52 protein-coding genes (2 of these 52 only partly in view) are annotated in these 57671 nt (G+C 33.1%); 35 read left to right on the plus strand and 17 right to left on the minus strand.

Annotation, left to right across the window (positions count from 1 at the left end; all coding sequences use genetic code 11):
- The 7 genes from E0Z07_RS13295 to E0Z07_RS13320 all read left to right on the plus strand — a co-directional run.
- Window positions 1-607: the end of a glutamine synthetase III family protein gene (locus E0Z07_RS13295; protein ID WP_006258914.1), read on the plus strand. The gene continues 1580 nt to the left of window position 1, outside the view; the window shows 607 of its 2187 coding nt (coding positions 1581-2187); its start codon lies off the left edge, out of view; its stop codon occupies window positions 605-607.
- Window positions 608-887: 280 nt separating this feature from the next.
- Window positions 888-6329, plus strand: a complete 5442-nt coding sequence (locus tag E0Z07_RS13300; RefSeq protein ID WP_233445975.1) for a DUF3320 domain-containing protein — start codon at window positions 888-890, stop codon at window positions 6327-6329.
- Window positions 6274-6609 (plus strand): hypothetical protein, encoded by a 336-nt coding sequence (locus tag E0Z07_RS18280; protein WP_233445976.1) that lies wholly within the window; start codon window positions 6274-6276, stop codon window positions 6607-6609. The genes E0Z07_RS13300 and E0Z07_RS18280 overlap by 56 nt, the downstream gene beginning before the upstream one ends.
- Before the next feature lie 88 nt (window positions 6610-6697).
- Window positions 6698-7156: a thioredoxin-dependent thiol peroxidase gene (gene bcp / locus E0Z07_RS13305; RefSeq protein WP_006261164.1), complete on the plus strand. Its 459-nt coding sequence runs from the start codon at window positions 6698-6700 to the stop codon at window positions 7154-7156.
- Window positions 7157-7351: 195 nt separating this feature from the next.
- Window positions 7352-8332: a DUF2157 domain-containing protein gene (locus E0Z07_RS13310; protein WP_016649460.1), complete on the plus strand. Its 981-nt coding sequence runs from the start codon at window positions 7352-7354 to the stop codon at window positions 8330-8332.
- A complete protein-coding gene (locus E0Z07_RS13315; protein WP_131540825.1) occupies window positions 8322-9392 on the plus strand; it encodes a DUF4401 domain-containing protein in 1071 nt (356 codons plus the stop codon). Before E0Z07_RS13310 ends, E0Z07_RS13315 begins: the two co-directional genes overlap by 11 nt.
- Window positions 9382-9990: a GDYXXLXY domain-containing protein gene (locus E0Z07_RS13320; RefSeq protein WP_131540826.1), complete on the plus strand. Its 609-nt coding sequence runs from the start codon at window positions 9382-9384 to the stop codon at window positions 9988-9990. Before E0Z07_RS13315 ends, E0Z07_RS13320 begins: the two co-directional genes overlap by 11 nt.
- A gap of 89 nt (window positions 9991-10079) precedes the next feature.
- On the opposite strand, the gene E0Z07_RS13325 is transcribed toward E0Z07_RS13320, so the two are convergent.
- Window positions 10080-10841, minus strand: coding sequence for a class I SAM-dependent methyltransferase (locus E0Z07_RS13325; protein ID WP_131540827.1), 762 nt, complete (start codon window positions 10839-10841; stop codon window positions 10080-10082).
- A gap of 719 nt (window positions 10842-11560) precedes the next feature.
- On the opposite strand from E0Z07_RS13325, the gene E0Z07_RS13330 reads away from it, so the two are divergent.
- The 6 genes from E0Z07_RS13330 (at window position 11561) to E0Z07_RS13355 (ending at window position 17413) form a co-directional block, all read left to right on the plus strand.
- The gene (locus E0Z07_RS13330) at window positions 11561-13159 is read left to right on the plus strand and encodes an ABC-F family ATP-binding cassette domain-containing protein (protein WP_006258907.1); all 1599 of its coding nucleotides are present in this window, start codon (window positions 11561-11563) and stop codon (window positions 13157-13159) included.
- Window positions 13160-13266: 107 nt separating this feature from the next.
- Window positions 13267-14508, plus strand: a complete 1242-nt coding sequence (gene rocD / locus E0Z07_RS13335; protein WP_006258906.1) for an ornithine--oxo-acid transaminase — start codon at window positions 13267-13269, stop codon at window positions 14506-14508.
- A gap of 164 nt (window positions 14509-14672) precedes the next feature.
- On the plus strand, window positions 14673-15401 hold the full coding sequence (locus E0Z07_RS13340; RefSeq protein WP_233445977.1) for a toxin-antitoxin system YwqK family antitoxin: 729 nt from the start codon (window positions 14673-14675) through the stop codon (window positions 15399-15401).
- Window positions 15402-15509: 108 nt separating this feature from the next.
- A complete protein-coding gene (locus E0Z07_RS13345; protein ID WP_131540829.1) occupies window positions 15510-15947 on the plus strand; it encodes a DUF2750 domain-containing protein in 438 nt (145 codons plus the stop codon).
- 123 nt (window positions 15948-16070) lie between these two features.
- Window positions 16071-16748 (plus strand): transposase, encoded by a 678-nt coding sequence (locus E0Z07_RS13350; protein ID WP_131540830.1) that lies wholly within the window; start codon window positions 16071-16073, stop codon window positions 16746-16748.
- A 413-nt stretch (window positions 16749-17161) separates the two neighbouring features.
- Window positions 17162-17413: a hypothetical protein gene (locus E0Z07_RS13355; RefSeq protein WP_006258902.1), complete on the plus strand. Its 252-nt coding sequence runs from the start codon at window positions 17162-17164 to the stop codon at window positions 17411-17413.
- A gap of 101 nt (window positions 17414-17514) precedes the next feature.
- On the opposite strand, the gene E0Z07_RS13360 is transcribed toward E0Z07_RS13355, so the two are convergent.
- Together E0Z07_RS13360 and E0Z07_RS13365 are read right to left on the minus strand one after the other, a co-directional pair.
- Window positions 17515-17802: a hypothetical protein gene (locus E0Z07_RS13360; RefSeq protein WP_006258901.1), complete on the minus strand. Its 288-nt coding sequence runs from the start codon at window positions 17800-17802 to the stop codon at window positions 17515-17517.
- Window positions 17803-17827: 25 nt separating this feature from the next.
- Entirely contained in the window at window positions 17828-18844 is a 1017-nt protein-coding gene (locus tag E0Z07_RS13365; protein WP_006258900.1) for a M28 family metallopeptidase, read from the minus strand.
- Window positions 18845-19135: 291 nt separating this feature from the next.
- On the opposite strand from E0Z07_RS13365, the gene E0Z07_RS13370 reads away from it, so the two are divergent.
- The 10 genes from E0Z07_RS13370 to E0Z07_RS13415 all read left to right on the plus strand — a co-directional run bounded on the left by E0Z07_RS13370 (window position 19136) and on the right by E0Z07_RS13415 (window position 29336).
- Complete coding sequence (locus tag E0Z07_RS13370) at window positions 19136-19945, plus strand: SDR family oxidoreductase (protein WP_006258899.1); 810 nt, start codon at window positions 19136-19138, stop codon at window positions 19943-19945.
- 147 nt (window positions 19946-20092) lie between these two features.
- Window positions 20093-20749, plus strand: coding sequence for a fructose-6-phosphate aldolase (fsa, locus tag E0Z07_RS13375; RefSeq protein WP_006261176.1), 657 nt, complete (start codon window positions 20093-20095; stop codon window positions 20747-20749).
- A 218-nt stretch (window positions 20750-20967) separates the two neighbouring features.
- On the plus strand, window positions 20968-22431 hold the full coding sequence (locus E0Z07_RS13380; RefSeq protein ID WP_131540831.1) for a hypothetical protein: 1464 nt from the start codon (window positions 20968-20970) through the stop codon (window positions 22429-22431).
- 7 nt (window positions 22432-22438) lie between these two features.
- Entirely contained in the window at window positions 22439-22906 is a 468-nt protein-coding gene (locus E0Z07_RS13385; protein WP_233445978.1) for a hypothetical protein, read from the plus strand.
- Between the two features lie 31 nt (window positions 22907-22937).
- Window positions 22938-23489, plus strand: coding sequence for a hypothetical protein (locus E0Z07_RS13390; RefSeq protein ID WP_036496669.1), 552 nt, complete (start codon window positions 22938-22940; stop codon window positions 23487-23489).
- Between the two features lie 16 nt (window positions 23490-23505).
- Window positions 23506-24096, plus strand: coding sequence for a hypothetical protein (locus tag E0Z07_RS13395; RefSeq protein ID WP_006261180.1), 591 nt, complete (start codon window positions 23506-23508; stop codon window positions 24094-24096).
- Window positions 24080-26374 (plus strand): ATP-binding protein, encoded by a 2295-nt coding sequence (locus E0Z07_RS13400; protein ID WP_131540832.1) that lies wholly within the window; start codon window positions 24080-24082, stop codon window positions 26372-26374. Before E0Z07_RS13395 ends, E0Z07_RS13400 begins: the two co-directional genes overlap by 17 nt.
- Window positions 26375-26376: 2 nt before the next feature.
- A complete protein-coding gene (locus E0Z07_RS13405) occupies window positions 26377-27006 on the plus strand; it encodes a response regulator transcription factor (RefSeq protein ID WP_006258892.1) in 630 nt (209 codons plus the stop codon).
- Between the two features lie 457 nt (window positions 27007-27463).
- Entirely contained in the window at window positions 27464-28513 is a 1050-nt protein-coding gene (locus E0Z07_RS13410; RefSeq protein WP_006258891.1) for a serine hydrolase domain-containing protein, read from the plus strand.
- Complete coding sequence (locus tag E0Z07_RS13415) at window positions 28503-29336, plus strand: hypothetical protein (protein WP_039329510.1); 834 nt, start codon at window positions 28503-28505, stop codon at window positions 29334-29336. The genes E0Z07_RS13410 and E0Z07_RS13415 overlap by 11 nt, the downstream gene beginning before the upstream one ends.
- An 86-nt stretch (window positions 29337-29422) precedes the next feature.
- Here E0Z07_RS13415 and E0Z07_RS13420 read toward each other — a convergent pair whose 3' ends face one another.
- Entirely contained in the window at window positions 29423-31615 is a 2193-nt protein-coding gene (locus tag E0Z07_RS13420) for a S9 family peptidase (protein WP_131540833.1), read from the minus strand.
- Between the two features lie 157 nt (window positions 31616-31772).
- Here E0Z07_RS13420 and E0Z07_RS13425 point away from each other — a divergent pair, with 157 nt between their 5' ends.
- From E0Z07_RS13425 to E0Z07_RS13435, 3 genes are all read left to right on the plus strand, one after another.
- The gene (locus tag E0Z07_RS13425; RefSeq protein WP_006261185.1) at window positions 31773-32468 is read left to right on the plus strand and encodes an SDR family oxidoreductase; all 696 of its coding nucleotides are present in this window, start codon (window positions 31773-31775) and stop codon (window positions 32466-32468) included.
- Window positions 32469-32597: 129 nt separating this feature from the next.
- Window positions 32598-33002 carry a DoxX family protein gene (locus E0Z07_RS13430; protein WP_006258887.1) on the plus strand — a complete coding sequence of 135 codons (405 nt, stop codon included), beginning with the start codon at window positions 32598-32600 and terminating at the stop codon, window positions 33000-33002.
- 113 nt (window positions 33003-33115) lie between these two features.
- Window positions 33116-33499, plus strand: a complete 384-nt coding sequence (locus E0Z07_RS13435; protein ID WP_073144246.1) for an HAD family hydrolase — start codon at window positions 33116-33118, stop codon at window positions 33497-33499.
- An 11-nt stretch (window positions 33500-33510) separates the two neighbouring features.
- Here the strand turns inward: E0Z07_RS13435 and E0Z07_RS13440 are convergent, their stop codons facing one another.
- Window positions 33511-34131, minus strand: a complete 621-nt coding sequence (locus E0Z07_RS13440) for a class I SAM-dependent methyltransferase (protein ID WP_131540834.1) — start codon at window positions 34129-34131, stop codon at window positions 33511-33513.
- Window positions 34132-34367: 236 nt separating this feature from the next.
- Between E0Z07_RS13440 and E0Z07_RS13445 the strand changes: the two genes are divergently transcribed.
- Window positions 34368-34982: a GNAT family N-acetyltransferase gene (locus E0Z07_RS13445; RefSeq protein WP_131540835.1), complete on the plus strand. Its 615-nt coding sequence runs from the start codon at window positions 34368-34370 to the stop codon at window positions 34980-34982.
- Window positions 34983-35163: 181 nt separating this feature from the next.
- Window positions 35164-35766, plus strand: a complete 603-nt coding sequence (locus tag E0Z07_RS13450; protein WP_233445980.1) for a Crp/Fnr family transcriptional regulator — start codon at window positions 35164-35166, stop codon at window positions 35764-35766.
- A 26-nt stretch (window positions 35767-35792) separates the two neighbouring features.
- Here E0Z07_RS13450 and E0Z07_RS13455 read toward each other — a convergent pair whose 3' ends face one another.
- The 4 genes from E0Z07_RS13455 to E0Z07_RS13470 form a co-directional block, all read right to left on the minus strand.
- A complete protein-coding gene (locus tag E0Z07_RS13455) occupies window positions 35793-36278 on the minus strand; it encodes a DUF4259 domain-containing protein (protein WP_131540836.1) in 486 nt (161 codons plus the stop codon).
- A gap of 6 nt (window positions 36279-36284) precedes the next feature.
- Window positions 36285-36650 (minus strand): DUF2200 domain-containing protein, encoded by a 366-nt coding sequence (locus E0Z07_RS13460; RefSeq protein WP_131540837.1) that lies wholly within the window; start codon window positions 36648-36650, stop codon window positions 36285-36287.
- On the minus strand, window positions 36644-37012 hold the full coding sequence (locus E0Z07_RS13465) for a DNA/RNA non-specific endonuclease (protein WP_006258880.1): 369 nt from the start codon (window positions 37010-37012) through the stop codon (window positions 36644-36646). The genes E0Z07_RS13460 and E0Z07_RS13465 overlap by 7 nt, the downstream gene beginning before the upstream one ends.
- A gap of 693 nt (window positions 37013-37705) precedes the next feature.
- Window positions 37706-38872: an MFS transporter gene (locus E0Z07_RS13470; protein WP_131540838.1), complete on the minus strand. Its 1167-nt coding sequence runs from the start codon at window positions 38870-38872 to the stop codon at window positions 37706-37708.
- 97 nt (window positions 38873-38969) lie between these two features.
- On the opposite strand from E0Z07_RS13470, the gene E0Z07_RS13475 reads away from it, so the two are divergent.
- Both E0Z07_RS13475 and E0Z07_RS18285 read left to right on the plus strand, forming a co-directional pair.
- Window positions 38970-39656, plus strand: a complete 687-nt coding sequence (locus tag E0Z07_RS13475; protein ID WP_233445981.1) for an AraC family ligand binding domain-containing protein — start codon at window positions 38970-38972, stop codon at window positions 39654-39656.
- A gap of 2 nt (window positions 39657-39658) precedes the next feature.
- Entirely contained in the window at window positions 39659-39808 is a 150-nt protein-coding gene (locus tag E0Z07_RS18285; protein WP_233445982.1) for a helix-turn-helix domain-containing protein, read from the plus strand.
- A gap of 58 nt (window positions 39809-39866) precedes the next feature.
- Here the strand turns inward: E0Z07_RS18285 and E0Z07_RS13480 are convergent, their stop codons facing one another.
- From E0Z07_RS13480 to E0Z07_RS13490, 3 genes are read right to left on the minus strand one after another with little or no spacing between them, the layout of a single operon-like run.
- Window positions 39867-42953 (minus strand): efflux RND transporter permease subunit, encoded by a 3087-nt coding sequence (locus tag E0Z07_RS13480; RefSeq protein ID WP_131540839.1) that lies wholly within the window; start codon window positions 42951-42953, stop codon window positions 39867-39869.
- Window positions 42954-42974: 21 nt separating this feature from the next.
- Window positions 42975-44075, minus strand: a complete 1101-nt coding sequence (locus E0Z07_RS13485) for an efflux RND transporter periplasmic adaptor subunit (RefSeq protein ID WP_131540840.1) — start codon at window positions 44073-44075, stop codon at window positions 42975-42977.
- A gap of 18 nt (window positions 44076-44093) precedes the next feature.
- On the minus strand, window positions 44094-45374 hold the full coding sequence (locus tag E0Z07_RS13490; protein WP_016649423.1) for a TolC family protein: 1281 nt from the start codon (window positions 45372-45374) through the stop codon (window positions 44094-44096).
- Between the two features lie 787 nt (window positions 45375-46161).
- On the opposite strand from E0Z07_RS13490, the gene E0Z07_RS13495 reads away from it, so the two are divergent.
- From E0Z07_RS13495 to E0Z07_RS13505, 3 genes are all read left to right on the plus strand, one after another.
- A complete protein-coding gene (locus tag E0Z07_RS13495; RefSeq protein ID WP_039329537.1) occupies window positions 46162-46800 on the plus strand; it encodes a LexA family transcriptional regulator in 639 nt (212 codons plus the stop codon).
- A 126-nt stretch (window positions 46801-46926) separates the two neighbouring features.
- Window positions 46927-47589 (plus strand): uracil-DNA glycosylase, encoded by a 663-nt coding sequence (gene ung / locus E0Z07_RS13500; RefSeq protein WP_006263568.1) that lies wholly within the window; start codon window positions 46927-46929, stop codon window positions 47587-47589.
- A gap of 189 nt (window positions 47590-47778) precedes the next feature.
- On the plus strand, window positions 47779-48366 hold the full coding sequence (locus E0Z07_RS13505; protein ID WP_006261198.1) for a hypothetical protein: 588 nt from the start codon (window positions 47779-47781) through the stop codon (window positions 48364-48366).
- 242 nt (window positions 48367-48608) lie between these two features.
- On the opposite strand, the gene E0Z07_RS13510 is transcribed toward E0Z07_RS13505, so the two are convergent.
- The 4 genes from E0Z07_RS13510 to E0Z07_RS13525 all read right to left on the minus strand — a co-directional run bounded on the left by E0Z07_RS13510 (window position 48609) and on the right by E0Z07_RS13525 (window position 54886).
- Window positions 48609-49781 carry a proline dehydrogenase family protein gene (locus tag E0Z07_RS13510; protein WP_006263570.1) on the minus strand — a complete coding sequence of 391 codons (1173 nt, stop codon included), beginning with the start codon at window positions 49779-49781 and terminating at the stop codon, window positions 48609-48611.
- A gap of 373 nt (window positions 49782-50154) precedes the next feature.
- A complete protein-coding gene (locus tag E0Z07_RS13515; RefSeq protein ID WP_039329540.1) occupies window positions 50155-51183 on the minus strand; it encodes a response regulator transcription factor in 1029 nt (342 codons plus the stop codon).
- A 591-nt stretch (window positions 51184-51774) separates the two neighbouring features.
- The gene (locus E0Z07_RS13520) at window positions 51775-53559 is read right to left on the minus strand and encodes a hypothetical protein (RefSeq protein ID WP_131540841.1); all 1785 of its coding nucleotides are present in this window, start codon (window positions 53557-53559) and stop codon (window positions 51775-51777) included.
- A 754-nt stretch (window positions 53560-54313) separates the two neighbouring features.
- Window positions 54314-54886, minus strand: a complete 573-nt coding sequence (locus E0Z07_RS13525; RefSeq protein ID WP_073144232.1) for a hypothetical protein — start codon at window positions 54884-54886, stop codon at window positions 54314-54316.
- Between the two features lie 457 nt (window positions 54887-55343).
- Between E0Z07_RS13525 and E0Z07_RS13530 the strand changes: the two genes are divergently transcribed.
- Together E0Z07_RS13530 and E0Z07_RS13535 are read left to right on the plus strand one after the other, a co-directional pair.
- A complete protein-coding gene (locus E0Z07_RS13530) occupies window positions 55344-56339 on the plus strand; it encodes an IS110 family RNA-guided transposase (protein ID WP_131540842.1) in 996 nt (331 codons plus the stop codon).
- A gap of 116 nt (window positions 56340-56455) precedes the next feature.
- Window positions 56456-57226: a hypothetical protein gene (locus E0Z07_RS13535; protein ID WP_233445983.1), complete on the plus strand. Its 771-nt coding sequence runs from the start codon at window positions 56456-56458 to the stop codon at window positions 57224-57226.
- Between the two features lie 51 nt (window positions 57227-57277).
- Here the strand turns inward: E0Z07_RS13535 and E0Z07_RS13540 are convergent, their stop codons facing one another.
- Window positions 57278-57671, minus strand: partial view of an FUSC family protein gene (locus E0Z07_RS13540; protein ID WP_039329556.1) — the 3' end only. The gene runs 1877 nt beyond the window's last position; 394 of the gene's 2271 nt are visible here — the last part of the coding sequence; its start codon lies off the right edge, out of view — the gene reads right to left on this strand; it ends in the stop codon at window positions 57278-57280.

The raw sequence follows: 57671 nt of genomic DNA on the forward strand, positions 1-57671 counted from the left end.
TAGTGAAAGAATTCTTTTTGAAGGTGATGGATACGGTGATGAGTGGGAAAAAGAAGCTGTCAAAAGAGGATTGAGTAATAATAAAACTACTCCTTCTGCTTTAAGAATTAAGAAAGACCCTAAAGTGATTTCGATATTTGAAGAGATGGGAGTAATGACTAGTATAGAGATGCATGCTAGATATGAGATCGAGCTAGAAGAATATGTAAAACGTATTCAGATAGAAGGACGTGTATTAGGAGATATTGCAAGAAATCACGTGATCCCAACGGCTATCAAGTATCAAAACTTAGTAATTGATAATGTGAAAGGTCTTAAAGAAATATTCGGTGCTGAAGATTTCGGAACGATTGCAGCAGAACAATTACAAATGATTAAAAAGATATCTCATCATATAGAGCAAATTAATGCTAAGGTTACTGAGATGACGAATGAGCGTAAAAAAGCTAATCTAATAGAGGATGTTGAACAACAAGCTCATGCATACTGTGATGTTGTGAAACCTTATTTTGATATTATCCGTTACCACAGTGATAAATTAGAATTAATGGTAGATAATGAGCTTTGGACATTAACGAAGTACAGAGAATTGTTATTTACGAACTAAAAATAGTGATAAATTGAAAAAAAGACGACTTATGCTTCTTAGCTAAGTCGTCTTTTTGTTGGTATATATAAAGAGTTTTTAGGGTATTATGTATAGTATTACCGCTATTTGAGGATGGTGTTTATTGTATTTTTCGTGATTAAAGTATATTTTATTTATTTTGTTAATTAGTATGTAAAAATATATTACTTTAGAAAATTCTTAAGAATTACGAAATTGACAGTTGTTGTGAAAAAGTAGAGTAGGAATGCTCTATTTTGGAAGACATAATTGTGACACTATGGAACAAAATACATCAATAAAATTATCAGTACAGAAGTATAGTTACTTCAATTATACTTTTTGTATTCAGAAATATCACTTTATACAACGTATCCTAATAGATAATCTAGAAGAAAGTTATGAAGGGGTTAAAGTTCACATCTCATCGCAACTAGGTTTTTTTGAGGATAATGTTGTGCCTATTGAACGCTTAGAGTCTAATACGGCTTATACCATAACGAAGTTTGATTTTAAATATAATCTACATTTTATACGTAATGTAGTAGAGAAAGATATTGATACGGTTCAGATAGCTTTAAAGTTAGATGACGAAGTATTAGCAGAGACTTTCTTCCAAATAGAGGTATTACCTATAGACTACTTTGGGGGAGTGGAGCTTTTTCCACAATTATTAGCGTCGTATATCTTACCTAATCATGATGCTATTTACCCTATTAAGTCTAATGCTGTTAGAATATTAGAGAAGAATAAATTAGTTCCTTCCTTCGAAGGATATCAGTCAGGTAGTCGTGAACGCGTATTACAGATGGTATCCGCTATTTACCGATCTATACAAAGTATGGATTTAGTATATAGTGCATTGCCACCAAGTTATGAGCGTACAGGCCAGCGTATTCGATTATTAGATCAAGTGATAGAGACCAAGTTTGGTAACTGTATGGATATAACATTGCTCTTTGCAGCATGTTTAGAAGCGATAGACTTAAATCCTATTCTTATTTTGACACGAGGGCACATATTTGTTGGTGTTTGGTTAGTAGATGATAGATTTGATTCTATGGTTAATTATGATCAGACAGCGATTACTAAACGTGCAGCAACGAGTATCAGTGAACTTATCGTTATAGAATCTACCATGGTCTGTAAGGGGGCTACTTTTACACTTAAAGAAGCAATGGCATCTGCAGAAACTCAGCTGTTACAAGCTTCTGATTTTATCTTGTCTATTGACGTTAAGACTTCTCGCATCAATAATGTATTACCTTTACCAGTATATAGAAAGAGTAGTGGAGAGTTTATTGAGAACCACGATTTTGAAATTAGTAGAAAAAAAGATAGTATAGATAAGCGATTTGCTCAGTCTAATGCTTTTAGTGATTTAGAACTAGGAGAAGGAACTGTTTTATCTAAACAACGTATTTGGGAGAGGAAGCTATTAGATTTATCCCTTAGAAACAATCTTTTAAATACTCGATTTACTAAGAGTATTCTACAGTTAATCGATGTAAATGTAAGTGATTTAGAAGATTCTTTAGCGGAAGGTAAAGCGTATACTATACAAGGAAGTAGCCAGCAAGAGATATTAAATAAGTACAATCTATATTATCCACCATTACATTCATCAGAAGAGCTATTCGAAGTAGTAAATTCAGAGTTTAAGAATAATAGACTATATAGTTACTACAATGAGTATGACTTAGATAATATCTTAGTTAATCTATATCGAAATTCTAAATTAGCTGAAGAAGAAAATGGTAAGAGTACCCTATATCTAGGGATAGGATTGCTTAAGTGGTATGAACCCAAATCTGAGAAAACAGTAAGATATGCCCCTATATTATTAGTGCCTGTGGAGCTTAATAGGAGGTCTATTAACTCTAAGTTTGTACTAAGAGGGAGAGACGAGGAGACGATGATTAATATCACGTTGTTAGAGTATTTACGTCAAGAGTTTAAACTTGATATGACTGCCCTAGAAGATTTGCCGATGGATGATTTAGGTGTTGATGTACCTAAAGTTCTTGCTTTAGTTAGAAAGACGATAATAGATTTAAAAGGTTGGGATGTATTAGATCAGATTATCTTAGGGACTTTTTCGTTTAATAAATTGATTTTATGGCAAGATATTTCTAAGTATGCAGATGAGATTCAAAAGAGCTCTATTGTTAATAGTTTATTGAATGGTAGTCTGTCAGAATCAATAGAAGTACTCGATAGTAATGATGATGAGTTAGAGCAATTGACATCATCAGAATTGACATTACCTATCTCTACTGATAATTCTCAATTAGAAGCAGTTAGAAATGCACATGCTAATAAAAGTTTTGTTTTACACGGGCCTCCAGGTACTGGTAAGTCTCAGACGATCACTAATATCATTGCAGATGCATTAGCAAATGGTAAAAAGGTCTTATTTGTAGCTGCTAAAAAAGCTGCACTAGATGTAGTACACCATCGATTAGAAAAGATAGGACTAGGACCATTCTGTTTGGAATTGCATTCTAATAAAACACGTAAATCTGATGTATTAGCGCAGTTCGAAGCTACATTAGAAGTGCCAAAATATAAGGGTAACTATGACTTCAAGGAAGCTTCCAATAGGATAGATCAACGCAAAGCAGAGTTGAGAAAGTATATAACTCAGCTACATCAACGTTTTAGTATTGGATGGAGTTTATATGATACCATAGCCTATTTAGAGCTTAACCATGTGGCTGTTAATAGCGATTTACTTGTAGATATTGATTTAAATGAGATTACACAGTCTACTTATACAAGTTGGAAGGATTGGATAGTACAATTTGCCTCTATATGTCAGCGCATAGAGAGCCCTTTGTCACATCCTTTGCGTTCTTTAACGATAAAAGAACATAAATACGATATCCAGAGTACAGTTAAGACTGTACTGTCTGATTATAAATATACAGCTCGTGAATATGAGCAAATCAGTGCAGAGTTTAACTTTAAACTTTTGTCTGATAAAAGAATTGATGCTAATAGTTTACAGACGATGTTTGAATTATTAGCTAAGAGCAATTTATCTTATGAATTAATTGACTTATACTTTGATGCTAATCAATTCTCTCTGTTACACAAGTGGATGGAGTTACATCAGAAGTGTATACGCATAGAGGATTCAATTACTCAACAATTTAATAAGAAAATACTTGAAGTAGATCTATCACTTCAAGAACAAGAGTGGAATAAATCTAAACATCTTTGGTTCTTGCCTAAATGGCTTAAGCAGAGAAAAGTAAAGTCTTTCTTAAATGGATATTCTAAAGCAAAGATTAAATCGGAGCATGATGTTAATCTTCTGTTTAATCAATTAGATGACTTCAAGAGGTTAAAACTAAGCTGTGAGGACTCTAATTACAGGGATATTAATAGACTGTCTAAAATCTACTATACTAATGATAGATTAGACTTTGAAGCTATTTATACAGAAATAGAGAACCTAAGTGGACTTTCTAAACTGGCTCAACAGCATGGTTATTATGGAATAGATAAATGGTTATTAGATTTTTATAGAAACCAAAATGTAAGAAGAGGAATCTCCGAGATTACGACATTCTTAAAGACATTTATGGTAAAATACCACGATGTTCAGGCATTCTCTTCGACAGCACCTTTAAGTGATGAAGTTGACGGTATCTTAGCTAACCTTGATAAGTTAAGTGATTGGATTAACTATAATGTCTATAGAGAAGAGGGAACTAAGCTTGAACTAGATTGGTTTATTGACTTATTAGAACAAGGTAGAATAGAAAAGGACAATCTAGAAGTAGAGCTAGAGCGAATATTGCACATCAATTTATTTATTAAAACAGTAAGTAACTCTTTTGCACTTAGTGGTTTTGACGCTAAGATATATGAGACTCTAATCAAACAGTATCACGATATTCACAATGAGTATACCGAATTAAATAAGAGTCAATTAGTATTAAAATTAAGTAGTCGTATTCCGAGATCATTCTTTGACTCTATTCAGAGTTCAGAATTAGGAATGCTAAAACGTGCTATTCGCAGTAGAGGACGAGGGTTGAGTTTGAGAAAACTATTCGATCAGATGCCTAATTTACTTTCTCGCTTAAAGCCGTGTATGCTGATGAGTCCTATTTCGGTAGCACAGTACTTTGATGTTAGTACAGAGCATTTCGACTTGGTTATTTTTGATGAGGCTTCTCAGTTACCTACAGCCGAGGCTATTAGTGCCTTAGCTAGAGCTAAGCAGGCTATTATCGTAGGAGATCCTAAGCAGATGCCTCCGACTAGTTTCTTTGCTTCTAATAAGGTAGATGAAGATAATTTAGAATTAGAAGATTTAGAAAGTATTCTAGATGATTGTTTGGCTCTGTCATTACCGTCTAAGTATTTGTTAAGACATTATAGAAGTAAGCACGAGAGTTTGATATCGTTTAGTAATGCTAATTTCTATGACAATAAGTTATTGACTTTCCCGTCTAAGGATGACTTGGATAAGAAAGTAACTTTTGAATTTATAGAAGGGGGGATGTATGAGAAAGGAAAGTCTCGTACAAATAAAAAAGAAGCTATAGCTATCGTTGAATATATAAAACAGCACTATAGTCAAATAAAACCTAAGTCTCTAGGTGTAGTGACTTTTAGTCAAACTCAACAGACCTTGATAGAAGATATGTTGTCAGATATGCTGATCAAGAACCCTGCTGTAGAGGAGAAAATGCTAGGAGCTTCAGAATCGCTTTTTATCAAAAACTTAGAGAATGTACAAGGAGATGAGCGTGATATTATATTGTTTTCTATAGGGTATGGCCCTGATGAAGAAGGCAAGGTATCAATGAATTTCGGACCGTTAAACAGAGATGGAGGATGGAGACGTCTTAATGTAGCTGTGACTAGAGCGAGGTATGAGATGAAGATATTCTCTTCGCTTAAAGGGGATCAGATAGACCTTAGACGTACTAATGCAGAAGGAGTGAAGGGATTGAAGAATTTCTTAGACTTTGCAGAAAAAGGATATGTAAATATTGCTGAGAGTGAATCTGTTAAACAAAGTGATAAATTGATTCAATCCATTGCTACTTATCTTAAAGAGAATGGATTTGATGTTAAAACGAATATTGGTACTTCTAGTTATCGATTAGATATAGGTGTCGTTGATAAGAATAATCCGAATGAGTATGTAATGGGAATCCTAGTAGATGGATTAAATTACTACAACGCAAAAACAACCAATGATAGAGAATTATTAATTCCTGGTGTATTAAAAGGACTTGGATGGAATATATACCGTATATGGACGATTGATTGGTTTAAGAATAAGGAGTTAATTCTACAAGATTTACAAGCTAAGATAGATGAGACCTATCAGAAGGCTGAAGAAGTGGAGATGGAGACAGGATCAAATGATTTTATTAGCAAACATTTAATCGAAGTGACTGATAAGGCAGCTGTATCTAGACAAAGGCCTTATGAATCTGCTAACTTTAATGCTATAGCGGATGGTAACTCTGAGACAATATACCTTCAAAGCAATAGAAATCTAGTACAGAATCAATTGTATCAAATTATTCAGACGGAAGGACCTATTAGTCAGAACTACTTGTTTAAAAAGATGATGACTATATGGAATATTTCTCGTACTGGTACGAAGTTGCAGGCATATTTAGTCGAATTGATTAATGAGATTCCTAATTGTACTAGTGTGCTCTCTTATCAAGAGTTTTTATTGGAATGAAGATCTTTATAAAAGAGGGTTGACTCATTATAGAGAAAATACTATAGAAAAGAGAAATATAGAAGACATCTGTCCTGAGGAGATAGAGGTAGCGATAATAGAGTTACTAGAAACTAACTTTAGTGTGCCACATGAAGATTTAACTAAAGCTATCGGAAGAGTTTTTGATTTTACTAAATTAGGAAGTCAGATGGATCAAGTGATTCAACATGTGATTCAGAAGATGATGGTAGAGGACAAGATTATTAATCAATTTGGCAAAATAATATTAAAAGAATAATCACACGATAGAGAGAGTTTATAGGATATGCCTTGATAGTTCTTATAAATTCTCCTATTTTTACGTAATCAATTAAATTAGGAAGAAGATGAAGACATTAGAAGTAGGGCAAAAAGCTCCAGCGTTTAAAGCATTAGATCAATCAGGAAAAGTACATCAGTTAAGTGATTATAAAGGAAAGAAACTAGTAGTATTCTTCTACCCAAAAGCAAGTACACCAGGATGTACTTGGGAAGCTTGTAACTTGCGTGACAATTACGCAGAGTTAAAAGCAAAGGGATTTGAATTACTAGGTGTTAGTGCTGACTCAGCTGCTAAACAACAGAAATTTATTGAGAAGAATAACTTGCCATTTCCCTTATTAGCTGATGAAGAGAAAGAAGTATTAAATGCTTTCGGTGTATGGGGACCTAAGAAATTTATGGGACGCACGTATGACGGTATTCATAGAATGACGTTTGTGATTAATGAAGAAGGAGTTATTTCTGATGTGATTAGTAAAGTAAAGACTAAAGACCACGCTGCTCAGATTTTAGAGACAGTATAAGTTTTTAAAAGAAATTATAAAAAAGACAGTATCTAATCGGTTAGATACTGTCTTTTTTTCGTTTTCGACTTAGAATACCATGTGATAGTATCTCCCTTTTTTCAGCTAATCTATGAGCAATATAGGGTGTATTCTAAGGTGAAGTAATACAACTTTCAATAAATTGTATTACGTTTGAGAAAATAAAAAAGAAGCATGAAAGAAAAGATTGATAAGGGAGATTTATACCTTCTAAAAGAGCATAGCTCACTCTCTGATTCTCAGTTAGGAGAATTGTTAGAGCAGAAGAGTTATGCTAATATCACAGATTGGCAGAAGTTTATCAAGTATTTGACACTAGCCTTAGGAGCAGGGTTTTTACTGTCAGGTATAGTATTTTTCTTTGCATACAATTGGGCAGACCTGCATAAAAACATCAAGTTTTTACTTGTATTCACTCTTTTAACTATCAGTGTTATAGGAGCTGTGTACCCTAAATTGAATGCTGTTGTAAAACAGGTTAGTTTGTTAAGTGCGAGTATATTAGTAGGGGTGTTATTTGCTGTTTATGGTCAAGTGTATCAGACAGGAGCTAATGCTTACGATCTCTTCTTTATGTGGGTATTAGCAGTAACTCCATGGTCGGTGCTTAATAAGTTCTCTCCTCAGTGGTTATTTTATGCTGTGTTAGCTAACACAACTTTAATTCTTTATTTCTTACAAGTAACGAGTGATGATCTATTGTTCTATAGTGGATTATTTCTTTTACTATTGAATGTAGTATTATATTTAGTACCTATATATTTAGCCAAAAAAACGAATTATAAATTGGATAGATATTATACGGGACTACTTTCTTTAGCCTGTTTTTCAGTTGCAACTAGTGGTATTATTACTTTTATTTTTGTAAGTACAGACCGCTATATTAAAGCTGATTTAAGAGGGTTATATATGCTAGTAATAGCTTCTATCGCTTGGTTTATTGGAAGTTTCTTATGGAGTAGAAAAGCTAAGGATTTATTGTTGTATAGTTATTTTTTACTTTCTGTATTTGCTATTGTATTTGCTTTAATTATCAAGATTGCTGATATCAATGAGGCTTCGTTATTATTATATGCATTATACTGTATAGGAGGAACTTTTGGAATTGTGAAGTTGATTATAAACCAGAAAAAAGTGTGGAGCAATGAACAGTAATCAATTTAAAGATATAGTTACTTCTTTAATCCAAAAAGGAGTAGAAGTAGAGCAAGATGCCCTACAAGTGGCACAAAGCAAATTAGCGCTTAAGTCAATTATAATTAGAGTAATTTCAGTAATAGGGAGTCTTATAGGTTTAGGACTATTTATGGGGTTTATTGCTTTGATATCGAGTGATTTGTTTTCTAATAATACCTTTTTAAGTATTATGGGATTACTGTTTTTAGTAGGCTCATTTGCATTGAATAGAAGTAAAGACAGCGCTGTAACAGATAGTATTGCTGTTTCTTTATTTATTATAGGATATGCTTTTTTAGTCTTTGGACTAGCAGAAGCTACAGATTTAGCAGGTCTGATCATGTTAATTACTGGCGGAATCACATTGCTACTTTATAATAATCAGATTATAGCATTTTTGAGTAGTTTATGTGTATTAGTCTCTATTCATGTAATATTATTTCAATTAGAAATAGAAACTTTCTATCATATTTATTTAGCTATTGTACTATTGTTCACTGTTTATTTATTTTGGCAAGAACAAGGATTAAGAACAATAAATAAACTGATAAGAGATAGATATTTAGCTGTTTTTACTGCTTCTTTTTGCTATACACTTGTAATGGGGATTATTGCTTCTACTATGAAGTATGGTTATTATTATTTTAGTGAATATAGAGGAGTTCACCTTTTTTTAGTTATTACCATATTAGCCCTAGTAGTAGCAACGGTTTATTTAGTACTAAATAAAATGAAAGTAACTCAAGTCAGCATTAAAGTGATGGCTTATGGCTTAGTCCTTATCTTTAATGTACTAATAGCATTTAATTATCCAGCATTTGGTATTGCATTTTTATTGATGCTTTGGAGCTTTAAAAGGCAATATAAAGTAGGTTTTGCTTTAAGTATTGCAACTCTAATTTGGGCAATGGGCATGTTTTACTATGACTTAGGCATCTCTTTATTAGAGAAATCTCTATCTATGATGGGCATAGGCGTATTATTCTTAGGTATCTATTATTTAATTCAAAAAGGTGAGGGACAGACAAATGAAAAATAAGAAGAACATAATTATCCTAGTTGTATTTGTACTTATTGGTATCTTCTTCGTAAGAGCAGTATTACAAAAGGAAAAGACAATAAAAGAAGGACTATTCGTATTGCTAGAATTAGCTCCTGTAGATCCTAGGTCCTTAATGCAAGGAGATTATATGAATCTTAACTATGCGATATCAACTAGAACAAGTACTTTTGATCAAAGTATTCTAGATTCAATAAGCCCTGTTAGTGAGAATGAGATCCTTACAACTACAGAAGAAGAACTATCAGCTAGAGCTGTGAACGATATTGAGGAGGCTGTAGAAAAGAGTAAACTGAATAAGCGTGGATATGTCTTACTGTCTTTAGATAAGGATAATGTAGGGAGTCTGGTGAAGATGATCAATGAAATGGGAGAGAAGAAAGCTAATCAAGTTTACATCAAATACTTTAACTATGAAGGCTGGAGATTTAATATTGGGGCAGAGAGTTTCTTCTTTCAAGAGGGGGATGCAGAGAAGTATGAACAAGCTAAATACGGCGGATTACGCGTAGATGAAGAAGGCAATAGTGTTTTGGTAGGGATGTATGATCAAGACCGCAAATTAATTGGGAATTAGGAATTTAAAATTAAGAATTATTTGCCTACGGCATTTAGTATAAACAAACAGGGAGCTTATCCTGATGATAACCTCCCTGTTTGTTTTACCTATTTCGCTTCGAAAGTTAGCGTATGTGTTTCTTCTGAAATTTCTTCTAAGTAGTAGTTACTACTGATGGTAATCTCAGTAAAACCAACAGCTCTTAAGGCTAGTTCAAATTCTTTTACTCCCCAAAAGCGAAGGGAGAACAAATCTATTTCAGAGTTAACTAATCCTTTCTCATTATCCCAATGCTCATACCTCAATTGAGATATAGTAGTCTGCTTAAGATAAGATGTTTCTACTCTAGATTCTGTTAGTGTAAGCATTCCATTTTCTACATTCCACTGTCTAGCTAGCATAGGAGCTTCTGCTAATGCAGAAAAAGGAGATAAGTCTATTATTAATCGACCACCTTCTTTTAGAGCTGATTTAAAGCGTTTTAATACTTCAATAGCTTCATCAGTATTCGTAATAAGCTGAAATGACCCTGCAGGGATTATAATTGCTTCATAAGGGGTAGTAGAGGTGAAGGTATTAAACATTTCTTGTCTAAAGACACCATCGAGACCTCTTTGTTTACATTCTTGCTCACAGTAAGAAAGCATTGCTGCAGAAGCGTCAAACCCTTCTATTTTTAATCCTTTTTCTAATAGAGGGATTAGTATTCTTCCATTTCCAGATGCAGGTTCTAGGATTACTCCTTCTGTGTTTTTTAATCTTTCACTATAGTATTCTACATCTCCAAAGGATCTTCCAATAGGTTTATCGATATGATACACCCATGAAGCTAGTGATCCATATCTATTTGTTAATTCTTTATTACTCATATTTTTTGATTATAGGACTGTAAACATAGAATAAAAAAAACTTTTAATCTGATTTTGATTAAAGAAAAGACAGTTTTGTTCTGACCTGCTAGAGGATTGCTTGAGGGGTTCTTGCACCTTTCTTCGAGAAAACCACCTTCTAGGCAAGCAAAGTGCTAGAAAACTGCAAGGAATCCCCTAGAAAGTGCAAGCTACGTACAGGTACTTACATCATTCTAAAACAACATTATTATACAATTAGGTATAAGACCTTTTTAGTCAAACAGCCTTTTTTAATAAAAATATCGTTCAAATAATTGTTTAAAACTAAAAGTAGATATACATTTGCATCAGTATTAACGAATAATAGTCTAAATGTACACAACTAAGTAAAGATTGGTTATATATAACCAATAGATAAAAGGACAAACTTCAGTCCGACGAGTGGTTATCATCTTTATAAATTGACAACAGTCTTGTGTTGTCATAATACTTAGTATCGTGTAAATACATATTTTTTGACCGTGAGGAGTGGTGTACGGGCCACGTATGGATTATTCACAGCAGTAAACCAAGAATCAGCCTCAGCCAAATACTATAAAGCAGTTCTACTTCATAGCTCTTTCATTAGTTCTAAAACCATACTACAGTATGATTGTATCGCTAATTCAGACCTATTTTGTATACTTACTTTTCGTTTATTGGTCTATTACTTATTCTGGGTTAAATTTTAAAAGACTATGAGCATAGTTATATCAAATTTATCTTATTATCACGCAGATAAGACACCTTTATTTACAAATATTAGTTTATCTATTAATGCAGGAGAGAAGGTTAGTATCATCGGTCAAAATGGTACTGGCAAAACAACATTACTTAAACTAATCGCTAGAGAATTAGAGTTAGCGGAACCTGCTATTCATATTAATGGGACAGTATTCTACTTGCCACAAAATAAACAATTAGTTGAATCTCACACTATTTATGAAGCAGTAGGGGTAGTTGATAAGGTTAGGGCACTCCGTGCTATACTAGCGGGTTCTGTAGAAGAACAGGACTACGAAGTACTTAATGATCAATGGGACATAGAAGAACAGATCGCTAAGGTATTAGCGTATTGGGGATTAGAGACGATATCACCAGATACTACGATGGATTGTCTGAGTGGAGGACAGCAGACGAAGGTTCTATTTGCGAAGATGATGCTAAGTCAGGCAGACACACTGTTATTAGATGAACCTACTAATCACTTAGACTTAGAAACCAAGGAATTATTCTATAAGTATATACAAGAGTTTAAAGGTACTATCGTTATTGTCAGCCATGATAGGGTATTACTTGAGTTAATGCCTATTACTTTTGAGCTAACACCTAATGGAGTGTTTAAGTATGGAGGGAATTACAGCCTATACAAAGAACAAAAAGAACTGCGTCTACAAGGTATCCAGAGTAAAGTAGATCATCTGTCTAAAGAAATGAAAGATGCTAAAAAAGCGGATATTAAACGTACAGAGCAAATAAGTAAAGACAAGGCTCAGAACAAAAAAGCAGAGAAAAAAGCAGGTCTTCCAAAGATTGTTATTAATGCGATGCGCAATAAAACAGAGAACAGCGTAGCTAAGCTACAGGATGTTCACCAACAAAAGAAAGAGGGAATACAATCTGAATTATTAGAATTAAGAACCCAATTAGAACGAGATAAACTGTTTGCTATTCGTTTTCCCCAATCTACTTTGCATAAAGGGAAGTTGTTATGGGAAGCTAAAGAAATGAACTATCGTTATTCTCCTGCATTTGCTCCAATATTTAAGACGAATCTTGACTTTAAAATCATGAGCGGAGATAGAATCTTGCTCAAAGGAAAGAATGGTTCTGGTAAGTCTACGCTGTTTAAATTGTTACAAGGAATTTATCTACCTACTACAGGAGAATTATACCGTGCAGATGCTAAGGTGGTCTATTTGGATCAATTTTACTCTTTACTAGATCATAGTTTAACGCCTATAGATCAGTTAGAACTGGCTAATAAAGGGAAACACTCTCTGGCGGATCTTCGCAATCTATTATTTCAGTACGGAATAGGGGTAGGCTTATGGACAAATAAGATAAGTACATTTAGTGGAGGAGAGAAACTGAAGCTCGTGTTGTGTTATCTGACTATTTTAGCTTCAGAGATAGATGTGTTACTATTAGATGAACCTACGAATAACTTAGATATTATTAGTATTGAGAGTTTAACTAAAGCTTTAAGTGAGTTTAATGGAACCTTAGTAGTTGTTAGCCATGATGAGAGTTTTATTAAGGAATTGGGAATAGTAGACGTGATAAATTTAAATTAAGTCAAAAGTAAAGCTTGTTTTTGACTTAATTCTAACAAATATTAATTTTAGATTTCACTAAAAAAGATTTAAATTGCGAGAACAAAAACAATACAAAAACAATTATAATGTCGAACAAAATGACTTCAGCTCATGCTATTGAGCTAGAAAATAAATACGGAGCACATAATTACCACCCACTACCAGTAGTATTATCTAAAGGAGAAGGAGTATATGTATGGGACGTAGAAGGTAAGAAATATTATGATTTTTTATCAGCATATTCTGCTGTAAACCAAGGACACTGCCACCCAGCTATCGTTAAAGCGATCGCTGATCAAGCGGGTACACTAGCATTGACTTCTAGAGCATTCTACAATGATAAATTAGGATTATACGAAGAGAAAATCACTAAGCTTTTTGGTTTTGATAAAGTTCTTCCGATGAACTCTGGGGCAGAAGCTGTAGAGACTGCTTTAAAAATCTGTAGAAAATGGGCTTATGAAGTAAAAGGTATTGCTGAGAATCAAGCGAAAATCATCGTATGTGAGAACAACTTCCACGGAAGAACGACCACGATTATTTCTTTCTCTAACGATCCTGATGCTCGTAAAAACTACGGACCTTATACAGATGGATTTATCCGTGTAGCTTATAATGATGTAGAAGCTTTAAAAGCAGCTTTAGAAGCTAACAAAGGAACTATTGCAGGTTTCTTAGTTGAGCCTATTCAAGGTGAGGCTGGAGTTTATGTACCAGACGCAGGTTATTTAACTGCTGCTAAAGCGTTATGTGAGGAGCACAATGCTTTATTCATTGCAGATGAAGTACAAACAGGTATCGCTCGTACAGGTAAAATGTTAGCTATCGACCACGAAAATATCAAAGCTGATATCATCGTATTAGGTAAAGCATTATCAGGAGGAGCATATCCTATCTCTGCTGTGTTAGCAAATGATGAGATTATGAATGTAATCAAACCTGGACAACACGGTTCTACTTTTGGAGGTAACCCTACTGCTGCTGCTGTAGCTATGGCTGCTCTAGATGTAGTATTAGACGAGAAATTAGCGGATAACGCTGAGAAACTTGGACAATTATTCAGAGCGGAGCTTAACAAGTATATTGCTACTAGTAATATCTGTACTTTAGTACGTGGTAAAGGTTTATTAAACGCTATTATCATCAACGATACTGAAGAAAGTGATACAGCTTGGAACATCTGTCTTAAATTAAGAGACAACGGATTATTAGCAAAACCAACGCATGGTAACATCATCCGTTTCGCTCCGCCATTAGTAATGAACGAAGAGCAGTTATTAGACTGTGTAAGTATTATTACTAAAACATTAAAAGAATTCGAGAAATAGTATATCTCTTTATAAATATAAAAGCTCACGTTAATTCGTGGGCTTTTTTTAGTTTAGGAAGGTTGTAAATAGATTGAGACAATTTGTGATTTATTTATAAGAATAAGGCTATTTTTGTTGTTGAGAACAATAGATTCTCCGATGTGATTTTTAAGAAAGTAAGTATGAAAAGAGTTTTGTGTATTTTATTTATTTCAGTTTTATTCATAAACTGTGCTAAAAAAGAAGTTCATATCAATGATCTTCAAGAGCGTAATGGCGTGATGTATGAAGTGAATTCAAAAGAGGTATTTACAGGAAGTGCAAAGAGCTATTATGCCAATGGAAAAGTAGATTTAGAAGAAAACTATACGCAAGGAAAGTTAGATGGGATAACTAAACGCTATTATGAGGATGGACAAGTAAAAGCTGAGGCAAACTATAAGAATGGAGTATTGGATGGCAGTTTTAAGGAATATTATAAAAGTGGAAAGCTAGAGCTAGAGAAAACGTATAAGGATGGAAAGCTAGAGGGAAGTAAGAGAAGCTATTTTGAGGATGGACAAGCTGCAATTGAAATGACGTATAAGCATGGGAAGCTGGAGGGAGTTACTAAGAAGTATTATGAAGATGGGCAACTAGAGATAGAAATGATGTATAAGAATGGGGTAGAACACGGTATTACCAAAGGATACTATGAGCATGGTCAAGTAAAAGTAGAGGCGAGTTATAAGAATGGGGAACTAGATGGGGTGAGTAAGGAGTATTATAAAAACGGACAATTACAAGGCGAAACAAGCTATAAGGATGGTGTCTTAGACGGAGCGATGAAAGGATATTATGAGGATGGAAGATTAAAAGGAGAGGTAAATTATAAAAATGGAGTAATAGACGGAGAAATAAAGAGGTATTAATCAAGAGAGGAATCTTAAAGCTTCTTTATTTGAAGTTATTTAATATTTATTCTATACTAGAAGAAGAGTTCATGACTTTTTAGAGTAAGATATTATAAAAAATAAAACATGTTAAAAGACACTGCTACATTAGAAGTAAAGTATAAGAGATTTATAAAGAGAATCTGTGAGACTGAAATAATCTATGCTTTAAAAGAACCTCGCGGTTTTGCTTTCTTATATTCTAATGATTTTGAAGACGAAGAGGGGGAAGAGGCTTTACTGTTATGCTTTTGGTCGGGGAATGCTTATGCAAATGCATGTAGACAAGAAGGATGGGCAAATCATGAAATAGTCGAAATACCATTAGGTTTATTCTTAAAGAATTGGGCGATAGGTATGAAAAGAGACTCTAATTATGCTGGAATAGAATGCGATAGTAACCTATTTTGTATTGAGAAAGATCCTATTCGGTTAGCCCTAGATATCTTAGATGAATTGGTTAACCAAGAGAAAGTAGAACGATTTGTTGAGTATGTTAAAATATATAATGAATACTTATCTTAAAGATTAGGATAAAATAAAATGTCTGCCGATATCGGCAGACATTTTATTTTATTCAATACAGAGGTCAGACTCTTATTCTTAGTTCGATGAAGTTTCTTGACTTTGAGGTATTCGAAGTGCTTAATGAAAAAGCCCGTCTGTGAAGATGGGCTTTTTCTTGTTTTTGAGGGTAGTAAGAAAAGTGGTATATTTAAAATCAATGTATTAGGTGATTTAGGTAACAACTATGTGGCTATGAATAACTATAAGATGATGAACTATCAACAAAGGGGATCTATACGCTTAAAAGGGTATGATTATGCATCTGAGGGATTATACTTTATCACGCTATGTGTACAGGATAGGGAGAATATCTTCGGATCTATCAAAGACGGGGTGTTAACATTGAATGAGATAGGTGAGATTGCAAGGGATGAATGGCTGAATACAGCAAATGTGAGAGATAATGTGATTTTGTATGAGTTTATCATTATGCCTAATCATATGCATGCGATAATCGAGATTGCGAAGAATAAAACAAAGGCAGGTGATAATAAAGGATTTAAATCTCCGTCTCAAACGATCGGGGCTATCGTCAGAGGTTATAAAATAGCCACAATAAAAAGAATAAAGGCAGCGACGAATTGTAATTCGTTTTGTGTGGGCGAATTGCAATTCGCCCCAACGCCCCCAACCGCCCGTACCATCTGGCAGAGAAATTACTATGAGTATATTATAAGAGACGAGAGAAGTTATCAGTATATATCGAATTATATCATTACCAATCCTGAACGATGGCACGATGATAAATTTCACAGGTAGGGGCGAATTGCAATTCGCCCGTTTATAATCGGGTAAACAATATACCATATAATGTTTGGGACAAACAATTCACGATGTGGGCATTCGTTGTGTGGGTATTTGTGGTGCAGGTATTCGTTGTGTGGGCGAATTGCAATTCGCCCCTACGACGCACAATTGGTAATACGTTGTGTCTGTAAATTACCTGATATTGGGGTGGGCATTCACGCTGTAGGCGAATTGCAATTCGTTTTGTGTGGTTTTTTCTGTTTTACTTAATTATTCGTAGCCTTTATGGTTTTCCTCTTGTATGGTCAAGGGGGAGGTGGTATATTTACAGTTACTTACCAAATTTAGTATGAATAAAAAAGCTTTATCAGAAAGAAAAGGAGATATTAGATGTTGTCTCTAAGAAAGAGAATAAAAACTTCGTTATGGCTATAAATAACTTGTTACAGATCTATAGTTTGCCTTTCATTAATAAGGAGACTGATAAAATAGAGTTGTTTAATACTGTATTGAAGATTTATGCAGACTTAAAAACAACTAATGTTGATTTTGTGTATCAAGCAATGAAAGATTGGAAGATTAAGCAAGTTGGTTTTAAGTCAAAAACAGAGAAGTTTAGCAAGGAAGATACAGAGAAGATGATAGAATTATTACTTAATAAAGGAGTGATAAAATAGATAATAGCAAAGCCCACTCATCGAGTGGGCTTTTTCATTTATACTTCTAGAGATAGGAGATTTCTCATATCTGGTGAAATCTGCCTTCATTGGCAGACATTTTACCTTAACACAAAGATTAGAAAGAAGTTAATCACTAAACATTTTAAGGATAGGAAGGTAAAGGATTGTATTGAGAACTTTCTATTAATCATGGTCGCTACTACTAAGACAGGTAGGATAAATAAGGCATATAGCATCGGGGTATATGCTTCTTCATAGATCCATTGAAAGGTCTCAGAAGTATTCGTTCCGATAACGTATAAGCCACGCATGATCCATAGAATCAGATTAATGGTGCACAATAGAAATAAACTTATATCTATAGTTTTGATCCAAATCATTTTCATATCTAAAAGAGGTTTAGCGTTATATTTAGTCTAAACGAGGTTTGTGCTCTGCATTTAGAATAGTCCACGCTGTAGCAAAAGCTAATTGTGTACGTTTTTTCATTAATTCAAACTCTATTTTGTCATAGGTATCTGTCGGTTGATGATAGTCAGCATGTGTTCCATTAAAGTAGAACATAGCAGGGATATTGTGCTTTGCGAAACTGTAATGGTCAGAACGATAGTAAATTTGTTCAGGATGATTGACATCATTATAAGTATAATCAAGATCGATATTGACTGAGTTTGCGTTTGATTGTTCAGACATTTGATGTAATTCTTTACTCAATCTATCAGCGCCTACTACATAAATATAGTCTCCATCCTTCTTATATTTATCACTTGTACGTCCGATCATATCGATATTAATATTCGCTACGATATTTTCTAATGGTATAATAGGGTTTTGAACATAGTACTCAGATCCAAATAGTCCAAATTCTTCTCCTGTTACATGTAAGAATAGAATGGATCTTTTAGGTTTTATTCCTTTGCTTTCAAGGTCTTTAAATACACGAGCTAACTCCATTACAGCTACTGTACCAGAGCCATTGTCATCAGCACCATAGTAGATTTTGTCAAGTAATATTCCCATATGGTCAAAGTGAGCTGAGATGACTAGTACTTCTTCAGGTTTTTCACTTCCTTCTATAAAAGCCATAATATTCTCGCTATCCTTTAATCTCATCATGCTATTTCTCATAAAAGCACTAGGAACAGGCTGTAGGTAGCCATCTGCTTGTTTAGGATACGCTATACTTCTCTTTTTATAGAAGTTGGTAATATATTCAGTCGCTTTTTTTTGTCCAGGTTCTCCTGTTCTTCTTCCTTCAAATTCTTCTGAGGCTAATACTTTTAGGTTTACAGCCATAGAGTCAGCAGATATTTCTTGCCAATAAGTAGAAGAAACTGTTTGGTTGTTTGAAATAGAATTAGTTGTTTTACAGCTAGTCATTGACATACTAAGTGCTAATAGACTAGCAGCTAATATAATTTTATTCATGAGTGAGTCTTAAAGTGTTTGGGGTAAAGATAAGAAGAATTAGCATGTTTTGCTTGGTTGACAGTTTACAGGGAACAGGGAACAGGGAACAGGGAACAGGGAACAGGAAACGGGGAATAGGAAACGGGGAACAGGGAACAGGGAACAGGGAACAGGGAACAGGGAACAGGAAACCGGGAACAGGAAGCAGGAGGTGTGGTGGTTCTGGGGGAATAGAAAAAGAAAACAACAAAGCGACAGTAAGCATTCTTCATTGAATATTTTTATCTTTGTTCTAAATCAAGAAATACAATGAGTAAAATCGTTTTTATTACAGGAGGATCTTCTGGTATAGGTAGGAGTGTAGGAGAATATTTGACACAACATGGGTGTAAAGTATATGGAACAAGTAGAAATCCTGAGAGAGTAGTAGATTCAACAATTCCTTTAGTACGCTTAGATGTACGCGATACGGCTAGTATTCAATCTGCTATAGAAGAAGTCATTGCGATAGAAGGAAAAATAGATGTATTAATCAATAATGCTGGTGTAGGAATCACAGGACCAATTGAAGAAATCCCTGCTGATCAAATCTTAAATAACTTCCAAACGAATGTATTTGGCCCAATTGAAGTCATGAAAGCTGTATTGCCTCATATGCGTGCTAGAAAAGAAGGTTTAATCATTAATGTTACTTCGATAGCAGGATATATGGGATTGCCCTTTAGAGGGATCTATTCTTCTTCTAAAGGTGCTCTTGAGTTAATTACAGAAGCTATGCGAATGGAGTTAAAGCCATTTAATGTAGAAGTGACTAATGTAGCACCTGGTGATTTTGCAACCAATATTGCGGCAGGGCGCTATCATGCTCCTGTATTAGACAATTCGGCTTATAAAGAAGTTTACCAAATGTCATTAGATATGATGGATGAGCATGTAGACAGTGGTGGAGATCCAATAGAGATGGCTAAAGCTATTCATAAAGTGATCAATACACCTAAGCCAAAAGTGAGGTATAAAGTAGGGGAGCCTTTGCAGAAGTTCTCATTAATCCTCAAAAAAATACTACCAGGGAAGGTGTATGAGAAGATGCTGATGAATCACTACAAGATTAAAGGCTAATAAAGGGAAAATCATTACTATTTGGGACTCAGTGAATAGGGATTAAGGGTGTAAGTATTGTTAGAAAAACTCTCTAAGAATCGCTCTAGTGATGAATATATATCGTACTTTTGGGTTACAACATAACATAATATAATAATATAGATTATGAAGTTTTTTATTGACACAGCTAATTTGGATCAAATTAGAGAAGCTGAGGCACTGGGGGTATTAGATGGTGTTACCACTAACCCTTCTTTAATGGCTAAAGAAGGAATCACAGGAGCTGAAAACATTTTAAATCACTACAAAGCTATCTGTGAGATAGTAGAAGGTGATGTAAGTGCAGAGGTTATTTCTGTAGATTACGAAGGGATGATTAAAGAAGGTGAGCAACTAGCTGCACTTAATCCTCAGATCGTAGTAAAATTACCAATGACTAAAGAAGGAGTAAAAGCATGTAAGTACTTTTCTTCTAAAGGAATCAAAACTAATGTAACATTAGTATTCTCTGCAGGGCAAGCTTTATTAGCAGCTAAAGCAGGTGCTACTTATGTATCTCCATTCATTGGAAGATTAGATGATATCTCTACTGATGGTCTAATATTAATCGAAGATATCCGTCTTATCTATGATAACTACGGATTTGAAACACAAATCTTAGCTGCGTCTGTACGCCATACTATGCACATCGTAAACTGTGCTAAGTTAGGTGCGGATGTTATGACAGGACCTTTAAGTGCTATCACAGGTCTTTTAAAACACCCATTAACTGATAATGGATTAGCTCAGTTCTTAGCTGACTACGCTAAAGGAAATAAATAAGAAGAAAATTCTTATACACATATTACAAACTACAAACAAAGAAAAAGGTTACCGTAAGGTAGCCTTTTTTGATTCAATCAAGTAAGTCTTCTTCTATTCTAGTAAATATAAAACAATAGTTATGCTATAGGAATTGAAAAACATCCCCACTAATAGGGATTGTCTCCTTTTGCTTATTTCTTTAATATTGTTACTTATCCAATACAAAAATGAAAAGTATGAAAGTAGCTGTATTAAGTACCCTTTTGATATTGATATCTATTATAACTTATGCTCAATTGAGAAAAGACAAATCCTCTTTAAATATGCCTCAAGTAGAACCTACTCAACTTATTCCGTTTTTAACTAAACAGAATGACTTTATCTATGTAAATAAGGATAATTTAAAGCCTTTTAACGGGATAAAGTATAACAGCGCATCTGCTTATACTTCGACAGGTTATGCGATGGTTATAAATAATAAGGGAGCTTCTGTTGTTATAGATACCACTGGAAAAGAAGTACTTGAAGTAGGAGAGAGTGAGATAGAGATAGAAGTGGTGAATGGACTGACATTCTATAAGAAACAGAGGGAATATGAGAGAAAGATGCCTATCTGGAATTGGGAGTGGAATATCTTAGGTGGAGCTATTAAAAAAGAACAAACCTATCATAGTATAGAGATTGGGGTAATTGAAACCAAACAGATCTTACTGCACAAAGAAGTCCCTTATTTAGAAGATAGTTACACTCTAAATCCTGAAGCAGTAGATGGTGAGCATATTTATTGGAATGAGACACTTTATGCAATTAAGAATCAATATTTAAAGAAAAAGGAGTCTGATATCATTACAACTTTAGCTGATAAGCGATTTATAAAAGGTTCTAATAACTCTTTTTCTATTTATGATGTACAGCAGAAGAAAGCAATACATCAGAGCTTAGAAGGTGTTAATACGCTTACTATAAAGTATAGTAATGAAGACCTTGTACTTGATCAGTTGATGCAAGAACGCTTTGAACCAATCGTTCCTAAGTTATTAAAAGATACGAATACTGGGAGTGTCTACCCATATCCTCAATATGATAAAGCCTTTCCAAAAGAAATTACAAAGACTACAACAGAACAAGTAGCCTTTATAAAGAATGCAACCCTTGTATATTCTATTCATAATTCTCCTTATTTTTTAATAGGTGTTTTTAATTATGATCACGATATTTGGGCTTATGATTGGCTGTATCTAGATATAAACGGGCAAGTGCTAGAACAGCTTGATTTGGATAGTTTTAAGGTGTCAGATCAAATAGAGAGGCTTGTATGGCCTGCTAAAGAAATGGTTATACCTCATCAGAAGGTCGCTTCAGTAAAGTACTATACCGGTAGTGATGAACTATATCTTGTCAATATAGAGGGAAAAGAAGGTGATAGTAAGTATGGGGTTTGGGATAAAAAAGGGCAGCTGTGGAGTATAGCACCTGAGTACACTTCTATACTTGCTTTGGATATTGCTAAAGGTATCTATGCCTTGCAGAAAGAGAAGGATGAGAATTATACACTTTACAATCAGATAAAGAAGGAGAATATAGGTGTGAAGGCTTATAAATACATCTATTCAGACGGTTTAGTTCGAGTAAAGCTTGAAGATAAAACAGTAAGTTATTATATAGATATTTATACGGGTAGAGCGTATTTAGAAGAATAGAAAGGTGATGAGCATTTCCAAGAAATATAAAGATAAAGTTATGATGAAAATTAATTTAAAATCACTTTTCTGTTTTAAAAAGAAACCAAAAGAAGAACCAAGCGGAAAGATAGATTATGACCAACACGTTGATTTTTATTATTCATGTCTGATAAATTCAATTATATTGTTTGCATTGAATGTTAATCAATTAGACGAATTATCAGAACCTACATTTGATCCTTTGTTTGAATTAGAATCTGAAATTGATTATGCCTTCACTCCAGTTATTTTTGAAACAGTCTTTAGAAATAAGAGAATAGATATTTTGTTAAGGCAGGAGTTACTTAATTTTAAGAAGGAGATAGATGAAATCCCTCAAGATCTTTGGGAATGGGAATATATAGATGTTCATCAAGTATGGAATGAAGTAAGAGGTAAGGCAAACTTATTATTAGATAAATTAGAGATAACAGATAGAAATTATAATAAATAGTTTTATAACTCTAAAACCACTGTAATTAGGGATGTTTAATCTTGAATGCTTGTACTACCTTAGAACAATGAAATACCTTATGATTTTAGCATCTATATTTAGCTTATTTGGTTGTCAGATTAAGGCTCAAACATTGCAAGTCTCAGCGATATATACTGCACCTAAACAAGTGACAAGAGAAGTGCCTGAAACAGGTAAACAACATACTTATACCACTTATCAGGAGGTTACAGAGAGATTTGTACCTGCTGTTTCTTTAGTTTCTAAAGAGGATAAAGTGTTGCGATTTAGCATACAAGGGAATATTAAGTCTAGAGGGTTACAGATTCGCAAAGTTTCTAAGATACGCTTTGAACAAGGAGAACAGTTTGGCAATGGTATAACGCTTAAGTACTATGTAAATATTAAGCATATAGCTGGTAAAGAAGGAGCTTCTATAGCTGGGTATAACTACAGTGAAGAAAAGGAGTATAGGATACCTACTCATGTGAAAGTAGTCTATATAGAAGTATATGAAGAACATCCAAATCAAGAACCTAAGTTAATAGCAGAGAAAAAGTTTGACTTCTTTGCTAAAATATAAGCTTAAAAAACAATAAATGAACTTAGAACAATTAAAAGAGAAAGCGCAGACTTTGATTAGAGAATCACACCTTTTTGTGAAAGCAATACCAGGTGATGAGCAAGTCGCTTATGTCAATGAAGAAGAAAGTATCAGCTTTATAATCAAATACCTAAATCAATGGATGGCCTTAGTAGAGAAGGATGAGATATTCTTGTTTGAATCCATTGATATCCAATCCATTGATTTAAAGAAATATACAGCTCTAACAACTAAAACTCAACAAGTATACCCAAACTTCGAGCATTTGATGCATTTTGGTGATGCTGAAGTTCAACAGTGGGTTAAAGATAATGACTGTAATAGTGATGATCTATCTGACTTACAATCCATCTATAATGATGATTATATAGACTTATGGATGCAGAGCCATCCGATGTATCATAATGAGGGAATATATGGATATGCAGGAGGCTGGGCTATGATTTGGCCAGAAGAAGATATTCCGATGCAATGGGATGAAAACTTAGAGTTTAAATATCAAATAGGATTACAATATGAGCCTTTTATAGATATTTATTTCAATAAGAAACAGAATAAATATATTTGTATTGAGCGTAATACCTAATATCTTGTATTTTTTGAAGAAATCTTTATATACCTTATCGCATTTAAAGTTGAGCATGAAGAGAGTTTCTCTTTTGACACTTGTGTTATTGGCTACTGGCATAGAGCCCATGCTTGCTCAATCTTTAGAAAGTTGGGAACAAAAGTATAAAGCAGAAGTAAGTACTGGTACTGTTCAGAATACTGTGGTAGTGTCTTATATTTCTGCTCTTTATGCGAATAAACAATATGATAAAGCTGAGCAGGTATTCACCCAGAATCTCAATACAGCCTTAAAAAAAGGAGATTATAATAATGTAAGTATATTATATTGTATAGAGGCTGTGAATAGGCGTATTAGAGAGAATAATTCGGGTGCAATAAAAAGCCTTGAGTTAGCCAAACAGTATAGCCTAAAGCTAAATGATGCCGAGACTAAGGGCTATGTAGCTTATTGTGAGGGATGGTTATACAGTAGGGATGGTAAGCAGGATAAGGCTGTACACAGCATTATATCAGCTATTAAGCTTTATGAAGCTGCCAGTAGTTCGCCTACATTGAATAAGAGAAAAGCATTTGCTAATAGTGAGTTAGGTGTTATTTATGGTCAGTTAGGAGAGAAGGAGTTACATGAGAAATATACTAAAACGGCACTCAAATATGCGTTATCACAGTCAGATCCTCAAGTAAAGTTTACGACCTTTATGCAAATGGGGAATCTGTATAATCGTCTATATGAGAGTCATTCTTCAGATATTAATTATAGAGATTTAGCGGAGCGATATTTCTTGCAATCGATAGACATCTTTAATCAGAATAAGGACGTGATGTATAACTTATCTGATTTATCTTTTGCCAATAATAATTTAGCGAGTTTATACCTATATTCTTTCCCAGACAGTTATCGTACGAAAGCTTTAGAATACGCTAAAAAAGCTAATCAGATCGCTTTGAAAATAGACCAAGCAGATCATATAGCTTCCTCGTATGGTATTATTTCTACTATCCATTTGGCTAATGGTGATAGTGATGCGGCTATATTATACTTATTAGAAGCGCAACAGGCTATACAAAAGTCAAGTATTGTTGATCACAATATAGAATTGAATATTTACGAATCCTTAGTGGAGATTTATGTAGAACAAGGGAATTATAAAGAAGCTTTTTACTATCAACAAGAGTATTTAGCCCTATTTAAAAAGCTTTACAACCAAGATAAACTACAGATTGTAAAGAAATTAGAAGCTGAGTTTGATAAAGAACGACAACAACAGAAGCTGATCAAGCTTCAGTTTCAATCAGATCAAAATACACAAAAGATTCAACTGATGAGTGCTTTAGCTCAGCAGAGAGAACAACTGTTGAGCAATCTAAAATTGACAGAAGAGAATCAACGTAGTAGATTAAAGTTCTCCGAGCTTGAAGCACAGAAGAATGCACAGCAATTACGTCTATCACAGTTAGAAACAGAACAGAAGAATAAGGACTTATTGACTTATAAGAGTATTGTGGCTTATAAGGATAAACTCAATACCTTCTACGTTGCTTCTATGATATTTTTTATCTTAGTCGTGTTCCTATTGTTATATGCCTATAGACAACGTTTAAAGACAATGAAACAGAGAGATACGCTACATAACTTAGCCATCGAACAAGAAAAACAAAATTCAAAAATATCTACTTTAACAGCTCTTTTAGAAGGACAAGAACAGGAGAGAGGGCGTTTGGCTCGTGATCTACACGATGGTTTAGGTGGTCTGTTATCAGGTACCAAATTACATCTTACACAGTTAAATGATAAAGTAGAAGGTCAGGCTAAACAAGGGTTAGATAAATCCATTAATCAGATAGATGCTGCAGTCACAGAACTTCGTAAGGTAGCACATAATTTAATGCCTGATTTATTGGTTAATTATGGTTTAAAAGAAGCTTTAGACGAGTTTGGAATTCGTATGTCTAATGATACTTTAGATATTCATATCGAATTTTTGAGCTATACGAATTCTCTATCTCAAGATCAACAATTGTTAGTCTATCGCATTATACAAGAGTTAGTAAACAACGCTATAAAGCACGCTGCTGCCTCTCAGATTATTATTCAGTTGGTAGAAGAAGAACACGAGATTATTGTCACAGTAGAAGATGATGGAAGAGGTTTTGATATTAATAAATTAGACTTAAAGAAGTCAGCAGGTTTTCACAACATACAATCGCGTATACAGTTTATGAAAGGTACATTAGCTGTACACTCAGAAGAAAATATAGGAACAAGTGTGGAATTTAAATTTCCTAAAAAGTAATTATGATAAAAGTTGCCATTACAGACGATCATCCTTTGTTATTAGAAGGATTAAAAAATATATTAGGGTATCAATCAGAAATAGAAGTAGTCGCTTGTTTTTCGGATAAAGAAAGCATGATGCAAGGGCTCTTAACTACAGACACGGATATTATACTATTAGATATCAATTTAGCAGATATCAATACATTGGAGTTAATTAAACCACTTAAACAGAAATTTCCTCAGTTAGAGATTATCATGTTGAGTGTGCACAATGAATATGCTGTTATTAATAGTAGCTTAGCAGAAGGAGCGAAGGGATATATTCAGAAGAATGCTTCGGTAGAAGAGATTATCTCAGGAATTAAAACTGTATTTGCAGGAGAAAAATACCTTTGTTCACAGTCTAAAATAGTCTTAGACAAAAAAGAAGAAGTAGGCTTAAAGCAAATCCCAAAACTGACTCGCCGTGAGAAAGAAATCTTAATAGAAGCCGCATCAGGTCTAACCACAAACCAGATAGCAGAGAAACTGTTTATCAGTCATCATACTGTAGAGAGTCACCGCAAAAACTTAATCGAGAAGTTCCAAACTTCTAATCTGAGTACTGCTATTAAAATGGCAATAGAGTATAATCTGATACAGAAATAGAGATTAATATATTCTAATCGATGTATGGTTAATACAATTCCGCTTAGTAGTTAAGCTTTTTTTGTTTAGCTAAATTTATGCTGTTGAACTTATTATTTTAAAAACCTATTTATAATGGAGTCGTTTGTGATTCTTTTATATGTATTGATAGGATATGCTTGGGGAGTGCTAGAGGTATGCTTGCACCTTTCTTCGACAAAAAGGCCTTCTAGGCTAGAAAACTCGAAGAAAACCCCTAGCAAACTCCTAGAATCAGCAAGCGAAGCATAGAGTCAATATGGATTTATTATCAAGAGTGGGATACATTGAATAAATAAAGTATATTGTATTGGTTTACAAAGCAATGTATTATACTGTATTCATATCGCTATTTTTGGGAGTTATTTATTACTCTGTTATTCTTTAGTTAAGTATAAAAGGGGGGATTCACAGAAATAAAATGTTTTAATTTTTAGTTATGAGATTAACAATTCTTTCTTTTTTCTTCATTTTTTCTACGATGGCCTTTGGTCAGAATAAGATTGCTGAGTCTGTTCATAGAGAGTATGATGTAGGGCATTTTAATGGTTCTATACTCTATATTGATGAAAATGATTCTATTAAGATAAATAAAGGGTACGCGAATTTTCAGTTTCAGGTAAAAATAAATAATGATACACGATTTCCTATAGCTTCAATGACGAAGTTGTTTACTACTGTATGTATATTACAATTACAGGAAAAAGGATTAATTCATTTAGAAGATAAAGTAGGAAAGTATATACAAGAACTTCCTGTAGACTGTCAGGATATCTCAATTAAAGAATTGCTTCTTCACCAATCAGGTTTGGAAAATGAACCTATAAAAGCAGTAATAAATCCTTATACGTTAGATGAATATATAAGTAACTTTGTAAAAATAGCAGATAAGGATAGGAGCGAATTTAATTATAATAATGTAGATTATGTACTCTTGTCTAAAGTTATCGAAAACAGTACAAAAAAACCTTTTTCAGTAGCTATAGAAGATTTGATTTTAAAACCCTTAAGTTTAGTAAATTCTGGATTTGTAAAAGAAGAAGAAGTGATATTAGACCTTGCTTATGGTTATCATAATTACTCATTTGGAGAAGGGAAGAAAGAAATGCCTTTGTACAATGATAGGAGATTTATCTCCAACTACTATGGTGCAGGAGGTATGTATTCTACTATAGATGATTTGTATAAGTTTGTTATTGCATTAAGAGATAATAAACTCATTAATCAAGCATCTACATCAAAGTATTTACTCACTGCTCAAACGAATAATAATATTGATTGGCTTCTAGGTAAACCTACCTATGGTTTCTTCTTTAATGAAGCCAAAGGGTTTTATAGAAGAGGAGGAAGTATTGATGGGTTTAACACAGAAATGATTATTGATAAAAACTTTAATAAGATCATGATCATTCTATGTAATACTGATACTGCAGATCTACCTCTATTAGCAACTAAGCTTTATCTTTTAACTACTAATAATGATAAGTAACATGAGGCATCTATTTAATAATAGCTACAGTACAATTATTAGAATAGCAGTCCTCATAATTGTTCTTTTTAATACGGTATTTATTTACGGTAAACAGATAAATGATGGAGATGGACCAAAATCAAAGTTAACTGTTACAAGTAAGATAGTTGTAGTAAATAAGGGAACTATTCGTTCAATACATAAAGGAACACATAGTTTAAGTGAAGTATGTATTAAAGAGAATCAAATCTTAGAAATAGGTGATGACATAGCAACAGTGATGGTTCTAAAATATGGTAGTGAAGAGGAGCGTGCTGTTTATTTAAATGAAAACAGACGTTTATTGTTACTGCTTGAAGATCAATTAGAAGCATTTAAAAATACTAATAGCTCATCTAATGAAGCTCAGATGAAACATATACATCAGAGCTTGGACTCCCTAAAAAATAAATATGAGAAACTACAAGAATATCTAATAAAACATAGAGGAAAGCCTGCAATAGTAACGAATATTCTTATGAAAAAGGGAGATAGAATTAAGCAAGGAGATATTATAGCTGAGATAATAGATATTGGAGTTATATTGCCTAAAGGAACTATAGATGAAGAGTATTATAGAAATAAGTTAGATGACTATGATGTGATAGCTTCAATCAGGGGAAATAATATAGTTGAACAAGAAATTAGTATTTCTGATTTATTGTACAAAAGAGATACTTCTAATGTATGGGCTTCTCATGGTAAGCCTTCAGTAGGGGAGTTTGTCATTAATTTAGATAAGGTAGATATTTCATTCTTAGATCAAATAGTAGAAATACAGCTATTGTTAAAAAAGAAATAGTTGTATTCTTTTATAAAGGACAAGATAGAAATCTGTATAAAAAATAAAGCCGAGAACTTGTCTCGGCTTTACTGTTTATGATAATACTATTTTGTATTTGGTTTCTCTAGGTAATCGAAGAAATACTGTGCTATCTTGTCATTTAAGTGAACTCTGTCTACTCCCATAACATTGTGTTCATGAGAAGGGTATAAGAAGTAATCTACTTGTTTATTTGCTTTAATAGCAGCTTCTATAAACTCCATAGAATGCTGCTGAACCACTACAGGGTCTTGAGCTCCATGAATAATTAAAAGCTTGTTGTTTATTTTATCTGCTTTGTTAAGTAAGCTTGTTTTTTTGTATCCATCAGGGTTTTCGCTAGGCATATCCATATAGCGTTCTCCATACATGATTTCGTACATTTTCCAATCCATTACAGGGCCGCCTGCTACACCTACTTTAAATACTTCTGGGTGGTTAACAGATAAAGTTGTAGTCATAAAACCTCCGAAACTCCATCCATATACACCTATCTTATCTTGGTTTACATAAGGAAGTGATTTTAAGTAATCTACCCCCTTCATTTGATCTGCCATCTCAGCTTGACCTAATTGTCTGTGGATTACTTGTTCGAAGTCACGTCCTCTATTAAAACTACCTCTACTATCTACCGTAAATACGATGTAGCCATGCTGTGCCATATAGTTAAAGAATAGGTTCGCTCCACCTAACCATGTGTTGGTTACTAACTGTGCATGAGGCCCTCCATATACGTATACCATCACAGGGTATTGTTTGTTTGCGTCGAAGTTAGTAGGGTAGATGATACGTGCATTTAAAGGAGTTTTTCCATCTGCAGCTGTAATCGTTTTAATCTCTGTCTTAGGCATCGTCACAACACCATCAAAAGGATTTTTAGACTCTAATACTTGTTGCTCTTTTTTAGAATCAGCATTGACAATAGTAACTTTGTTAGGGGTCTCTAAGTTGTTAAACTGATCTAAGAACAATGACTTACTCTTGTTTAAGACAACACTATGTGTTCCTGATAACGTAGTGATCTGTTCTGTTTTACCTTTTTTAAGGTTTGTTTTGAATAACTGTCTATCTAATCCTTGATTCGTAACTCCTATATAGTAAAGATTTTTAGCGTCTTCGTCAAAACCTAAGAATTCATTTACAATAACGTTTTCATGCCCTAATTTCTTGATTAGCTTGCCATTTGTGTCGTATAAGAATAACTGTCTATATCCATCTACTTCAGAGAAGTATAAGAATTGATCAGGTGTACCAGGTACAAATACTAGACTATTAGAAGGCTCTGTATACGTTTTAGATTTCTCTTCGAATAACGTTTTTTCAAAGGCACCTGTAGCAGCGTTGTATTGATTGACTTTTAAGTGATTTTGTTCTCTATTAAGAACTCCTACATAAACATAGTTTCCAGAAGGATCCCAAGTAACCATGGTTAGGAATTGGTCTGCTTCACCAGTTTGTAGAGTTACCTTTTTACCAGTATATACGTCATAGATTACTAATGATACTTGCTCATTAGTCATACCAGCCATTGGGTATTTGATGTTTTTTACTTCTGCCACGCGCTCACTCCATTGAATGATAGGGTATGAAGTCACCATACTTTGATCTTTTCTATAGTATAGAAGTTGGTCTTGTTTTGGGCTCCACCACATTCCTTTTTTTATACCAAACTCATTGCGGTGAGTATCACTACTTCCGTTGATGATATCTAGAGCAGGATCATTAGTTACTTTAACATCACCACCTTTATTAGTAGTCACTACGATATTATTATCTTGTAACCAAGCGATGTGATCTCCATTGCGAGAGATGATTTGTTGGTCACCATTAAGATCAAATTTAAATGAGTTGACTACCTTTTTATCAGTAAGGTTAACCTTGAAGTAATACTTTGATTTTAAAGTAGAATCAGGAGTATAAAACTCTATTTCATTGTCATTTAACCAAGTTAGGTTAGTCGGGATGATTCTAAGGTTAAATGTAGTCCCTTTAACTGTATTATTGATTACTTCTTCTAATTGTTTAGCAGTAAGAGCTGTTTGTGACTCCCATTTGTTAGCTTGACTTTTTATTAAAAGGCTATCTCTATTTTTAGTTACAAAACTCAGGGTATTGTCATTCTTCCAAGATGGTTGAAGTATTCTTTCTGTAGCAAACTGTCTACCTTGTCCTAGTGTAGCCTCTGTCATATCAAAGTTGCGTTGCGCAAACATGATGTTTCCAGCTAGCAAAAAGAATAATACTGATTTGTTCTTCATAATTACTATAGTTGTTTTTATCGTCGCTAATTTAAATCCAAATATGTCACTAGCCAAATTAGAGTATAAAAAAAAACAATGTATGAGCCTTTATGACAAGAGAGAATAGTTCTTTTTTTATATCTTTATTCTTTAAATAATCCATAAAGAATAGTATATGCAAAAAGTAGTGTACATCACAGGAGGTACTAAAGGTATAGGAAAGGGAATTGCTCAAGCTCTTTTAGAACAAGGATATAAAGTAGCAATATCAGGTAGGAATATAGATACAGTTAACGAAGCTATAGCTGAATTAGGATATACAGATAATATATTAGCAATTCAATCTGATGTAAGGAAGTATGAAGACGAAGAAAAGGCAGTGGAACTAATCGTAGAGAAATTCGGAAAATTAGATATTGTGATTGCCAATGCGGGAGTGGGGATATTCTCCTCTGTAGAAGAAATGAGTTTAGAGGATTGGAATACAATGATAGATACGAATCTAACTGGGGTATTTCACACTTTAAAGGCGTCTGTAAAGCAATTAAAGCAGCACAAAGGGTATTATATCAGTATTGCCAGTCTAGCAGGGATAAACTTTTTCGCTAATGGAAGTGGTTATAACGCTAGTAAGTTTGGTGTAGTAGGTTTTACTCAAGCAGCTATGTTAGACCTTAGAAATGCAGATGTAAAGGTGACAACAATATTGCCTGGTTCTGTGACTTCTAATTTTAATAACCACCAGCCGTCTGATGCAGATCACTGGAAAATACAGCCAGAAGATATGGGACAGTTGGTAGTAGATATCTTAGCGATGAATCCTCGTGTGCTTCCTAGTAAAATAGAAATAAGACCAACTAAAACTAGCTAATATATCTCAAAGTCACAAGACTTTAAGGAGACTTAAGAAAGATCAATTAACACAAGGTATTATTTCGGTTTTTTGTATTACAAAATGTCAAAATCACGAAATAACAGAATTACAAAAAAACAGTAGTATATGAATGCAGATTTTGGAAAATTCCTATTGAGATTAGGTGTTGGAGGACTAATGATCTTCCACGGGATCCATAAATTAATACATGGACATGATTTTATTATTAACCAGTTGAAAGCACATAATCTACCAGAGCTGCTTTGGATAGGAGTGCCTATCGGTGAGATAGTAGCACCTATATTTTTACTAGTGGGGTTTGCTACACGTATTTCTGCTTCTATTATAGCGTTTACGATGTTTATGTCTCTATTCTTAGTAAAGGGAATGGGAAGCTTTGGCTTAGATCCTAATACTGGAGGGGTAAATGCTGAGCTGAACTTATTATATCTATTAGCTGCCTTAGCTATAGCCTTTATAGGCCCTGGAACTATTCGTTTTTATAAAGGGAAAAAAGGGATGTGGGTCTAGTTATGTTTATGTGATGTTGTTTTCTTGTAAAACAAAATATCTCCTTAAAAGAGTAAAATCACAAAACAATATCACAACATCACAAAAAAACAAAAAAACAATAAAACAATAAAATGAGAGTATCATTTGATTTTGATGGAACATTGACAGAAGCAGTAGTAGCTCAATATGCAAAAGAGTTAACTAATAAAGGAATAGACGTTTTTATCGTAACGGGGAGGTATAATGAATTGCTTTGTGCTATGAATGGAGGGGGAAGTAATGATGATTTATTCTTACTAGCAGATAAAATAGGTATCACGCATAAGCATATTATATTTACCAATAGAGCAGATAAAAGCTACACTATAGGTGGTAGTGGTCTTATTTGGCATTTAGACGACGATTTAAACGCTCTAAATGATATTAACAGATATTCTGATGTGAAAGGGATTTGGATAGGAGAGGACAACTGGAAAGAGCAATGTGATAAATTAATAAAAGAGGCTAGTATCTAATACATAGCCTCTTATTTTTTTCGTAAGACAACTAATCTCTCGGTAAGCGTCTCGATTTGATAATCAAAATGCTCTGCTATATATTCAATAGTTTTGAAGGTATAAATAAAAACATGGGTTTGATCTTTTCTATAATACCAGTTTTTGAAATCAGTTTGTTCTGTAAACAAATGCGTTTTAATGATGAGTAAGCCTCCTTGTTTTAAAATCTTCGTTAGTTTATCAATTTCTTTATAAGGGGTATAAAAATGCTCAAATACTTCACAGCTAAAGATATAATCATATACTCTATCTAGATAAGTAAGGTCTGGATGAAAGAAAGGATCATAAAGATCGACAGTATAGCCTTGTTCTACCAGTTGTTTTGTAATTACAGGGCCTTTTCCACATCCATAATCTAGACCAAGCATAGCTGGTGTACAGTGTGCTAATACAGTATTCGTTACAGGAGCTGTAAAATGTTGATAACCGATATCATTCACATCATTATTATGACATTCATAGTGGCTTTTTTCTTTGTCTTGATCAAAGTAAAGTACCTCATCCTTTAGGTATGCATTACACGTAGGACAGATATAATACTCGTCATCTACCTTAGTGCTTAAAGGTGTATTACACAGTGTACAGTTCATGTTTAGATTTTAATAAGACACAAAAGTAAGTATTTTAAGTCCATTACCTCTCTAAATGATTAAATGGATATTGAGACATCGTTTTTTGTAGTTTCATTCTATAAAACAGTAAGCTGGTGTATTGATTATGTTGCTTGATGTCTTCTTATAACAACAAACTAAAAAAGAATACTCGTTTGTTATACATTTACTCTTTACTAATTATGCCCTTTAATAGGGAAGTTATATAAATAATTATGGCTAAAAATAACAACACACAATGGATTCCTTATCCAACAGTATTAGAAGGAACAACAGTAGATCTTATTCCTTTAGAAAAAGAACATTTGGAAGAATTATATCAGGCTAGTGCAGATAAAGAATTATGGAGATTAGTACCTACAGATTGTTCTGATAGAGATACTTTTTATGACAACTATCAAAATGCGTTAGCAGCTAGAGAAAAGGGATTACAGTATCCCTTTGTTATTATTGATAAAAGAACACAGAAGATCATTGGTTCTACGCGATTCTTTGAGATGTATGAAGCAGATAAGAAGTTAGAAATAGGATGGACGTGGATTACGCAAGAGTATTGGGGAAGTGTAGTGAATCTGGAGTGTAAATTACTACTCTTGACTTATTGTTTTGAAGTACTGAAAATAAATCGAGTACAACTGAAAACGAAAGACACTAATATTCGTTCTAGAAAAGCTATTGAGAAGATAGGAGGAGTCTTTGAAGGTATTCTGAGAAAGGATAAAATACATAATGATGGTACTACTCGTAATGCGGCTTACTATAGTATATTAGATGATGAATGGGGAATTTCTAAAGAAAAGATACAAGGGTTGATTAAAAATATAATTTAGGTTATCGTGGCACTGTTAAGTTTGGTTTATTTTTAACATATAATTAATTTTTATGAGTTAATTATATGATAATAGTCATATACTATTGATTATTCTCCTTTTGAACTGTTTTATTAACAATTTATCCTATTGTTCTGGCATATAATGTGCTATCTTTAATATAGACCAATAATTTATCCTTATGATGAATATCAAATTGTTAAAAAAATATGGAGCCGAGACAGTTGTTTATGAAAAAGATGATTTCATTTTTGAAGAAGGCATGTGGCCAGAGTATTTTTACTATATCGTAAGTGGAGAAGTTAAATTAAACATTTATGATGAGGATGATAGTAGAGAGTTTATATTTAGCTTCTATTCTAGAGGACATAACTTTGGAGAAGGAACTATATTTTTAGAGACAACCTATATCTGTAATGCCATTGCTGTTGAACAAACAGAAGTATTAAAATTAGACAAAGCAAGTTTTCTAATCCTGATCAAGGAGAATCATGATTTCTCTTTACTGATAAACTATAATCTGTCAAAGAAATTATATTTTCAAGGGGTAATGGCTCCTAAAATTTCTGCTCAGGATGCAGATTTGCGCGTTCTAACGTTATTAAATTATTTAAAGACTAATTGGCAACATCCTTTGATTCAACAGGATTTGTATATTGTGGATTTAACTCGACAAGAAATAGCTGACATGACGGGGCTAAGAGTAGAAACGGTGATCAGGAGTATTAAAAGATTGAGAGAAGACAATAAGTTAAGAATTATAAAAGGAAGAATTGTATTATAGAAAAGCCTCTATTTTTTAGAGGCTTTTTATTTTAGTTCTTGTTCTAATCTTTTTGCTAACATATTTAAATGTTCTTTCCATTCTTCAAAACAGTTTGAGTCTCTCCATAACTCAACAGATTCTCTTTCTCCATCTTCATCAGGTACTTCATTTATCATATCTTGCATATATCGCAGTAAGAATCCTAGGGCTAATTTATCTCCTTTAAATTCGGTTAGACGTAGCTTAAGCCCTTCTTGAATCTCATTACCATTACCGTAATGAAGATATCCATCATCTTTAAAAATAAAGAATAGCTCTACTAAAGCCATAGCAGTATTGTCATAGTAAAAATCAATATCGTCAAAGCTCTTACCTAGAGCTCCTATGTCTTGTAGTCTTTGGATTAACTTCCCTAAATCTAATTGAAACTTATCAGATGAAGAATAATTATCCTCTATATAGTCTTCGATATAATTAATTGTGTCAAATCCATCATCGCTTTCTAATGCTTTATATCCCCATGCTCCCATAATTGTTTAAGTTCGCAGTATTTTTTCCATTGTTTTTCCTTTTGCTAGCTCATCAATTAATTTGTCTAGGTAGCGTATTTTCTGCATAAGTGGATGTTTAATATCCTCTACGCGGTAACCACAGATAACTCCTTTTATAAGCTTAACATTAGGATTAATGAGAGGGGCATTAGCAAAGAAATCTTCAAAGTTTACTTTCGTTTCTATTATTTGTTTCAAATCATCCTGATTATACCCTGTAAGCCATCTGATGATAGTATCTACTTCTTCTTTTGTTCTACCTTTTTTCTCTGCTTTAGCAATATAATGTGGGTATACACTCGCAAATGAGGTACTGTATATTCTATGATTCTCCATGTCTTTACTTACCATATTTCAATTTCTTTCGTAAATGTCTGGTCACCGTCTACTTCTATAATAACCTTAGATGGGATAAAACTATTGCCTTTATACTCCGGAAAAGCTTTGTATTGTACTTTATAGCCTTGTTGAAGTAAATCTACGATATAATTATCTATCTCTCTTTTTTGGAGAGCAGCTTCAGGTGAAACATATAAAATATTAAAAGGAGAGTCATCTCCACCAAAAGCTAAACCAATAAGATGTAGCTTATCTAGATGTCCTGCATCATAATATTGTTCTGCGGTGTCATTACTACAGATATCCGCGTAGCTACAGGGTCTAGTAGGATCTATGGAGCTGCGCTTGCTCTTAAAAAAATTGAATAATTTCATAATGATAATTGTTTGGGTTAGTTAATGGTAGTGTAAATATAATTAAGCTTGATACAATTACAACAGTTTATGCTACTCAATTTCTTGTTATTCAAGTTAATATTGATTTATCATTCAGGGAATTAAAAGGATGAGGTTTTTGTAGAATTGATAATATAGATAGCCTTGGACCTTAAAAAGGCAAGAGATATTATAGAAAACCTATGCCTCACAATGAATTATAGTTTTTTTAATTTTAAGGAATATCCCATTTTATTCAAAAGTGAAGCTAAAAAGAGACATAAAAAATAGAAGCTTAAATGCATATTGTTCGGGAATTTATTGGGCAGTCTTTGGATGTTCTTCGGTAAACTGTCTCTCAGTCCGAACAAATACTGAACTCTTCCGAAGAGCTTCCGAAGAAATAGGTATGTTTAAAAATAATGATTGCTGATATTCAGTGGTTTAAGGTTTTGTAAATGGAAATAAATAGACTTTTTTGGAAATATTTGGAAGTATTCGGAAAAGAATGGAAAAAAGTGGAAAAAAGTGGAAGTAAGTAGGATTTGTACTTTTAAGTCTTTATAAATTTGTAATCTATGAAAGTAGGAGTAGTGATTATATTAAAATAGCTCTCTAGGCTTAAAAGTTACATCTTTTAATTCTAGAGAGCTATAGGTTAGAATTAGTTATAGTAAACTAATCATGTGGGGACTATAGTTTTCCTTTTTTAGATAGAAAGACAATACCTAGTGCTAAGAAACTCCACAACAGCATTTGGGTTAGAGAACCTAGCCATCCATTGATACTCCAGCTAATCAGCCCAAAGAAAGTTCCTATACCAGCTCCTATGAAATAAGCTGTCATATAGACTGTGTTTAATCTACTGTGTGCTTCTTCACTAAGAGCGTAGATACGGGTAAAATTAGTGATTTGTGTTGCTTGAACTCCAATGTCTAATAAGAATATAGCGATAATTAAGATTATAATAGAGTTGGGGAAAATAAGCATTCCTACAAGACTAATAATTACTAACGAAATCGTAAGGAACAAGTTTTGAAAGACTTGTCCTTTATCTGCTAATTTGCCAAAATATGGGGCTACTAAGGTTCCTCCGATAGCGACTATCGCAAACATACCTATCATAGAAGGGGTATAGTTAAAGGGAGCTCCACTTAAGTGAAAAGTAAGTGTAGTCCAAAAAGAACAGAATATTCCGAAGGTTAAAGAGCCTAATAAGGCGGCTTGTCGCAGTGTTTTGTGTTCTTTGACTAAGCGTAGTGTAGATTGCAATAACTGAATATAACTACCCTTAAATTTAATAGGCGCATTAGGTAGAAATTGCCACATCAAAACGATGCTAATGGAAATCATAATGGCAGAAAAGGTAAAAACACTCTGCCATCCCCATAAATCTGTTAACCATCCACTGACTAGACGTGAGCCAAGAATACCACATAATATTCCACTAAAGACAATACCTACGCTTTTTCCTCTATTCTCTTTGTTTAGTAGAGCTGCCATAGGTAAGATAATTTGTGCAGGAGTAGAGCATACACCAGCTAAAAAACTCAAGATTAGCAAGAAGTTTAAATGAGTGGTATTAGCAATACACATTAATACAAATATCTGTATAATAGAAATCGCAATGATTAATTGCTTTCTATTAATTTTATCTCCTAAAGGAAGTAGAAAGAACATACCTATACCATAACCTATCTGAGCTAGCATAGATACTTTGCCTACTGCAGCTTCAGGTTCTCCTAGTGTTTCAGCAATGTTTTTTAGAATGGGTTGGCTATAGTAGACATTAGCTACAATAGTCCCCGCAGTAAATGCCATAATAGGGATAGCATATTTTTCTTTGTTTTTGATTGACATATTGTTTAGTTCGTTAAGTTGGCAAATGTAGTAGAGTTATCAAATACACTTTTGTATATTCTGTTATATTAATAGTATATTTCGCTATGTTTGTAAGATGAAGTTAGTACAGTTCGAACCTTTGTTTTTAAGGCATTTTCGCACAGAAGAGTGGCCATTTACTTACCATAATCACAATCATTATGAATTAATGCTGATCAGTGAGGGGAGTGGTATACACGATTTAAATAAAGAACAATCTATCTATCGAGGAGATACTGTTTTCTTTCTCTCTCCAGAAGATAGTCATCATTTCTATATAGAAGAAAAAACAAGGTTTAGAGTCATCAAGTTTTTGCCTAGTGCACTTAAAGATGGAGTTAATGCTAGTATAACAGATTATTGGGATAACCTACTAATTAACTTAGGTAGGATGTGGGAGGTTAGAAAAGTAAAAGGGATTGATATAGAGTTGGTTAATAAGATTATTTCAATTGTTGATTTAATGATTATAGAGTGGGAGGTTAATAATAAACAAGTCTCAGAATTACATACTAATTTATTAAGAAGCGTATTGTTATTAATGGATAAATATACGGCTGATAATACACATATAATAGATCAGTATGACACTTCTAAAATAGAGCGAATACAGAATTATATTCATGCTTATATTCATTTACCAGATCGTTTAGGAGTAAAGCATTTAAGTCATGAATTTGGTCTTTCAGAATCAGGATTTAGAAACTATTTTTCAACCAATATGGGGATGAGTCTGACACAATATATAAATGGTTTAAAATAGAAATGATCAAAAAGAGAATTAAGCATAGTGATCATAATTTATCAGCAATAGCATTAGAGTTTGGTTTTACTGATGCTAGTCATTTTACGAAGTATTTTATGAAGCACACTGCCCTAACTCCATTACAGTTTAAAAGAGATAATAAAGTATAAAAAAGGGACACTCCATCTTTAGGATAAAGTGTCCCCAAAAAAATATATATGAAAAAATCTACTTCTTATTTCTATAAGCCCAATAGAATACTTGTGGTAAGATAGTAAAGGATAAAATCATACAGATAATTAGTCCTCCTACGATCATAATTGCTAATGGTTTCTGTATTTCAGATCCCATTCCATTTGATAAGGCTGCAGGAAGTAATCCCATAGACCCCATCAATGCAATCATTACTACCGGTCTTATTCGGCTTTTTACTCCTTCTTTTATCGCTTCTTTTAATGGCATACGATGTTGTAAGTTTTCTCTCATTACTCCAATAAGTACAATTCCATCAATAGTAGCTACTCCAAAAAGAATAATAAATCCTATCCCTGCTGATATTCCAAATATCGTGCCAGTTGCCCAAAGTGATATAAAACCACCGATAAAAGCGAAAGGAATAGTTAAGGCTGCAATAGCAGTATCTTTTACATTTCCAAAGTTGAAGTACAATAATACAAGGATTAAGATTAAAGAAACTGGGACAACAAGCATTAATTGATTTGCTGCACGCTCTTTACTCTCAAATTCACCAGCCCATTCCATTTTATTAGCCGCAGGTAATTTGACTTCTTTATCTACTTTAGCTCTTGCTTCTGCGATAGTACTTCCTAAGTCTCTTCCTTCAATACTAAACCCTATACCGATATATCTACTACCGCCTTCTCTATATATAAAAGCAGGTCCTGTGTGATAATCTATAGTAGCTATTTCTTTTAAAGGTACTTGTTTGCCATCCAGAGAAGGAATCAATATATCTTCTATTTTTTCTGCAGAATCTCTATATCCTTTTTCAAATCGTAATACTACATCAAACATTCTTTCATTCTCATATAAGGTCGTGGCAGCTTGTCCACCGATAGTCATCGCTATTACTGCTTGGGCATCAGCTGTAGTTACAGCATATTTTGCCATTTTGTGATCGTGTAATTTGATTCTCAATTCAGGTTGACCAATATTCTTAAATACATTTAAGTCTGTAATACCCTCAACATCTTTGATACTTTTTGCTACTTGATTTGCATATTTTTCTAATTCGAATAAATCATCTCCAAATATCTTGATTACCAGAGAGCTTTTAACTCCTGCTACATATTCCTCTACGTTATCTTGAATCGGTTGGCTAAACCCAAAATTAACACCTGGGTATTTTTCAAGTTCTACTCTAATTTCGTCTAAGAGCTGATCTTTAGTGATTTTTCGAGTCCATTCACTATCAGGTTTTAATTCTGTGTGAAACTCTATATTAAAGAAACCAGTCGGGTCAGTACCATCATTCGGTCTACCTGTCTGAGTAAGTACAAAATCTACTTCTTCAAATGCTCTAATCTTAGCTTTCATCTCTTTAGCTAAGCGAACGGATTCATCTAAGTTAATACTACTAGGTAATGTAGCTCTAATATATAATGCTCCCTCGTTTAACTTAGGTAAAAATTCTGATCCATAATAATGAAATCTAACTCCACAGATTAGTAATAATCCTATAAACATAGAAATAGTCAATTTCTTATGTGTAAAACTCCAGTTAAACATTTTATAGATATTGTTCTTAAAGAATCTAGAAATAACATTTTCACGTTCTTTGATATCTTTAGTCAATAAAAGTTTACACATGGCTGGTACATAAGTCAAACTCAATATTAGGGATCCTAATAAAGCATAACCTAATGTAAAGGCTAGGGGAGAGAACATCTTTCCTTCTACTTTTTGGAAAGAGAAAATAGGCATTAAGGCTACGATTAGAATTAATAGTGCAAAGAAAATATAGCTCGCTACACTACTTGCACTTTTCTTAATAGTCCCAAGTTTTGACATTCTATTAAACCTTGCCATTCCCACTTGTTCAGCTCGTTTCTCTAGACCTACAAAGACATGTTCTACAATAACTAAAGTCCCTTCTAGTAACAATCCAAAGTCTAATGCTCCCATTGAAATTAGATTGGCTGGCAACCCTTGTATCTTCAACATGATGATAGCAAATAAGAAAGCTAATGGAATAACAGAAGCAACGATAAATGTAGTACGCCAATTGTATAAGAAAATAAATACAATAATAGATACTAAGATAACCCCTTCTACTAAGTTCTTAGATACAGTGTGTACTGTGGTATTTACAAGGTTAGTTCTGTCTACTACTGTTTGTATCTGTACGTTTTTAGGTAGAATGCGCTCATTTAAGTCTTCTATTTTAGCTTTAAGTCCTTCGATAACAGCACTAGGGTTTTCACCTCTTAACATTACTACAATTCCTTGTACTACATCTTCATCATCTTGAAAAGCAACTTGTCCTAAACGAGGTTTAGCAGAAATAACTACATTAGCGACATGTTTTACTAGAATAGGAGTATTCCCTTTTACTTCGATAAGAATATTTTCTATATCTTCAGCATTATCTAATAGTCCAACACCTCTAACTACGTAAGCTTGATCTCCTCTCTGAATAACATCTCCACCAACATTAATATTACTTTTCTCCACTGCTTCATAAACATCTAAAGGAGACAAACCATAGTTAATTAGTTCAGTTGGGTTAATCTGTATTTCATATATCTTTTCTTCTCCACCGAAACTTACTACATCAGCTACTCCAGCTACAGATAGTAATTCTCTTTCTATTACCCAATCTTGTATTGCTGTTACTTCTTTGATTGGAAGATCACTTTTTACAATATATCTAAAGATTTCTCCTGTTGCTCCTGAGGGCGGTTCTATTTCGAATTCAGCTCCTTCTGGTAAGTCTACATTTCCCATTCTATTAGAAGCGTATTGTTGAGCGAAGAAATCATCAACGTCATCATTAAACAATACAGTTACAACAGATAGTCCAAATAGTGATATAGATCTTACCTCTGCTTTATTAGGAATGGTATTAACTTCTTTAGAAATAGGAAGTGTAATGAATTTTTCGATTTCTTCAGCACTTCTTCCTGGCCATTGTGTGATAATACGCGCTCTCGTATTAGTAACATCAGGAAAGGCTTCAATAGGCGTATGTATATAGCTATAGATTCCTCCAAATAATAATAACAGAACACCGAAGATGACGATGAACGTATTTTTAAGTGAAAAAGAAACTATATTTTTGACGAATTTTTGCATAAATAAGTTTTTTAAAAAGAATTACAATTTGTTGTTTAACTGTTCATAAATGAGTAATTCATTTGTAGTTACCACCATTTCGTTTTCCTTTACACCTTCGTTGATGTAGGTATAGATACTATTTTTAGATTGAGGTGTGATCTTTCTCACTTCTTGTTCACAATCATTTTTATATATAACAACATAGTTTTGATTATTGTCAAAAATGATAGCGCTATTAGGAATAGCAAGAGATTTACCTTCGTTGGTTTCAAGTTGGATAATAATATCAGCAGACATACCTGGCTTTAGTTTCATCTCTTTGTTATCCATAGAAATACGAGCTTTTAAAACTCTCTCCTCAGCATCAAATACTTGTGAAATCTTTGATATTCTACCAGAAAAATATTCATCAGGATAGGCTAGAGTAGAGACCTTAACCTCTTGGTTCGGTTGTATATGGCGCATATTAGCAGTATATACGTTAGCCATAATCCATACATCTGATAAATCTGCTATAGTGAATAGAGGTTCATCACCAGCATTTACAGTCATTCCTGTACTGATGCTCTTAGTCACTATATATCCTGCCTGAGGAGCCACTACTTTTACTATACCAGATTCACCATGAGTATTGAAGATTGCCATACTACTTTTAGCAGCAGATACTTTACTTTTTAATGCTTTTACATCCTCTTGTGCTTCTAATAATTCTTTTTGAGAAGCGATACCATCTTTATACATAGCTTCAACAGACTCAAGTTCTCTAGTAGCTACTTTTAATTCTGCTTCACTTGCTTTTAATTCTGTATAGATTTCATTGGTATCTGTACTTTTTATTTCGGCTAGTAACTGTCCTTTTGCAACATAATCTCCTAACGAGAAGTAAGTATTAGCAACTAATCCATCTACTAAGCTATGATATGGAACAGTTTTATCTTGATTGTAATCAATATATCCATTAAGTGTAATACTTCGCTCTATAGGTCTTAGAGTTACTTTTTCAACATCTAAGGTATTTTTAATAGCTTCTGAAAGGCATTCTTGTGTAGTAGAAACCTCTTCATTAGTTTTATTTTCTTTATTACAGCTTATTAAAACAGCATTTAATAATACTAGTGTAAGTATAGAATATTTTGTCATTGTCTTTTTATTTAATTCTTATAAGTCTTTTCCTACAGCGTATTGTAGTTTTTCAAAGTGATCGTTTAAATCTTTTCTTGTTTCTAATAGAATTGTTTTGTTCTCTATATAAGCTTCTACAAAGTCTAAATATTCTATAAGGCTCACATTTTTCTTTTGAAAATTCTTGTGATATGCATCCAGTAATTGATCTAGTTGGCTCTCGTATTCGCTATCTATATCTTTGTATAGCTGTTCAGCATGATAATAATTTCTAAAAGCTTCCACTATATCATTAGCAATCTCATTTAGTTTGCTTTGTGTATCCAGTTTTGCTAATTCTATATCTATTTTAGCTTCTTTAATACCTCCTTTATTTCTATCAAAGATGGGTAAGTCAAACGAAATCCCAAAACCAACAAAATCACGCATAATATTACCACCTCTGTCATAATCTACTCCTAGTGTAATATCTGGAACTCGCTGTGCTTTCTCAATCTCTAATCGCTTTTCTGATTGCTTTTCTAGAGTTTTGCTTTTTAAGGCATCTGGACGTTGTTCCTGAGCAGTGATAATCCAATTCTCTAATTCTAATTCAGATACCTCTTTCTCAGGAGCTACTAGTTTATCAGTAATAACGACCAGGGTGCTATTCCCAATATTGATAAAGTTTTTAAAGTCTTTTATAGCTTCTTCAAGTTCTTTATTGATATTAACCAATTCTTTTTTAAACTGAAGTTCAGCTGCTTTTAAGCGGATGTATTGTGCTTGACTTATATTCCCTTGATCTAATTGGTTCTTGTATGCACTAATTAGGGACTTAGTACTTTCTATTTGTTTTTCGTATATCTTTTGTTGCTCTTGAAGTATTTGTAAGTTAGATAGATTACCTCTTAGTTCTAACTTAAGCTCACGAATAATACTTTCGAACTCCTGTTGTTTCTCTTCTATAGTTAATTTCTGAAGGTCAATTGTCTTTCTACGTTTACCGCCTGTTTGAATCAATTGTTCTACTCTAAAAGCATATTGTTGTGCTTCACCCCAGTTACCTATAAGCTTAGGTTGTTCTTCTATATCTGTAGTCTTCCAGAAGTTGATTTCAGAAACTTCAAAAGTAGGGTTAGGCCATAATTTTGATTGTAACAATTGTGCTTCTGCTTGTGAGATTTCTAAATTCTTTGCAATAAGTTCTAAGTTCTGCTCTAAGAAAAGTGCTTCAGCTTCTTCTTTTGATAACATCAGTGTCTTAACGGAGCTATCTTGTGCATAAGTGCTTAGTACAAAGGTGGATAGAATGGCTAATAAAGTGTTTTTAAACATTGTTTTTTATTTTAAGGTCAAAATTATTGTTTAGGACTTATAGAGAACTTTGAGTTCCATTAGAGAGAGATTAAAACAACATTAGAAAATGATTAGAAAGCTAATTACTACTCCTCTTTATAGTCGCAATTTTCAATCTATTTAACTTGATTTTGTTTTCTACTTTTTCGTTGAGTTGTCATTATTCTATTTAATCTAAAAGTTTAACAAGAACTCTCTTTAATCCAAACCCCTTATTCTTTATAGAATGACTATTACAAAAAAGAAGCCAAAAAGGGTTTTGATCCTAAAAAATATACAATTGTTCAGTATTATTTTTTAAATGGCTTTACGTTTTGTGATGTTTAAATGTGTCAATCAGCTTTGTAATCAATGCTTTATTGTGAATAGTTGACAAAATGTAGTCTCTTAAAAATTAAGAAATATTGGCAAAATTATTGTAAAAGGTCTTTGTAGCTACATTATTGCGAATTATTACACATGTAATTCTTTGTATTGTTTGAATATTATGATTTATTAGTATTTATACTTTGTAATTTGTACTATATAAGTAGTAATAAACTAAAGATTTAATTCTTTGTTTAAAAATCAATAATAGCCTTAGGTAAGCCTTATAACGAGGTTTTGGAGTAGATAAATAATAGGGCAGTTTATACTACTATGCTAGAAGAACTGTACAAATAGCCACTCATTAAAATATTTGATTATTATCATTTAGGGCTTGCAAAGTGCTCAAATCGTATGAAAAAAGTAAAAAATTTAAAACAAACACTAAAAAATTAAAGCTATGCAAAATGCAACAGGAGTAATTAAGAAACTAAAGAGAATGCTAGGGATTAAAACAGATTTACAGTTAGCAGATATTCTTGATGTTAAACCTAATACTATTTCATCTTGGAAAAAGAGAGATAGCTTACAGTATGAAGGCTTAATAGCGTTGTGTAAAGAACACAAAATTGATTTAAATGAATTATTCTTCTCAGATTCTACAGCTGTATACAACAGTAGTTATCACAAGAGAAAAGTAAAAATGATTTCTATTGATCACCACTTTGAATATTTTTTGGATCCAGAGAAGACATTAGCTACAGCTCCAAGTTATGTTTTTCCAACGGTAGAGGAAGTAGATACAGCTTTTCAAGTATCTGTAGATAATATGTATCCAACTATTAAAATGACTTCTTATGTGATTACTAAGCATATTAGTGTAGAGGACTTACAGTTATGGCATGTTTATCTATTTGTACTTAAAGGAAAAGGGATTGTTATTTACAGATTTAAAAGAAAAGTAGATGATAATACACTGTTATTGATCAGTGATAATCCTGCATTTGAAAATATCCAGGTAAAAATAGACGATATAAAAGAACTCTTCTGTATTCGAGGCGCTTTTTTACCACAGATGAAAGGTATATCTGAGATATAATCAATGAGAGATACTAAAAGAAAAGAGTAGACAAATAATAGTGATTAGCTACTCTTTTCTTTTAGTATTTCACTCTAAATCTTGTTTAATATTTTAGTTGAAAGCTTATATTTGAAGAAAAAAAGAATGAAACTAAAAGCAAAAGGTTGGAATAAGCATTTAGCAACTGAAATGGCATCTCCATATTTTAAAACACTAATAGAGAATATTAATTGTTTATATGAAACTACTATGGTCTATCCTCCTAAAGAGGAGGTTTATAAAGCATTTGAGCTAGTAGATTTTGACGATGTGAAGGTAGTCATCATTGGTCAAGACCCTTATCATGGGGCATTTCAGGCAAATGGTCTTTCTTTTAGCGTAAGTAAAGGTGTAAAGTTACCTCCGAGTTTACAAAATATCTATAAAGAACTAGAAGATGATTTAGACATTAAGAATATAAATGGAGATCTGACCAAATGGGCAGAACAAGGCGTATTCTTATTAAATGCAACATTAACTGTACAGGAGAAAAAAGCAGGTTCTCATCAGAAGTTAGGTTGGGAGAAGTTTACTGATGCAGTAATAGAACAATTAAGTGAGCACAGAGAGAATATTGTATTTATTCTATGGGGGAGTTATGCTCAAAAGAAAGGAAAGAATATTAATCGTTCCAAACATTTCGTGATAGAGACAGTACATCCATCTCCTTTATCTGTTTATAGAGGATTTTATGGAAGTAAGCCTTTTTCTCAAACAAATGCGTACTTGGAGTCTAAAGGAATTAAAACAATTGACTGGAAGATTTAATTAAGAATTAGGAATTAGGAATTAGGAATTAGGAATTAGGAATTAGGAATTTTTTAACCTATAGCACTCTTCTCTTATGTGGGACTGTATATAAGATAATATTGTTTAGTAACACGAAGTCGGGAGACCTCGCGTGGCAGTATATTCCATCTTTTAAGTAAAGAATGTAATTAACTTAGTTATTTTGATATGTTTAAAATAAAAGACCAAGAATTTGACGTAAAGTATGCTTACTTAGATGCTTTTATGGATAGTTCAATAAAACAGTTAGTCTTCGGATTACAAATAAAGGCTGAAGACACTAAGGGTAGATTAAATAGAAGGGGCCTGTATTTTAATTCAGAGCTATTATTATTTATCAATCCTAATGAACTGAACCAATGGCAAGATATTGCAGGATATGATATAGAATGGGAAGATTATCAAGAAGAGGAGGGGAAGCCTAGAGCTCTTTTTTATGTTTATGAACATACAGGAGTGTATAATGCAAAAATCAACTTTAGAAAAGTTGATAGCAAAATAATAGTGAAGGTGTCTGCTACTATTGACATTTATGCAGATGAAGATTTTGATGAACAATTATCCCTTGAAATAGAAACAGAGGTTCAATTTTTTGGTATACTCTGCGGAAAGAGAAGTGCAGAAGAATGCGCTGAATTAATTGGCAATTATTTAAATATTGACCATTTAAAGTATGTCCAGAACCAATACAACGTTTCACTACTAGTTCCTAAAGATACAGATATGGAAACAAACTTATTAGTACTAGGTGATTAATAGAGGGTATGTATGAATATTAACCCAGATACTACAAAAGCAATTCTACTTTATATATTAGTAGTATAGCCGCCTCTACTGTTATGTGTACTTAGTATCGTGAAGAGAGAAGAAATTAGAGTAAGCTTTTTGAAGAAGCAGGATTTTAATCAATATCATAAAAAAACGGAAGCTGATAAGGCTTCCGTTTTTTATAATGAATTACCCTAGGCAGGTAATTGTATTTCTAAAACTGTAATTAATTACAGTTTTCTTCTTTTCAGTTCGGTTTCAATAAGATCTAACTCTCTATTTGTTTGACCAGCAACAGAAGTGTTTTCTTCTGCACGTCTGATTAAGTAAGGAATTACATCACGTACAGGTCCGAATGGTAAGTATTTAGCTACATTAAACTTCTCTTTCGCTAAGTTAAAGCTAATATTATCACTCATTCCGTACAGCTGTCCGAAGTATAATCTACGGTCTGTATGAGAGATATTGTGTTTCTCCATTAAGTCCATGATTAAGTAAGAACTTTTCTCGTTATGAGTACCAGCGAAGATAGCCATAGAGTCAATGTTCTCTAACATATAAGTAACTCCAGCATCATAGTTTACATCAGTAGCAGCTTTGTCTACACAGATAGGAGATTTATATCCTCTCTCTGTAGCTCTTTCGCGCTCTACCTCCATATAAGCACCACGTACTACCTTCATACCTACATGGAATCCTTCTGCCTTAGCGATAGCGTGTAGATCTTTTAAATACTGTAATCTATCCCAACGATACATCTGAGCAGTATTATAGATCAATGCTTTCTCTTTGTTATACTTTCTCATCATGTCTAATGCGATATCATCAGCAGCATCTTGCATCCAGCTGTGCTCAGCATCGATTAATAAAAGAACATCATTGTCATAAGCAAACTTACAAGCCATGTTAAAACGGTAAACGATGCGTTCCCATTCTTTTTCTTCTTCAGCAGTGAAAGCTACTTTCTCACCTTTTTTCACAAACATATCAAATCTACCAAATCCAGTAGGTTTAAATACAGCAAAAGGAATAGAGTCTGGACGTTGTTTAGCATACTCGATTGTCTTAATCGTCATGTTTAGAGCAGCGTCGAATTGCTTTTCAGTTTCTTTACCTTCTACAGAATAATCTAAAACTGATGCCACACCACCTTTAGCGTACATATTATCTACTACAGTTAAGCAGTCATCTTCACTAATACCGCCACAGAAGTGATCGAATACAGTAGAACGGATTAAACCAGTAACAGGCAAATGAGTTTTAATTGCAAAATTTGCAAGGGAAGAACCAAGTTTTACTAAAGTTGGTTTGCTAATCATTTTAAATAAAAAATGTGCTCTTTTTAATTCTTTATTATTTTTAAGAGCAAAAGCTACTTCAGTATTATTAAATAAATTTTTCATTATAAAAAGTAAATTCGTTAGGCAAATATAATTACTCTTTTAGTAATAATTTAATAGTTTTTGGTATTTATCTTCTTATTTAAAATATGTGATATTTTTTAATCGCTTAGTGATTATAAAGTGTTAAATACTTTTAATCCTTATCGAACAAGAACTAAACTCTTAAATTCTTTGATATATCTAATTATAACTTCTTTTAAAAGTTATAAAAAAATAGAGATACTCCGTTGTTTAGTCTTGTTTAGAGGGTTAAGGACTATTTATATCATCAAAATTCTCAGAAAATATCATTGACTTTATAAAGAATGCTCTGATAAGAAGAAAAGACCTTTTTAAAACTAAAAAATAGTTGAATACAATTAGAGTATGACAGCTATTCTAGCTTATCCTTAAAAGCATAAATCTGTGCTCTAGAATTAATGTTTAGTTTAAAATAGATTTTACTAATGTGATATTTACAGGTATTAATAGAGATAAATAACTCATCAGCTATCTCTTTATTCGTAGCCCCTTCCCAGAGTAGACTTAGAACCTCCAACTCACGTTCTGTAAGATTGTATTTATTTTTTAATTGATATAGAGGTTGATCTTGTATGGTTGTTTTTTCTTGCTCTACTTTTGTCGTTTTATCTGCATTAAGGCTTTTCTCATATTCTAACTGTTTATGGTAGTCTTTTACCATATACATATACTGGTATAAATATCGTTTATAGATAGAGTTTCGCTCATGTATTTTCTTTACTTCTAATAGGGTAATACAACTAGAACAAATAAGAATAGGGATTCCTATTAAACGCAATGTAGGCCATACGATGAATAACTCGTAAAGCGTATCATTAATAGAAGGAGCGAGAATAATGGTACTAGCGGTAATACAGATAATTAAGAAAGAAATATAATTTTTATAATTATATGTATGATTCAGAATGAAGAATAAGTACAATGCTAGTATCGTTAGTATCGTCGTTATAGGGTGAATGAAGCTATTCCCATGACTAGGAACGATAAATAAATTAGATAACAACTCTATAGCCACTAAAGCAAACAGTACAACAATCCCTGTTTTATAGAATTGTTGTTTGTGTTTAAATCTTAAAAAAGGGTAGGGGAGTAGTATTAGTAGCACTAGTGATGTGCCGATATTCCAAGCTAATAAATAACCGATAGTAGCATGGTGGTCAGGCATATAAAAGTAAATAATGTCCTTGACTAAGAAACTAGAGAATATACTTAATTGTAAGAAAAAACTAAAGCTAAGTTTCTTATACTTGAAAATAATATAAAGTGCAAGAAGTATAACTAGAGAGAGAAATGATATCCCATAGTACAGTCCGATAATAATATATTTAGGAGTATCTGTTGCAAAAAAAGGAAATTGATTAAATAACGGTAATGAAATCATATAAGGTTTATAATGCTCTACATTATATGTTAATATAGAGTGATAATAAATGTTTAATTAGACCTGTTTTTTAGAGAACCTCTCTGCTGATCAAGATGTAAAATTAACTAAAATATCAGTGCAGTACTTTCTTAAATCTGTGTAGTGAAATGTTAAAAAAGTATAGTGTCATCTATTTGTTTGGTTCACAGTATTGATATACAAGGCATTGATTTGTCTGTTAGAAGACTTTTTTAATAGTGTATATTTCAAAAATAGCCGTAATTTAGCGCTATAACTATTAAAAAGGATAGTTAATTTTCTAGTAAAACATACTATTTTTGGATTGTCTTTATTACTAAAAAACTATCCTTTTTTGTTTTACTCTTTTTATGTATTGATGAGATGAGTAAACATCCAAAGTCCCCACTAGTTATAAAGACCTTAGACAAAACTAGCGTAAAAGATACATTTCGTTTGTCTATTTTGAGCACCTAATCATGTATTGATTGGGTGCTTTTTTTATTTAGTCTAAGTGATAAAAATTACAATTGTGGATATGAGTAAAAAAGAAAATCCAGCTTGTCTGCTGACAGCCGGATTTCTTCTTATTTAGTTTAGGAGCTCTTTTTCTACTTGAAGTAAATCTTTAAGTATATTTTCTCGTTCTTGTATAAAGTAAGTATTGTCTTCTTTAAAGAGGTTTTTATAGTACGTGATTCCCTCTAGTAAGTTCTCTTTTGTCTTCATTAGCTTCTTCAGTTTTGGAGCTGATTGTTCTAATTCTAAAGCTAATTTTTCTTGTCTATAATGATCTAAGTACATTCTTAATTCTTTAATAAAGAAATGAGGACGTTCCTTCGTATCGATTACATTATCTCGTCCATAGATATGATTGACCATTTTCTTAAGAGATACTTCCTTCGTGAAGTAAGCAATATTAGGTCCAGGACAGATAGCTACTCCTTGTGCTTCTCCTTTGATAGGCAAGTTAAGCTCCATATAAGACGCATTGGCTAATCCTATACATAGACATGCTTTCTCTGTTATTTGTTGATACTTCTTATTATATTCTTCTTGACTGATACTATTTTTCGCTTGCTCTAGCTTTTCTATTTCGATAGTTTGATACTTTCTAGAAGCAGTACACAGACCTTCATTCGAATAATTCTTATTCAAGGCTAGGTACTTTCGAGGACAAGAGCTACCTGCTTTATTCTTATTGATTCTCTCTGACTTAAAGAAGTCGTTAGAAGTTCCTTTAATACTATTAAATGGCACACCTAAAGGAGAGATATTACTCAAGTATAGATCTTCTTCTTTTGCCTTAGCAAGCAGTTCTCTAGTGGTCTGATCTACAGAAGTAGCTTCAGGTACTAATAAGAAGGGTGAACCCCAACCTACAGAGTCTACCTCGTAATGTTCTAACAAGAACTGATGTTCTGCCGCAGTACCTACACCACCCTGAGCTGTAACCTTTAAATCAAGAGGAGTAGAAGGAACAAATCTATTCTTCTGTTCTAGAGCTTTTACTAGTAAGTCATGGGTAGAACTTATTAGTTCTGCTTTTCTAGCTTTAAACTCTTCTAATATTACTCCCATTAGATAACCATCTGTAGCGAAGGCGTGCCCACCACAGTTAAGCCCTGACTCTATGCGATACTCAGATACCCATAATCCCTTTTTGGCTAGGAAATTCCCCTGTATTAAGGCAGATCTAAAATCACTTACTTTTAAGATGATCTTCTTCTGTAAAGTACTGTCAACAGCTGGATAAAAAGCGTCAAACTCCTCAAAATAGCTAAACAATCTTGGATTCATACCTGCAGATAAGACTACGGATGAGTTTAAAGTACTGTTCACAAAGCCTCTTAGGGCAGCATGTGCATCATTGTACTCTACTGGTAAGGCTTCTTTTTTATTGAAGTTCTCTCTATCTACTTTAGTCATGATATTGACATCTATAGCACCAGGGGTAAGGTAGTGCTCTAGAACTCCCTTCAGATGATCTATAGATAGCTTATCATCTAAGTGCTGCTGTAGATTCTTTCTGATCTCTGATACAGATGGCAACATATCGATATAATCCTCAACCTCTTTTTTGCTTTCTAAGAAAGAAGCTTTTAGGTTTTCGAATTTCCCTTTTACGATGGTATCTAATGTATTTAGATAAGCTGTAATACGCTTGGCTCTAAAGTCCTCTATTTTCTTCGTTATCTCTTGATAAGGCAGTTCGAATTTCTCACAATAGAACTTGTTCATGCGTTCTATTAATTCATCATCCATCACAGAGATAGTAGAGGAGAAACCATACTGAGCCACTCTCACTGGACTATCAATCGTATAGGCCAATCCCATCACTGGAATGTGAAATGAATGTATTGGTTTTAATTTCATTTTGGTTTGTTTGTTATATTTTATAAGGGAGGGAAATTCTTCAAATATTCTGAGTAATTAAGTGACAAATATCATGTTAAGAGATTATCTCATATTAAATTTATGTAAAGCTCAAGGGAAGGAAGGCGAGATAAGAGCTAGAATACTTAGAAGGAAGTAGGTATGAGTAATAGGTTGTATTGTTTGTAAATGTCTCACAATGAGAATATTGTAACCAATATAAATTCAAAAAACAGGACAAATCACAGTTGTTAATAATATTAACATATAGGCGTTCTTTAGTGAATTACAGCACGCGACAAAGCCAGTGACAGCAAGGCTTTCGGGAAGTTTGTTTGGGCGTTGTTCGGAAGTTCATTGCAAAATGTTCGGAAAAAGGGGGTGTTTTCCGAACACCTTCCGAACAAACCACAACGGAGACCGCATGAATACTCGATTTATGGCGAATCCATAGTGTTAAAAAACTTGTTAAAATTTTGAAAATTGAATCTTGAAAGCTGTGATTTGTGCTTTCTTTTTGGTGAGATGTACCAGACTTTGAATAGAAGAATATTCTCAATAATAGCCATTGAGTCAAAGCCTTTACTGTAGGCAAAGGTAGTAAAAAAATAGATAGGAGAAAAGAGGGTGTAGTTTGTAGAACTTATCTCGTACATAGAATTGAGTCTAGTAAGAACGCTGTAGATCTTTAAAAATAAAAAGCCAATAATAGTCTTCTATCATTGGCTTTTAAAGTAATAAGCGATTTTCTTTTTTAATTAAATCTTAATTCTGCTGTATATAGAATAATGACTTCTGTTAGATTATAGTCCTCGTCGTAAATAGGGGAGTAAAAATACACATATACAGAATCTTTAAATTTCGTTAAGGGAATTGTCTCATAGCTAGACAAATTATTAAGTACTTTTATTGTTCTATTTCCAACCCAGTGCTCTGCATTTCCTTTTGGATTTTTATCAAATCGATGGTCTTTAGCGTTCGTATAATACCAATAAGTAGGTACTTCATCCGAAATAATCAGTTCTTTATTAGGATTAAAAACTTCATCTGCGATAGCAGTGCTGTTAAACCATTCTACTTCTAAATCAGCTTCGCCTATAGCAGAGCGATAGATATCGTTATCAAAAGTAGCTCCTATTAGAAAACCATCTATGTTATTTGAAGTAACTTCGAATACAAATTCATTGCTTTTAAGTGTGACAACTCCATCCTGCATAGGAACGATAGCACCATTTTGTTTCACTTCTACTTGTACAGTTCCTTCTTGTGCCCAGCTGCTTATTTGTACTGTTATGAATAGTAATAAGCTAAGACCGATTTTTTTCATCTTTAATTTCTATTTTTTGATCGTTTATGAAGCAAAGGTAAGCTATATATACTGTACTAATATTCGCTGTAAATGGGGATATTTACGAAATGAGAATAGTATGATCTTTGAAATAATATAAAAGAGTGTAATAAAGATGTATATAGGTACAACAACCCCTGGGCGTAAAGAAAGATTCATTATAGTAGAAAAAGGAGATTATGCTCAATCTCTCATAATCTTTAGTCAAGAAGAACCTTTAGATTTGCTAACTGAGAATATGATAATATTGTAGAGAATAAATAAAACAACCTAATCAACAAAGTGAACCAGACGAATTACAAGGATAACGCCCTAAAATTCGAGTAGGACTTTGTTGATTTTACTAAAGAGTATCAGACTAGTAATTAAGACGTCGAGGTCTAGTATTAAGGTTTAGATGATATTTTAGTAACAGGTTGCCTTAAATAATTATCATATGGACAAATTTACACAATTTATCGGAATAGATATTTCCAAAGATTATTTTGATGTAGCTATTTATGTAGATGCTAATTCTTGTAAACACAATCAGTTTGAAAACACTAAAACGGGAGTTGATCAATTTATGAAGTGGATGAAAAGCGAAGGATGTTGTGTAGAGGAAACATTGATATGTATGGAGCATACAGGTATTTATAAAAATATTTTAGTAGATATTTTGCTTTCAAAGAATTGTAATCTATGGGTAGAAATGGCTTATAGAATTATAAGAAGTAGTGGAATACAAAGAGGAAAGAATGACAAGATAGATTCTAAAAGGATAGCATTGTATGCTAAGAAAAATCAAGAAGAAGCGAAGCTCTTTAAAGCATCAAAGGCTGTATTGAATAAGATTCAGGCTCTATTGGGACAGCGAGAGATGAGTATAGCTCATAAGACAGCTATAGAAGTAAGAACCAACGAATTTAAGGGGTTTAATGATGAACTGTACAAGGTTTTGTCTAAAAATGATAAGGCTATTATCAAGGCTTTAGAGAACGCTATAAAGGTGATTGAAGAACAGTTAAATACTCTTATTAGAGAAAATCAAGAGGTATCTGAGATATTTGATTGTGTGATTTCTGTAAGAGGTGTTGGAGATATTACAGCGATGTTTTTAATATGTTATACCAATGCGTTTACATCATTTGAAGACTCTCGACAATTAGCATCTTATTGTGGTGTTGTCCCTTTTGAAGATACTTCAGGTAAAAGTGTAAGAGGCAAAGCTAAAGTACACTTTATGGCTAATAAAAAGCTTAAAAAACTTTTACATCTCTGTGCTTTATCAGCTGTTAGATGGGACCCAGAGATAAGGGCTTATTACGAGAGGAAAGTTGGAGAAGGTAAGCATAAGATGCTTGTTTTAAACAATGTTAGAAACAAGCTTGTACAGCGTATATGTTCTTGTGTTAGGAATAAAAAAGCTTATGAGGTACGACAAGTAGCATAAACATCATACATTGAATTAGAAACAAAAATAGAGGATAATACGGATATAATCCTCAGGTTAGATATGCCTTGTTTTATTGAGTTATTCTCAAAAATAAGGTGTAAAATATATTAATAATGATTTGCTTTTATCATAGTAATCGAATAACTAATTTAATTATATCAGGACAGGAAAGTGGCTTAGAAATATTATTAGATGAATCCTTTGCTCCTTTGTTTAAAACGATACAGATTCTTCACTTAAAAGATATCAATATTGATAAGAATTGGCTATATCAGTTTGTAAACTTAAAGCGCTTAGAGATTAAAGGTTGTCAGTATAAAGGGAAAGAACCATTAGATTGGTTGAAGTTTACAACTTTGGAGGAATTGTTTACTCCCTATTCTAAGTTATTTGAGAATTTGTTTGTACATCCTACTCTAAGAACAGTCTTTATAGAAAACTTTGATAAGGAAGGTTTTGTTTTTCCTTTAAACACTGTAATAGAATCTTTGTCAATAGAAAAGAGTAAAGAGTGTAAATGGGGTAGTTTAGTTAACTTAAGTGCCTTAAAAGCACTTTATTTGGTAAAAATACCTATGCTGATAGATGTTAATTGGTTAAGTACACTTGCGCGCTTAGAAGATATAGAGTTGAGTGCTTGCAAAAAGATAAATAATGTGATAACGTCTATTGCAGAGGTAAGTACTTTAAAGACTGTTTATTTATCAGCTATGGGAGATATTGAATCATTAAAACCATTTGAGAAGCTTCAAAATTTAAAGGACTTAACCATCGAAGAAGGAGGAAGGCTTATCGATAAGAAAAGTAGTACCATTCTTAACAAACTAAATAATCTTGAATATAGTATAGAGATGAAAAATTATGTAGATAGTAGTGAAGAGTAGAACTAGATACTAATAAAGCAAAGGGGAATGTACATAACATCCCCCTTTGTTTTATGGTATAATTTTCTTTCTAAGTGAACTTAACATAGATACTTCAGATTCTTCTTGTTTCTTTAATGCTGCAATGCTAGCTGTAATCTTGAATATCTTTTCTGAAAGTGAGGATAACCACATCAGTTGCTCAATAACCAATACAGACTCTTCCATCAGGCTCTGTATTTGTTTATCATCAGAGTAAGTTTTCTTTAATTCGTATTCACGGATACCTTTTAGATATGACATACTGAGATTAAAGTTCTCACTGCGTTCTATGATGGTTATCTCACCATTATTATAATCTTCTAATAGAGCGATAGTCTGTTTTAAATTACCTATTGTGTAGTCCATGACTACATTAAATGCTTCAGAAGCTTTGGTAGTTGTATGTGACTGTACGTATATTCCT

Origin of the sequence: Myroides odoratimimus (assembly GCF_004337635.1) — a bacterium.
GTDB classification, from domain to species: Bacteria; Bacteroidota; Bacteroidia; order Flavobacteriales; family Flavobacteriaceae; genus Flavobacterium; species Flavobacterium odoratimimum.

Bases quoted from the DNA above. Each gene is read 5' to 3' on its own strand.
- E0Z07_RS13445 (WP_131540835.1), top strand. From the start codon at position 34,368: ATGGCTAAAAATAACAACACACAATGGATTCCTTATCCAACAGTATTA.
- E0Z07_RS13360 (WP_006258901.1), bottom strand. From the start codon at position 17,802: ATGAAAATGATTTGGATCAAAACTATAGATATAAGTTTATTTCTATTG.
- E0Z07_RS13300 (WP_233445975.1), top strand. From the start codon at position 888: ATGGAACAAAATACATCAATAAAATTATCAGTACAGAAGTATAGTTAC.
- E0Z07_RS13350 (WP_131540830.1), top strand. From the start codon at position 16,071: ATGAAAAAGCCCGTCTGTGAAGATGGGCTTTTTCTTGTTTTTGAGGGT.
- E0Z07_RS13505 (WP_006261198.1), top strand. From the start codon at position 47,779: ATGTTTAAAATAAAAGACCAAGAATTTGACGTAAAGTATGCTTACTTA.
- E0Z07_RS13370 (WP_006258899.1), top strand. From the start codon at position 19,136: ATGAGTAAAATCGTTTTTATTACAGGAGGATCTTCTGGTATAGGTAGG.
- E0Z07_RS13365 (WP_006258900.1), bottom strand. From the start codon at position 18,844: ATGAATAAAATTATATTAGCTGCTAGTCTATTAGCACTTAGTATGTCA.
- E0Z07_RS13520 (WP_131540841.1), bottom strand. From the start codon at position 53,559: ATGAAATTAAAACCAATACATTCATTTCACATTCCAGTGATGGGATTG.
- ung (WP_006263568.1), top strand. From the start codon at position 46,927: ATGAAACTAAAAGCAAAAGGTTGGAATAAGCATTTAGCAACTGAAATG.
- E0Z07_RS13330 (WP_006258907.1), top strand. From the start codon at position 11,561: ATGAGCATAGTTATATCAAATTTATCTTATTATCACGCAGATAAGACA.
- E0Z07_RS13415 (WP_039329510.1), top strand. From the start codon at position 28,503: ATGATAAGTAACATGAGGCATCTATTTAATAATAGCTACAGTACAATT.
- E0Z07_RS13495 (WP_039329537.1), top strand. From the start codon at position 46,162: ATGCAAAATGCAACAGGAGTAATTAAGAAACTAAAGAGAATGCTAGGG.
- E0Z07_RS13395 (WP_006261180.1), top strand. From the start codon at position 23,506: ATGAACTTAGAACAATTAAAAGAGAAAGCGCAGACTTTGATTAGAGAA.
- E0Z07_RS13455 (WP_131540836.1), bottom strand. From the start codon at position 36,278: ATGGGAGCATGGGGATATAAAGCATTAGAAAGCGATGATGGATTTGAC.
- fsa (WP_006261176.1), top strand. From the start codon at position 20,093: ATGAAGTTTTTTATTGACACAGCTAATTTGGATCAAATTAGAGAAGCT.
- rocD (WP_006258906.1), top strand. From the start codon at position 13,267: ATGTCGAACAAAATGACTTCAGCTCATGCTATTGAGCTAGAAAATAAA.
- E0Z07_RS13465 (WP_006258880.1), bottom strand. From the start codon at position 37,012: ATGAAATTATTCAATTTTTTTAAGAGCAAGCGCAGCTCCATAGATCCT.
- E0Z07_RS13390 (WP_036496669.1), top strand. From the start codon at position 22,938: ATGTTTAATCTTGAATGCTTGTACTACCTTAGAACAATGAAATACCTT.
- E0Z07_RS13320 (WP_131540826.1), top strand. From the start codon at position 9,382: ATGAAAAATAAGAAGAACATAATTATCCTAGTTGTATTTGTACTTATT.
- E0Z07_RS18280 (WP_233445976.1), top strand. From the start codon at position 6,274: ATGAGATTCCTAATTGTACTAGTGTGCTCTCTTATCAAGAGTTTTTAT.
- E0Z07_RS13340 (WP_233445977.1), top strand. From the start codon at position 14,673: ATGAAAAGAGTTTTGTGTATTTTATTTATTTCAGTTTTATTCATAAAC.
- E0Z07_RS13485 (WP_131540840.1), bottom strand. From the start codon at position 44,075: ATGACAAAATATTCTATACTTACACTAGTATTATTAAATGCTGTTTTA.
- E0Z07_RS13440 (WP_131540834.1), bottom strand. From the start codon at position 34,131: ATGAACTGTACACTGTGTAATACACCTTTAAGCACTAAGGTAGATGAC.
- E0Z07_RS13535 (WP_233445983.1), top strand. From the start codon at position 56,456: ATGATTTGCTTTTATCATAGTAATCGAATAACTAATTTAATTATATCA.
- E0Z07_RS13430 (WP_006258887.1), top strand. From the start codon at position 32,598: ATGAATGCAGATTTTGGAAAATTCCTATTGAGATTAGGTGTTGGAGGA.
- E0Z07_RS13515 (WP_039329540.1), bottom strand. From the start codon at position 51,183: ATGATTTCATTACCGTTATTTAATCAATTTCCTTTTTTTGCAACAGAT.
- E0Z07_RS13470 (WP_131540838.1), bottom strand. From the start codon at position 38,872: ATGTCAATCAAAAACAAAGAAAAATATGCTATCCCTATTATGGCATTT.
- E0Z07_RS13325 (WP_131540827.1), bottom strand. From the start codon at position 10,841: ATGAGTAATAAAGAATTAACAAATAGATATGGATCACTAGCTTCATGG.
- E0Z07_RS18285 (WP_233445982.1), top strand. From the start codon at position 39,659: ATGATCAAAAAGAGAATTAAGCATAGTGATCATAATTTATCAGCAATA.
- E0Z07_RS13435 (WP_073144246.1), top strand. From the start codon at position 33,116: ATGAGAGTATCATTTGATTTTGATGGAACATTGACAGAAGCAGTAGTA.
- E0Z07_RS13345 (WP_131540829.1), top strand. From the start codon at position 15,510: ATGTTAAAAGACACTGCTACATTAGAAGTAAAGTATAAGAGATTTATA.
- E0Z07_RS13315 (WP_131540825.1), top strand. From the start codon at position 8,322: ATGAACAGTAATCAATTTAAAGATATAGTTACTTCTTTAATCCAAAAA.
- E0Z07_RS13310 (WP_016649460.1), top strand. From the start codon at position 7,352: ATGAAAGAAAAGATTGATAAGGGAGATTTATACCTTCTAAAAGAGCAT.
- E0Z07_RS13460 (WP_131540837.1), bottom strand. From the start codon at position 36,650: ATGGTAAGTAAAGACATGGAGAATCATAGAATATACAGTACCTCATTT.
- E0Z07_RS13405 (WP_006258892.1), top strand. From the start codon at position 26,377: ATGATAAAAGTTGCCATTACAGACGATCATCCTTTGTTATTAGAAGGA.
- E0Z07_RS13410 (WP_006258891.1), top strand. From the start codon at position 27,464: ATGAGATTAACAATTCTTTCTTTTTTCTTCATTTTTTCTACGATGGCC.
- E0Z07_RS13420 (WP_131540833.1), bottom strand. From the start codon at position 31,615: ATGAAGAACAAATCAGTATTATTCTTTTTGCTAGCTGGAAACATCATG.
- E0Z07_RS13475 (WP_233445981.1), top strand. From the start codon at position 38,970: ATGAAGTTAGTACAGTTCGAACCTTTGTTTTTAAGGCATTTTCGCACA.
- E0Z07_RS13450 (WP_233445980.1), top strand. From the start codon at position 35,164: ATGATGAATATCAAATTGTTAAAAAAATATGGAGCCGAGACAGTTGTT.
- E0Z07_RS13490 (WP_016649423.1), bottom strand. From the start codon at position 45,374: ATGTTTAAAAACACTTTATTAGCCATTCTATCCACCTTTGTACTAAGC.
- E0Z07_RS13355 (WP_006258902.1), top strand. From the start codon at position 17,162: ATGGCTATAAATAACTTGTTACAGATCTATAGTTTGCCTTTCATTAAT.
- bcp (WP_006261164.1), top strand. From the start codon at position 6,698: ATGAAGACATTAGAAGTAGGGCAAAAAGCTCCAGCGTTTAAAGCATTA.
- E0Z07_RS13425 (WP_006261185.1), top strand. From the start codon at position 31,773: ATGCAAAAAGTAGTGTACATCACAGGAGGTACTAAAGGTATAGGAAAG.
- E0Z07_RS13385 (WP_233445978.1), top strand. From the start codon at position 22,439: ATGAGCATTTCCAAGAAATATAAAGATAAAGTTATGATGAAAATTAAT.
- E0Z07_RS13530 (WP_131540842.1), top strand. From the start codon at position 55,344: ATGGACAAATTTACACAATTTATCGGAATAGATATTTCCAAAGATTAT.
- E0Z07_RS13480 (WP_131540839.1), bottom strand. From the start codon at position 42,953: ATGCAAAAATTCGTCAAAAATATAGTTTCTTTTTCACTTAAAAATACG.
- E0Z07_RS13525 (WP_073144232.1), bottom strand. From the start codon at position 54,886: ATGAAAAAAATCGGTCTTAGCTTATTACTATTCATAACAGTACAAATA.
- E0Z07_RS13380 (WP_131540831.1), top strand. From the start codon at position 20,968: ATGAAAGTAGCTGTATTAAGTACCCTTTTGATATTGATATCTATTATA.
- E0Z07_RS13510 (WP_006263570.1), bottom strand. From the start codon at position 49,781: ATGAAAAATTTATTTAATAATACTGAAGTAGCTTTTGCTCTTAAAAAT.